This is a genomic window from Streptomyces sp. NPDC093260 (assembly GCF_040683715.1).
GTDB classification, from domain to species: domain Bacteria; phylum Actinomycetota; class Actinomycetes; order Streptomycetales; family Streptomycetaceae; genus Streptomyces; species Streptomyces sennicomposti.
The window spans coordinates 1-56,478 of sequence record NZ_JBFBEK010000031.1; the positions used below are offsets into that span (position 1 = coordinate 1).

Annotated in this window: 46 protein-coding genes and 11 pseudogenes; 26 read left to right on the forward strand and 31 right to left on the reverse strand. The window is 69.8% G+C overall.

Going from position 1 to position 56,478, the window contains the following annotated elements:
• Positions 1 to 519: 519 nt before the first annotated feature.
• Entirely contained in the window at positions 520 to 1,023 is a 504-nt protein-coding gene (locus AB0N63_RS29855; protein ID WP_365533704.1) for an RICIN domain-containing protein, read from the reverse strand.
• Positions 1,024 to 1,082: 59 nt separating this feature from the next.
• On the reverse strand, positions 1,083 to 1,625 hold the full coding sequence (locus AB0N63_RS29860) for an RICIN domain-containing protein (protein ID WP_365533707.1): 543 nt from the start codon (positions 1,623 to 1,625) through the stop codon (positions 1,083 to 1,085).
• A 223-nt stretch (positions 1,626 to 1,848) separates the two neighbouring features.
• Here AB0N63_RS29860 and AB0N63_RS29865 point away from each other — a divergent pair, with 223 nt between their 5' ends.
• Together AB0N63_RS29865 and AB0N63_RS29870 are read left to right on the forward strand one after the other, a co-directional pair.
• Positions 1,849 to 2,307 carry a helicase associated domain-containing protein gene (locus AB0N63_RS29865; RefSeq protein WP_365533708.1) on the forward strand — a complete coding sequence of 153 codons (459 nt, stop codon included), beginning with the start codon at positions 1,849 to 1,851 and terminating at the stop codon, positions 2,305 to 2,307.
• 391 nt (positions 2,308 to 2,698) lie between these two features.
• Positions 2,699 to 3,025, forward strand: a complete 327-nt coding sequence (locus AB0N63_RS29870; protein WP_365533711.1) for a hypothetical protein — start codon at positions 2,699 to 2,701, stop codon at positions 3,023 to 3,025.
• A 1,449-nt stretch (positions 3,026 to 4,474) separates the two neighbouring features.
• Here the strand turns inward: AB0N63_RS29870 and AB0N63_RS29875 are convergent.
• The 5 genes from AB0N63_RS29875 to AB0N63_RS29895 all read right to left on the reverse strand — a co-directional run bounded on the left by AB0N63_RS29875 (position 4,475) and on the right by AB0N63_RS29895 (position 7,750).
• Positions 4,475 to 4,636, reverse strand: coding sequence for a hypothetical protein (locus tag AB0N63_RS29875; protein WP_365533713.1), 162 nt, complete (start codon positions 4,634 to 4,636; stop codon positions 4,475 to 4,477).
• A 679-nt stretch (positions 4,637 to 5,315) separates the two neighbouring features.
• Positions 5,316 to 5,822, reverse strand: coding sequence for an N-acetyltransferase family protein (locus tag AB0N63_RS29880; RefSeq protein WP_365533715.1), 507 nt, complete (start codon positions 5,820 to 5,822; stop codon positions 5,316 to 5,318).
• A complete protein-coding gene (locus AB0N63_RS29885) occupies positions 5,819 to 6,235 on the reverse strand; it encodes an arsenate reductase ArsC (RefSeq protein WP_365533717.1) in 417 nt (138 codons plus the stop codon). The genes AB0N63_RS29880 and AB0N63_RS29885 overlap by 4 nt, the downstream gene beginning before the upstream one ends.
• On the reverse strand, positions 6,228 to 7,349 hold the full coding sequence (gene arsB / locus AB0N63_RS29890) for an ACR3 family arsenite efflux transporter (RefSeq protein WP_365533719.1): 1,122 nt from the start codon (positions 7,347 to 7,349) through the stop codon (positions 6,228 to 6,230). Before arsB ends, AB0N63_RS29885 begins: the two co-directional genes overlap by 8 nt.
• Complete coding sequence (locus AB0N63_RS29895; RefSeq protein WP_365533721.1) at positions 7,346 to 7,750, reverse strand: metalloregulator ArsR/SmtB family transcription factor; 405 nt, start codon at positions 7,748 to 7,750, stop codon at positions 7,346 to 7,348. The genes arsB and AB0N63_RS29895 overlap by 4 nt, the downstream gene beginning before the upstream one ends.
• 80 nt (positions 7,751 to 7,830) lie before the next feature.
• Between AB0N63_RS29895 and AB0N63_RS29900 the strand changes: the two genes are divergently transcribed.
• Positions 7,831 to 8,301 (forward strand): ArsI/CadI family heavy metal resistance metalloenzyme, encoded by a 471-nt coding sequence (locus AB0N63_RS29900; protein WP_365533723.1) that lies wholly within the window; start codon positions 7,831 to 7,833, stop codon positions 8,299 to 8,301.
• Positions 8,302 to 9,390: 1,089 nt separating this feature from the next.
• On the opposite strand, the gene AB0N63_RS29905 is transcribed toward AB0N63_RS29900, so the two are convergent.
• Together AB0N63_RS29905 and AB0N63_RS29910 are read right to left on the reverse strand one after the other, a co-directional pair.
• Positions 9,391 to 9,588, reverse strand: coding sequence for a hypothetical protein (locus tag AB0N63_RS29905; RefSeq protein ID WP_365533726.1), 198 nt, complete (start codon positions 9,586 to 9,588; stop codon positions 9,391 to 9,393).
• Complete coding sequence (locus tag AB0N63_RS29910; protein WP_365533728.1) at positions 9,576 to 9,821, reverse strand: hypothetical protein; 246 nt, start codon at positions 9,819 to 9,821, stop codon at positions 9,576 to 9,578. The genes AB0N63_RS29905 and AB0N63_RS29910 overlap by 13 nt, the downstream gene beginning before the upstream one ends.
• A 66-nt stretch (positions 9,822 to 9,887) precedes the next feature.
• Between AB0N63_RS29910 and AB0N63_RS29915 the strand changes: the two genes are divergently transcribed.
• The 3 genes and pseudogenes from AB0N63_RS29915 (at position 9,888) to AB0N63_RS29925 (ending at position 11,838) form a co-directional block, all read left to right on the forward strand.
• The gene (locus AB0N63_RS29915; protein ID WP_365533731.1) at positions 9,888 to 10,226 is read left to right on the forward strand and encodes a DUF6233 domain-containing protein; all 339 of its coding nucleotides are present in this window, start codon (positions 9,888 to 9,890) and stop codon (positions 10,224 to 10,226) included.
• Positions 10,227 to 10,270: 44 nt separating this feature from the next.
• Positions 10,271 to 11,100, forward strand: a pseudogene (locus tag AB0N63_RS29920) (IS5 family transposase).
• Positions 11,101 to 11,103: 3 nt separating this feature from the next.
• Positions 11,104 to 11,838 (forward strand): carbohydrate ABC transporter permease, encoded by a 735-nt coding sequence (locus AB0N63_RS29925; protein WP_365533734.1) that lies wholly within the window; start codon positions 11,104 to 11,106, stop codon positions 11,836 to 11,838.
• Positions 11,839 to 12,058: 220 nt separating this feature from the next.
• On the opposite strand, the pseudogene cas3 reads toward AB0N63_RS29925, so the two are convergent.
• Positions 12,059 to 13,496, reverse strand: a pseudogene (gene cas3, locus AB0N63_RS29930) (CRISPR-associated helicase Cas3'); the annotation flags it as partial.
• A 10-nt stretch (positions 13,497 to 13,506) separates the two neighbouring features.
• Here cas3 and AB0N63_RS29935 point away from each other — a divergent pair.
• The 4 genes and pseudogenes from AB0N63_RS29935 to AB0N63_RS29950 form a co-directional block, all read left to right on the forward strand.
• Positions 13,507 to 14,106: pseudogene (locus AB0N63_RS29935) on the forward strand (tyrosine-type recombinase/integrase); the annotation flags it as partial.
• On the forward strand, positions 14,103 to 14,426 hold the full coding sequence (locus tag AB0N63_RS29940; RefSeq protein WP_365533736.1) for a helix-turn-helix transcriptional regulator: 324 nt from the start codon (positions 14,103 to 14,105) through the stop codon (positions 14,424 to 14,426). The pseudogene AB0N63_RS29935 and the gene AB0N63_RS29940, both read left to right, overlap by 4 nt.
• A gap of 2,310 nt (positions 14,427 to 16,736) precedes the next feature.
• Positions 16,737 to 17,603: a hypothetical protein gene (locus tag AB0N63_RS29945; protein WP_365533739.1), complete on the forward strand. Its 867-nt coding sequence runs from the start codon at positions 16,737 to 16,739 to the stop codon at positions 17,601 to 17,603.
• Positions 17,600 to 21,883, forward strand: a complete 4,284-nt coding sequence (locus tag AB0N63_RS29950; protein ID WP_365533740.1) for a caspase family protein — start codon at positions 17,600 to 17,602, stop codon at positions 21,881 to 21,883. Before AB0N63_RS29945 ends, AB0N63_RS29950 begins: the two co-directional genes overlap by 4 nt.
• A gap of 790 nt (positions 21,884 to 22,673) precedes the next feature.
• Here the strand turns inward: AB0N63_RS29950 and AB0N63_RS29955 are convergent.
• The 3 genes from AB0N63_RS29955 to AB0N63_RS29965 form a co-directional block, all read right to left on the reverse strand.
• A complete protein-coding gene (locus AB0N63_RS29955; protein WP_365533742.1) occupies positions 22,674 to 23,885 on the reverse strand; it encodes an amidohydrolase family protein in 1,212 nt (403 codons plus the stop codon).
• 49 nt (positions 23,886 to 23,934) lie between these two features.
• A complete protein-coding gene (locus AB0N63_RS29960; RefSeq protein ID WP_365533744.1) occupies positions 23,935 to 24,714 on the reverse strand; it encodes an MFS transporter in 780 nt (259 codons plus the stop codon).
• 278 nt (positions 24,715 to 24,992) lie between these two features.
• Positions 24,993 to 25,622, reverse strand: a complete 630-nt coding sequence (locus AB0N63_RS29965; protein WP_365533746.1) for a hypothetical protein — start codon at positions 25,620 to 25,622, stop codon at positions 24,993 to 24,995.
• On the opposite strand from AB0N63_RS29965, the gene AB0N63_RS29970 reads away from it, so the two are divergent.
• Entirely contained in the window at positions 25,621 to 26,301 is a 681-nt protein-coding gene (locus tag AB0N63_RS29970; protein WP_365533747.1) for a TetR/AcrR family transcriptional regulator, read from the forward strand. The genes AB0N63_RS29965 and AB0N63_RS29970 overlap by 2 nt on opposite strands.
• Positions 26,302 to 26,785: 484 nt before the next feature.
• Positions 26,786 to 27,553 (forward strand): annotated as a pseudogene (locus AB0N63_RS29975) (IS5 family transposase); the annotation flags it as partial.
• Here the strand turns inward: AB0N63_RS29975 and AB0N63_RS29980 are convergent.
• Positions 27,534 to 27,982 (reverse strand): annotated as a pseudogene (locus tag AB0N63_RS29980) (hypothetical protein). The pseudogenes AB0N63_RS29975 and AB0N63_RS29980 overlap by 20 nt on opposite strands.
• 460 nt (positions 27,983 to 28,442) lie before the next feature.
• Positions 28,443 to 29,189 carry an SDR family oxidoreductase gene (locus AB0N63_RS29985; protein ID WP_365533878.1) on the reverse strand — a complete coding sequence of 249 codons (747 nt, stop codon included), beginning with the start codon at positions 29,187 to 29,189 and terminating at the stop codon, positions 28,443 to 28,445.
• Positions 29,190 to 29,288: 99 nt separating this feature from the next.
• On the opposite strand from AB0N63_RS29985, the gene AB0N63_RS29990 reads away from it, so the two are divergent.
• Entirely contained in the window at positions 29,289 to 30,191 is a 903-nt protein-coding gene (locus AB0N63_RS29990; RefSeq protein ID WP_365533748.1) for a LysR family transcriptional regulator, read from the forward strand.
• A 72-nt stretch (positions 30,192 to 30,263) separates the two neighbouring features.
• Here the strand turns inward: AB0N63_RS29990 and AB0N63_RS29995 are convergent, their stop codons facing one another.
• Together AB0N63_RS29995 and AB0N63_RS30000 are read right to left on the reverse strand one after the other, a co-directional pair.
• Entirely contained in the window at positions 30,264 to 30,470 is a 207-nt protein-coding gene (locus AB0N63_RS29995; RefSeq protein WP_365533751.1) for a hypothetical protein, read from the reverse strand.
• Positions 30,458 to 30,703 carry a hypothetical protein gene (locus AB0N63_RS30000; RefSeq protein WP_365533753.1) on the reverse strand — a complete coding sequence of 82 codons (246 nt, stop codon included), beginning with the start codon at positions 30,701 to 30,703 and terminating at the stop codon, positions 30,458 to 30,460. The genes AB0N63_RS29995 and AB0N63_RS30000 overlap by 13 nt, the downstream gene beginning before the upstream one ends.
• A 67-nt stretch (positions 30,704 to 30,770) precedes the next feature.
• On the opposite strand from AB0N63_RS30000, the gene AB0N63_RS30005 reads away from it, so the two are divergent.
• A complete protein-coding gene (locus tag AB0N63_RS30005; protein WP_365533756.1) occupies positions 30,771 to 31,109 on the forward strand; it encodes a DUF6233 domain-containing protein in 339 nt (112 codons plus the stop codon).
• Here the strand turns inward: AB0N63_RS30005 and AB0N63_RS30010 are convergent.
• Positions 31,106 to 32,014, reverse strand: coding sequence for a Ku protein (locus tag AB0N63_RS30010; protein WP_365533758.1), 909 nt, complete (start codon positions 32,012 to 32,014; stop codon positions 31,106 to 31,108). The two genes, AB0N63_RS30005 and AB0N63_RS30010, sit on opposite strands and share 4 nt — an antisense overlap.
• Before the next feature lie 235 nt (positions 32,015 to 32,249).
• On the opposite strand from AB0N63_RS30010, the pseudogene AB0N63_RS30015 reads away from it, so the two are divergent.
• Positions 32,250 to 32,715 (forward strand): annotated as a pseudogene (locus AB0N63_RS30015) (transposase family protein); the annotation flags it as partial.
• 54 nt (positions 32,716 to 32,769) lie between these two features.
• Here AB0N63_RS30015 and AB0N63_RS30020 read toward each other — a convergent pair.
• Entirely contained in the window at positions 32,770 to 33,504 is a 735-nt protein-coding gene (locus AB0N63_RS30020) for an SDR family oxidoreductase (RefSeq protein WP_365533761.1), read from the reverse strand.
• Between the two features lie 150 nt (positions 33,505 to 33,654).
• Between AB0N63_RS30020 and AB0N63_RS30025 the strand changes: the two genes are divergently transcribed.
• Entirely contained in the window at positions 33,655 to 34,245 is a 591-nt protein-coding gene (locus AB0N63_RS30025; RefSeq protein WP_365533763.1) for a TetR/AcrR family transcriptional regulator, read from the forward strand.
• 189 nt (positions 34,246 to 34,434) lie between these two features.
• On the opposite strand, the pseudogene AB0N63_RS30030 reads toward AB0N63_RS30025, so the two are convergent.
• Positions 34,435 to 35,337: pseudogene (locus AB0N63_RS30030) on the reverse strand (IS701 family transposase); the annotation flags it as partial.
• A 56-nt stretch (positions 35,338 to 35,393) separates the two neighbouring features.
• Between AB0N63_RS30030 and AB0N63_RS30035 the strand changes: the two are divergent.
• A pseudogene (locus AB0N63_RS30035) lies at positions 35,394 to 35,735 on the forward strand (ISAzo13 family transposase); the annotation flags it as partial.
• Positions 35,736 to 35,748: 13 nt separating this feature from the next.
• On the opposite strand, the gene AB0N63_RS30040 reads toward AB0N63_RS30035, so the two are convergent.
• Positions 35,749 to 36,501, reverse strand: coding sequence for an SDR family oxidoreductase (locus tag AB0N63_RS30040; protein ID WP_365533766.1), 753 nt, complete (start codon positions 36,499 to 36,501; stop codon positions 35,749 to 35,751).
• 186 nt (positions 36,502 to 36,687) lie between these two features.
• Here AB0N63_RS30040 and AB0N63_RS30045 point away from each other — a divergent pair, with 186 nt between their 5' ends.
• Positions 36,688 to 37,527, forward strand: a complete 840-nt coding sequence (locus AB0N63_RS30045) for a helix-turn-helix transcriptional regulator (RefSeq protein WP_365533769.1) — start codon at positions 36,688 to 36,690, stop codon at positions 37,525 to 37,527.
• A gap of 275 nt (positions 37,528 to 37,802) precedes the next feature.
• Positions 37,803 to 39,023, forward strand: coding sequence for a peptidase inhibitor family I36 protein (locus tag AB0N63_RS30050; protein WP_365533772.1), 1,221 nt, complete (start codon positions 37,803 to 37,805; stop codon positions 39,021 to 39,023).
• Positions 39,024 to 39,196: 173 nt separating this feature from the next.
• Here the strand turns inward: AB0N63_RS30050 and AB0N63_RS30055 are convergent, their stop codons facing one another.
• Positions 39,197 to 39,610, reverse strand: coding sequence for a MerR family transcriptional regulator (locus AB0N63_RS30055; RefSeq protein ID WP_365533775.1), 414 nt, complete (start codon positions 39,608 to 39,610; stop codon positions 39,197 to 39,199).
• A gap of 427 nt (positions 39,611 to 40,037) precedes the next feature.
• Here AB0N63_RS30055 and AB0N63_RS30060 point away from each other — a divergent pair, with 427 nt between their 5' ends.
• From AB0N63_RS30060 to AB0N63_RS30070, 3 genes and pseudogenes are all read left to right on the forward strand, one after another.
• Entirely contained in the window at positions 40,038 to 41,528 is a 1,491-nt protein-coding gene (locus tag AB0N63_RS30060) for a SulP family inorganic anion transporter (RefSeq protein WP_365533880.1), read from the forward strand.
• A 172-nt stretch (positions 41,529 to 41,700) separates the two neighbouring features.
• A pseudogene (locus tag AB0N63_RS30065) lies at positions 41,701 to 41,790 on the forward strand (S24 family peptidase); the annotation flags it as partial.
• Between the two features lie 507 nt (positions 41,791 to 42,297).
• Positions 42,298 to 43,116 (forward strand): HNH endonuclease family protein, encoded by an 819-nt coding sequence (locus AB0N63_RS30070; RefSeq protein WP_365533777.1) that lies wholly within the window; start codon positions 42,298 to 42,300, stop codon positions 43,114 to 43,116.
• A gap of 294 nt (positions 43,117 to 43,410) precedes the next feature.
• Here AB0N63_RS30070 and AB0N63_RS30075 read toward each other — a convergent pair whose 3' ends face one another.
• The 4 genes from AB0N63_RS30075 to AB0N63_RS30090 all read right to left on the reverse strand — a co-directional run bounded on the left by AB0N63_RS30075 (position 43,411) and on the right by AB0N63_RS30090 (position 49,968).
• On the reverse strand, positions 43,411 to 44,016 hold the full coding sequence (locus AB0N63_RS30075) for a hypothetical protein (RefSeq protein WP_365533779.1): 606 nt from the start codon (positions 44,014 to 44,016) through the stop codon (positions 43,411 to 43,413).
• 14 nt (positions 44,017 to 44,030) lie between these two features.
• A complete protein-coding gene (locus tag AB0N63_RS30080; protein WP_365533781.1) occupies positions 44,031 to 48,884 on the reverse strand; it encodes a ricin-type beta-trefoil lectin domain protein in 4,854 nt (1,617 codons plus the stop codon).
• A 395-nt stretch (positions 48,885 to 49,279) separates the two neighbouring features.
• Positions 49,280 to 49,456 (reverse strand): hypothetical protein, encoded by a 177-nt coding sequence (locus AB0N63_RS30085; RefSeq protein WP_365533783.1) that lies wholly within the window; start codon positions 49,454 to 49,456, stop codon positions 49,280 to 49,282.
• Between the two features lie 170 nt (positions 49,457 to 49,626).
• Entirely contained in the window at positions 49,627 to 49,968 is a 342-nt protein-coding gene (locus tag AB0N63_RS30090) for a hypothetical protein (protein ID WP_365533785.1), read from the reverse strand.
• A gap of 389 nt (positions 49,969 to 50,357) precedes the next feature.
• On the opposite strand from AB0N63_RS30090, the pseudogene AB0N63_RS30095 reads away from it, so the two are divergent.
• A pseudogene (locus tag AB0N63_RS30095) lies at positions 50,358 to 50,510 on the forward strand (peptidase E); the annotation flags it as partial.
• Positions 50,511 to 50,915: 405 nt separating this feature from the next.
• Here the strand turns inward: AB0N63_RS30095 and AB0N63_RS30100 are convergent.
• Positions 50,916 to 52,130, reverse strand: coding sequence for an FG-GAP-like repeat-containing protein (locus AB0N63_RS30100; RefSeq protein WP_365533788.1), 1,215 nt, complete (start codon positions 52,128 to 52,130; stop codon positions 50,916 to 50,918).
• Between the two features lie 49 nt (positions 52,131 to 52,179).
• On the opposite strand from AB0N63_RS30100, the pseudogene AB0N63_RS30105 reads away from it, so the two are divergent.
• Positions 52,180 to 52,404, forward strand: a pseudogene (locus AB0N63_RS30105) (RNase A-like domain-containing protein); the annotation flags it as partial.
• An 89-nt stretch (positions 52,405 to 52,493) separates the two neighbouring features.
• Here the strand turns inward: AB0N63_RS30105 and AB0N63_RS30110 are convergent.
• From AB0N63_RS30110 to AB0N63_RS30120, 3 genes are all read right to left on the reverse strand, one after another.
• Positions 52,494 to 52,793, reverse strand: a complete 300-nt coding sequence (locus AB0N63_RS30110) for a hypothetical protein (protein WP_365533886.1) — start codon at positions 52,791 to 52,793, stop codon at positions 52,494 to 52,496.
• A gap of 46 nt (positions 52,794 to 52,839) precedes the next feature.
• Positions 52,840 to 53,079, reverse strand: a complete 240-nt coding sequence (locus tag AB0N63_RS30115; RefSeq protein ID WP_365533790.1) for a hypothetical protein — start codon at positions 53,077 to 53,079, stop codon at positions 52,840 to 52,842.
• A gap of 189 nt (positions 53,080 to 53,268) precedes the next feature.
• Entirely contained in the window at positions 53,269 to 53,730 is a 462-nt protein-coding gene (locus AB0N63_RS30120) for a hypothetical protein (protein WP_365533792.1), read from the reverse strand.
• Between the two features lie 270 nt (positions 53,731 to 54,000).
• Here AB0N63_RS30120 and AB0N63_RS30125 point away from each other — a divergent pair, with 270 nt between their 5' ends.
• Positions 54,001 to 54,207 (forward strand): hypothetical protein, encoded by a 207-nt coding sequence (locus tag AB0N63_RS30125; RefSeq protein ID WP_365533794.1) that lies wholly within the window; start codon positions 54,001 to 54,003, stop codon positions 54,205 to 54,207.
• A 141-nt stretch (positions 54,208 to 54,348) separates the two neighbouring features.
• On the opposite strand, the gene AB0N63_RS30130 is transcribed toward AB0N63_RS30125, so the two are convergent.
• The gene (locus tag AB0N63_RS30130; protein ID WP_365533797.1) at positions 54,349 to 55,287 is read right to left on the reverse strand and encodes an SDR family oxidoreductase; all 939 of its coding nucleotides are present in this window, start codon (positions 55,285 to 55,287) and stop codon (positions 54,349 to 54,351) included.
• A 285-nt stretch (positions 55,288 to 55,572) separates the two neighbouring features.
• On the opposite strand from AB0N63_RS30130, the gene AB0N63_RS30135 reads away from it, so the two are divergent.
• Positions 55,573 to 56,415, forward strand: coding sequence for a helix-turn-helix transcriptional regulator (locus tag AB0N63_RS30135; protein ID WP_365533799.1), 843 nt, complete (start codon positions 55,573 to 55,575; stop codon positions 56,413 to 56,415).
• The last annotated feature ends 63 nt before the right edge of the window (positions 56,416 to 56,478 follow it).

Below are 56,478 nucleotides of genomic sequence, written 5' to 3' on the forward strand. Positions count from 1 at the left end.
CCGCGGAGCGGGTACCCCATCGCTGCGCGATGGGCAAGCGAACACCCGCGCTGCGCGCGGGTGTTGCGCTCCCGCTCCGCGGGAGCGCTGGCGGAACGCTGCGCGGGAGCGCTGGCGGAACGCTGCGCGTTCCGCTCACCAACCCGGCTACGCCGGGTTGGTGACGCTCCGTCCGCTGCGCTCCCGGAGCTGCGGAGCCTGCGGCTCCGCTGGGTGGCTCCGCTGCGCTCCAGCCACCAGGGGGTGCTGCGCGCCCCAAGGCCGGCCCTGCTGCGCGGGTCGGCCAACGGGCCTGCGGCCCGGGCAGCGAGGAGAGGGGGTGGCTGGGGAGGGTGAGCCTGCATCAGGTGAAGCAGCATGTACCGTTGGCAGAACCAGGCCACCCCCCTGCTTCAAACTACAAACCCAGATGAACTCTGGAACCAGACCACACCCCCGGGCCTTTGGGCCAAGCGGGACATGGAGGAGGAGACGGAGGCATCGCGCAACTCACCCGCCGCCACCAGGCAATCCTGGCCGCTAATAACTCCATTCCTGGTTGCTCCGGCCGTTGCATGACCACTGGATGACACGGCCGTTGTCGGCAGTTCTTGCGCCCTGAACGTCCACGCATTTCATAGAGTGGGCAGCCTTGAGTGGAGTGTCCCACGGCTTGGCGATGTTGATGTAGAACTTTTGGTTGGCCGAGCCGACGCAGGTGTACTGGTCGATGGTGGCACCTTTGGACTTGCTCCCACCATGGACTGTGAGGCATTTCTGGCTGTTCATGTTGCGGAGGCTGTAGGAGAGCCCGCCGGTCCATTCGAAGTTCCAGCGCTGATTCGCGGCGCCGACACACTTGTATTGGTTGACGACAGCGTTGTCCGCTTTGCTGGCCCGGTACACTGTGAGGCATTTACCGCTGTGCTTGTTCTTCACGTACTTGACGGTCGAGGCGGCTGTTTGGGCCTGGTGGGCGGCGGCGACGTTTACGGCAGGGCCATCGGTTGCGCTGGAGGCAGCAGCAGGCAAGATCATGAACATCGCGCCTGTGGTTGCTGCTAGGGCTGATACGAGTGTCGTTCTCGTGACCTGCCCCATGGTCAACCAGTCCTTTGCCACAGTTGATTGTTCCGGAAGTTGCACGACCACTGGATGATGGGCGCGTTGTCAGCCTTGGAGGCACCCTGTACATCGAGGCACTTCTGGCTTTCGAACGAACGGATCACCTTCCCGCTCCAGGGCCACATGAACAACTGGTCCTCGGCGCCATTGCAGGTCCACTGGATAAGTGGTGCCCCATTCTTATGACTGCCACCGGCCACAGAGAGGCATAAACCGCTCTGGTATCCAGTGATCCTCCATGTGAGGTCTGCGACGTTGTAGAGGGTCCACCACTGGTTCTTGGTGCCTACGCACTTGTACTGGTTGACTTTTGCGCCGCGTGCCGTGCTGGCCCGGTACACGGTCATGCACTTTCCGCTGTGTTTGGCCTTGATGTAGAAGACCATGTCAGACTGGCCCTTGACGTGTTCGAAGCTGAGCCCAGGCGGTAGCTTCTTTTCTGTACCGTGCACGACTGTGGTTGTTCCACGATGATGGCCGCCGCTGGGAGCAGCGAATCCGGTGCCGGCCAACATGGCCATGATGGCAGTCGTGCTGAGAAGTACTGCGGTCTGTTTCCCCCGCACTTCTGGACCTCCATCTACGATTAGGTGTCCGTGTCGAAGAACACTAGGACCGTCGCTTGGCGCGGACATCCTGTGGGAGGTTGGTCTTACGGTCATACCCACGCGGTAGGTCGGACGCGACCTCAACCCTGCGCGGTAGGGAACCTCAGCCCTGCTCGCCGAGCTGGACGCGCTCGGCATGGTCTGGTCCAAGGCCGGCGGGAAGATCCCCGCGGCGGGCGAGGTGATCGCGCGGGGCGAGGAACTCGGCGCATGGGCCGCCGCGCAGCGCCGCCAGTGGGACACGCTCCTGCCCGCACAGCGGTGGCTGCTGGAGAAACCTCTCGAGCTGGAGCGAGCGGCCTGGAACGAGCGGTCCGCCCGCCGGTCCCAGAGCGCCGCATGGGAACGGAACATCACTGTTGCCCGCCAGTTCCACGCCCGCGAGGGCCATCTGCGGGTGCCCTGGAAACGCGTCGACCAGAACGACGGCGAGCCGGTGAAACTGGGCTCGTTCATCGCCCGCCGCCGCGCCGGGAAACCCCAGCCTGGAGCGTCGGGCCGATCTGGACGCGCTCAGCATGCGCTGGTAGGCAGGCGCATTCCGGCTGAGGCCGAGCGTCACATTCGGCCGCCATTACGACATAACCATGCGTAGGGACAAGTGGCCGGGACCGCGAGGTCCGGGCCTTGCCCATGCCGTCGTCCGCCGGGTCGCAGGCCTTGACGGGCTAACCAGTCGGTGTGCCATAGGCGACGGATTCAAGGCGCTGTGGTCAGCAGGTTGTTCACCGTCTTGAGCTTCACGCATCCGGGAAGGGCGTATTCAACAGCCGCAGAGTGTCAGGAAGTTGCAGATCGGGAGTATGGAACGGCTCCGACGGCCGTGACAGCTTGCCTCTCGCTCACTGCACTTGCGCCGCTAAGGCCAAGCCCTGCGAAGGTGCGCACCCCGAAAACTTCCCGCCCTGCTGCTGTCCTGCCCCGTACCGGGCGCAGCAAGGGGTCAAGCAACCGTTCCCCGCCGCCTCGCCATCTTGGAGTTCGTCATGGCCCTCAGCGTCCCCAACACGGCCACCGGCATCGCCGGAGTCCTGAGCGACCTCACAGGCGCACCCTGGTGGATCGGCGTCCTGCTCCTGCTGCCCGTCGTCCTACAGGGTGTAGGCGCCTTCATCGCCAGTGTGATCCCCGTGGTCTCCCAGTACCGGACCGAGGCGATGCGGCGACGGATCCTGCAGAGGACGGACGACCAGGCCGCACTGGCCCACCTCGAACGCGTGCAGCTAGCTTCGACGGCGGGGCCGTCACCCGCAACCGACAACCCCGCCGCAGAGAGGCAGCGAGCAGACGACACGACCGAGTCCCCGCCCTGACAACCACCCCCAGGGCCGCCGACGGCGATCCGGCCGCCCAGCAGGAGCAGCGGGATGTACGACGCGGCCCGCCGCCCGACGGTGCCTGTGGGAACCCTGGTGGCGTTCGTATCGGGGGCCGGCCATGGTCGTGGGCGGCATCCTGGCCAGTCTGCTGGGCAATGTCGTCTCCAGCTTCTGCCGTGTCTGCTGTTGGTGGGCCGGCAGGCGCTGAGGCGAGGGCCTGTCGGCTCCGGCCTACGACAGCTGCTCCGAGGCGGCCGGTTGAGGGATCCGACGGCCTGTCACGTCGTCGGCCGGCGCGTTGGTCCGGTCGGAGCCGGGCGGGACCTTCCCCTCCGCTTCAGCCGCCGAAGTGGGCTCTGCCTCGTCGCGTCGGACATGTGAGGCGTCGTCAGCCTCCAGGGGTCGTGCGGCAACCAGGTTTGGCAGGGGGCGCGTTCACGGAAGGCGTGTGCTTCCGGTGTGACGTTGCGCACCCGCGGTGCAGGAACTCGGCACTGCGTACCAAACGGGCGCGGGCATCGGCCCTGTTCGGCGGCTTCGGATTCCGTTGCGCCCATGCGAGCGGCGCTCTGCCCAGGCGCGTAGTGGCACGCAGTGCCGTTCTGGTGGCACTGTCGCGAAGTTGACGTGACGCGGGGCGCTGCTGCGCTCGGGTATCGTTCCCGCATCTGTCGCTCCAGGGGCTCACGAGCAGTCGTGTGCTCCCCCGGGGAGTCCACGAAGTCTGTGGGCCTTCCACGGGACCTGCGAAATCCGCAGGCCCACGGAGATTGGGGTGATGGACCCGATGGCTGTCGATGAACTGCCTGAGGGGCACTGCCGATGCTGCAGCAGGCGGGAGGGGTCCTATCGGATCGCTCGCTGGCTGGGGCCGGCCTACACGGTCTACCGGATCGTGCGGGACCACTGGCCCTGGTAACGCGGAAAGCCCCGACCTAAGGGTCGGGGCCGCGCTGCAGACGGTGTGCTGAGGAGGGCCTCACCTGGGCTTGGCCGGCGTCGGGTGGGGCCTTCCGTATATCCGAATGCGGTTACCCTCACGTAAGGCAAGACAGTTGCATTTTATGTGTCAACCGTCACACATCGCTGCGAGGACTCCCCCATCGTGCCTCAACTTGCGGTGATCGTGCGACTGGTAGCCGTATGTTGGCTGAGCGATTGATGCAATTGATGCAGATAACACCCCAGCTCGGAAGCCGTTTTCCACTACCAGAGTGACACAGATCACATCCTGAGGGGTGAGGATCAGCACACTCAGGCGAGCCTGTATGGGGCGGTTTGCCAGTAGTTCACCAGCCGCAACCCCACCGGACCCACCGCGTCCGCTCGCAAGCGGAGGTACTTTACCGGCCCACTCCGACAACAGGTCGCCGACCAGTCGGCAGCTCATCTGCTACAGCTCCGGCCCGCCCATCGTGACCATGATCTCAGGGGCAAGCCCCGTCAGTACCGGTAGCCGGTAGCGGCGTAGGCGCCGACCACCCACCCGCGACGCCCACGGCCGAGGTCGGACATCACCTCGCGGTAGGCCCACCACACGTCATCGGCCGTGACACCCCAGCACTCCGCGTAGGAGCCGGTGCCCTTCGGCAGCACGGCCAGCACACGGGCCGCGTGCCACGGCCGGCACGCAGCCGGACGGCCTGCGTGGTGTGCAGCTGCGCACCGGCCGCCTTCGTGTTGCACGCCTTGGGGTGGGGGGGCCAGGGGTCGGCCGACGCGGCCAGCGCGGTGCACACCACGGTCACGAGGGCGGCGGCCGCCGCTGCCGCCGCGCGGATCAGTCGCTTCATGCCCGGCCAACCCCCGCCTGCGCCAGCACGGTCACGGGGAAGGCATCACCCAGACGATGCGCTGGCCCTCTTCCCCCGGCTTGCCGTCACGCACAGGCGTCAGGGCGTGACGGCTGCTGAACGCGAACGACGCCGCCAGGCTCGCGTACGGCAGCGCGGCGAGCAGTGCGTCGGAACGCTTGCGGATCCAAGGGGGTGTCGTTGCTGGACCAGGTGCTGCCGCACTTTGGGCAGCGATACCGGGGCCAGGGATGCGGGCGGCTCTCCAGCAGCGCCTTCAGCGCCTCGCCCCGGCGTCGATCGCCGCCCACCGGAGGCGCGCCTGCCGCCAGGCCCCCTCTGGCACGCGGCCATGCAGTAGCGCCGGCTCGTCCAGCACCCGTCCGGCAGGCGCGCCCCGCACTGCCGGCATCGAGCCGCTTTCCTGCTGACCACGCCTCCAGTCGTGGCAGCTTCCTCTTTGAGGTAACCGTCCGTGGTGGCCGTCGCGCTCAGTTCACGCTTGTGCTGCGGCGCTCGACCAGGACGACGTCGCGCCATGCCCCGTGGTGGCGGCCGATGCGTTCGCGGGTGCCGATGACGCGGAACCCGGCGCGCTGGTGCAGGGCGAGGCTGGCGGTGTTCTCCGGGAAGATGCCGGACTGCACCGTCCAGATGCCGGCGGCGTCGGTGGAGGCCAGCAGCGCTTCCAGCAGCGCGAGGCCGATCCCGCGGCCGCGGGCGTCGGGGTGGACGTAGACGGAGTGTTCGACGACGCCGGCGTACGCGCACCGGTCGGAGACCGGCACCACGGCGGCCCAGCCCAGGACCCGGCCGCCGTGGAGGGCGACCAGGCGGTGGTCGGGCAGCTTGGCCTTGTCGAACGCTTCCCAGGTGGGGGCGGTGGTCTCGAAGGTGGCGTTGCCTTCGTCGATGCCGAGCTGGTAGATCGCCAGGACCTGCTCGGCGTGCTCGGGCCGCAGCGGTGTGATGCGCGCGCCGGTGTCGGTGGCTGTCATGCTGCGGGCTCGATGGCGAGTTCGGCGAGCAGGCCGCGGATGCGGCGCTCGATTTCGTCGCGGATGGGCCGGACGGCCGCGACGCCCTGTCCGGCCGGATCGTCGAGTTGCCAGTCCAGGTAGCGCTTGCCGGGGAAGTAGGGGCAGGCATCTCCGCAGCCCATGGTGATGACGACGTCGGATGCCTGCACTGCCTCGGTGGTGAGGATTTTCGGGGCCTCGGCCGAGATGTCGATGCCCGACTCCCGCATCGCCTCGACCACGGCCGGGTTCACCGTGTTCGCGGGGGCGGAGCCGGCCGAGCGGACCTGGACCTGGTCTGCTCCGAGGTGGGTGAGGAAGGCGGCGGCCATCTGGGAGCGGCCTGCGTTGTGGACGCATACGAACAGCACGGACGGCTTGGTCTCAGACATGAGCGGAGCTTTCCGGGAAGACGGCGGGTCGGGCCGCCGGGGCGGATTGCGGGAAGAAGCGGCGGGCGGCCAGGGCGACGTGGACGAGGCCGATGAGGACGGGGACCTCGATGAGCGGGCCGACGACTCCGGCCAGGGCCTGGCCGGATGTGGCGCCGAAGGTGGCGATGGCGACCGCGATGGCCAGTTCGAAGTTGTTGCCCGCGGCGGTGAAGGCCAGCGTGGCCGCTTTCGGGTAGTCGAGTCCGATGGCGCGGCCGGCGGCCATGGACCCGGCCCACATGAGGGCGAAGTACATGAGCAGCGGCAGCGCGATCCGGGCGACGTCGAACGGCTGGGAGGTGATGGCGTCGCCCTGGAGGGCGAACAGCACCACGATGGTGAACAGCAGTCCGTACAGGGCGAACGGGCCGATGCGGGGGATCAGCTTCGTCTCGTACCAGGTGCGGCCCTTGGTCTTCTCGCCCAGGCGGCGGGTGAGGAACCCGGCCAGCAGCGGGACGCCGAGGAAGATCAGCACGCTGCGGGCGATCTCCCATACCGACACGTCGAGCGCGGTCTGCTCCAGGCCGAGCCAGCCGGGGAGCACGGAGAGGTAGAACCAGCCCAGCAGGCTGAACGCGGCGACCTGGAACACGGAGTTCAGGGCGACCAGGACGGCGGCGGCCTCGCGGTCGCCGCAGGCGAGGTCGTTCCAGATGATGACCATCGCGATGCAGCGGGCCAGGCCAACGATGACCAGGCCCGTGCGGTAGGCGGGCAGGTCCGGCAGGAAGATCCAGGCCAGGGCGAACATGAGCGCCGGGCCGATCAGCCAGTTCAGCAGAAGCGAGGGGATCAGCAGGCGCCGGTCGCGGGTGACGGTGTCGAGGCGGTCGTAGCGGACCTTGGCGAGCACCGGGTACATCATCACGAGCAGGCCGAGCGCGATCGGCAGCGAGACGCCGGTGACGGTGACCTCCGCGAGCGCGTCTCCCAGACCGGGCACGAGACGGCCCAGGCCGAGGCCGGCCGCCATCGCGATCAAAATCCACACGGCGAGGAAGCGGTCCAGGAAGGACAGCCGCCCGGCGACTGGCCCCGCGGGGGCCGTGGCTGCGGCTTGCGCGCTCATGACGCTGCCCCGGCCGCCGGCGCGGTCTCGGCCGGGACCTGTCCGGCGGGCCGGGTGAGGATCGCCGCGAGACGGTCGGTCATCTGCGGCAGCAGCCGGTAGTACACCCACGTCCCGCGCCGCTCGGAGTCGATGAGCCCGGCCTGCTTCAGCAGTTTGAGGTGGTGGGAGATCGTCGGCTGGGACACCTCGAAGGCGGGGGTGAGGTCGCAGACGCACACCTCGCCGCCCGCACGGGAGGCGATCATCGACAGCAGGCGCAGCCGGACCGGGTCGCCCAGGGCCTTGAACACCTTCGCCAGCGTCTCGGCCTGACCCTCGTCCAGCGGGGCGGTCAGCAGGGCGGGGCAGCAGCCCTCGACGCCGTCCTGCCCGAGCACCACAAGCTCTTGTTTCGACATGCTTCTATGTTGACGTTTTTCGATTCAAGGCGCAAGGTTGCATCGACAGGCATCGATGCAACCGATCCGGGGAGACCGCCATGTCCCGTGCCCAGCTCGCGCTCAACGTCGCCGACCTCGAGGCGTCGGTGGCCTTCTACTCGAAGCTCTTCGGCGTCGAACCCGCCAAGCGCCGCCCCGGCTACGCCAACTTCGCGATCACGTCCCCGCCGCTCAAACTCGTCCTCATCGAGGGCGAGCCGGGCCAGGAAACCCGCCTGGACCACCTCGGCATCGAGGTGGAGAGCACCGACGAGGTCATCGCCGCCACCGACCGCCTCAAGGAGGCGGGACTCGCCACGTTCAAGGAGAACGACACCTCCTGCTGCTACGCCCTCCAGGACAAGGTCTGGGTGACCGGCCCCGGCAAGGAGCCGTGGGAGGTCTACGTCGTCAAGGCCGACACCGACCAGCTGGGCAAGAGCCCCGTCACCGGCGCAGACGCCTGCTGTGCCGGGCAGGAGGAACCCGTCCCCGCGCCGGCATCCGCGGGCTGCGCCTGCGGCAACTGAGCGCAGCGCTCACCCTTCTTCCGGCCCTCTCCTGCACGGCCTCAGAGCCGTGCAGGAGGCGCAGGCCCGGCCTCGCCCGGGCCGGCCGTGCCCTCCCTGGAAGCCGAGGCCGGCGAAGTCGCCCTGAACTCAAGGCGACTCCCGGGCCACCGCACCGGCGTCCCGCCGGCCGCGCCGCGCAGGACCGGGCCGTCAGTGCCGGCAGCCGGCAGCGGCGTAGACGCCGGCCACCCCACCCGCGACGCCCACGCTCCCGGCCGGACATGACCTCGCCGTAGGCCCACCACGCGTCATCGGCCGTGACACCCCAGCACTCCGCATAGAAGTGTCACCACAACTTCCAGAACCCGACGGCCGACTGATCCGACGCCAACTGTCCACCTGAGCTGCGGGAATGCGGAGACGAGAAGACGTCGAGATTTTTGAACAGGGTCGTCTTACGGGCCGCCTTCGCACCCAACCTCCTGCCGCCAGACCCGGCGAAGAAGTCGATGACCTCGGCCGTGCGGGCCGCGACCGGGCGCTGTCCGGGGCCGCCGAACTTGGCATGGGAGTTCAGCAGGCATCCCCGTCAACGACGGATGGGCGAGGCAGGCCACGCGTCTCGGACGAGGATGGCGCGGCGGCCTCCGCCCGCTGCTTCTTCAGGTGCTCGGTGGGCGCGACCACGCTCGCCTGCTGGACGACGTGGTGGTGCAGCAACGAGGGTGCGGTGAGCGACGAACCTGATCGCGATCTCGTCGCCGGTCTTGTTCCGTGCGGCTATGGAGTTCTGGCACCGCAGCTGAGAGAGCCGCTCGCGTACCCGTGAGCGGAGTGCGAGAGCGGCTTTGATTCAGCGTGCTCAGCTGGTGCGCGGCGGGACCCTCAGAGGATGGGTTCCCGCCCTGGTCCCGGCGACGGCCGTGGAGCTCATCGAGGACGTCGGCGAGAACGGACATGGACTTGGGCTCCGCCCGCGCGATCTGATCCGTGAGGGTGAGCGCCTGCAACGTCGGGGCCATCTGATGCAGCAGCGCGTCCGGCAGTGCCGCGGCGCACTCCAGTACGGCGGCACGCAGCGGACCGCGCCGGGCGCGCCGTGTGCCCCTACGGCCAGCTGCCCAGCTCCCGGCCGCTCTCCTCGTCCACGAGCACGATCCGGGGATCCGGCAGGGCTCCGTACTCGCCCACCCACTTGGCGAACTTCCTGACCGCGGCCGCCCGGTCGTTCCAACAGCCGTACACGACCGTCCGACCTGCGGAGTACGCGGTCAGATGGAAGCGGCCGGGAGTCAGCTCGTCCATGCGGCGATCATGCAGTCACGGCAGGCATCCACCCACCGCAAACCGAGACCCGGCACGTCCAGGCGGCGCGTCGCGACGGCCGGCGCACCGCACGCCGAGCAGCACCGGCGCTCCGGTGAGAGCGGGTGGATGCGGGCCTGATATCCGGAGTGACGCGACGGGCCGTCCGGCGCCGCCTCCAGGTCGTGGGGGTCGATGCCGAGGACGGTGAGGACGCGCAAGCCATCCGGCATGACCGACTCCTGATCACCCGCCCGCTCACGATGCTCGCCAGCAGCCTACCCCCTATCATCGAACACGTGACCGATTTGCCGCCCGACCTGCCCCGCCTGCGCACCCTGGAGACCTGGCTGCGCTACAGCCTCGCCCGGGTCCAGCAGGAGATCGCGGCGCGCGAGCGGCGCGAGCAGAAACGGCAGCGCGGCATCGCCGCCCGCCCACCGCGCCCGGACTGGGTCCTCGAACGCGGCCTCAACCGGACCTCGCCGCCGGTCTCCGTCCACACCGGGGACTGCCGGATGTCCGGCAAGCGGGTCCAGGCCATCGACCAGATGACGGCGCTCCGGGCGCTCGCCGAGGGCGTGGCCGCCTGCACGCACTGCCGGCCGGACAGCGCGCTGGGCTTCGCCGACGGCTAGGCAGTGTCTTCAATTGATCTTGAGTGGTGGATCATGGTCGGGTGATACGTCGCCATGAACTGTCCGATGAGGAGTGGGAGTTCCTCCGTCCGTTGCTGCCCGAGTCCTTGCGTGGGCGGAAGCGGTCGGACGATCGGACCGTGCTCAACGGGATCGTGTGGAAGTTCCGGACGGGCACGGCCTGGCGGGACGTGCCTGAGCGTTACGGGCCTTGGCACACCCTGCACACCCGCTTTCGCCGGTGGGCCCTGGACGGCACCTTCGAGCGGATGCTCCAGGCCGCCCAGGCCCGGGCGGACGCGGCGGGAGAGGTCGACTGGCTGGTGTCGGTCGACTCCACCGTCGTGCGTGCCCACCAGCATGCCGCCGGGGCCCGAAAAGGGGGCGTCGCAGCCCCGCACTCGGACGCTCCCGGGGCGGCCTGACCAGCAAAGTTCACCTGGCCTGCGATGCTTTCGGGCGTCCGCTCGCCTTCGTGCTCACGGGCGGCAACACCAACGACTGCACCCAGTTCACCACCGTGATGGAGGCGATCCGGGTGCCTCGCATGGGCCCGGGCCGTCCCCGGACGCGGCCCGCACACGTGCTGGGCGACAAGGGCTACAGCTCCCGCGCGATACGGACCTGGCTGCGACGCCGCGGCATCAGTCACACCATCCCCGAGCGGGCCGACCAGATCCGCAACCGGCTCCGGCGCGGCAGCCGGGGTGGGCGCCCGCCGGCCTTCGACAAGCAGCTCTACAAGCAGCGCAACGTCGTGGAACGGTGCTTCAACCGCCTCAAGCAGTGGCGCGGCATCGCTACCCGCTACGACAAGACCGCCGAGTCCTACCAGGCAGCCGTCACCCTCGCATCGCTCCTGATGTGGGCGTGACATTTGAAGACAACTCCTAGCGAAGTCGCCGACGGCCAGGGGGCGCTGGCCCTTCCGCACGACTGGCTCAACCTCTCCAACTACGCGACCGCCTTCTCCGACGGCCACATGCTGATGGCCCTCGGGAACACGGCCTTCATCCTGCTGTTCTCGATCACGGGCACGGTCGTCATCGGCTCCATGACGGCGTACGCCATCGACCGCTTCGCGTTCCGCTTCAAGAAGCTCGTCATGGCCCTGTTCCTGATCGCCACCCTGGTGCCTGGTGTGACCACGCAGGTGGCGACCTTCCAGGTGGTCAACAGCTTCGGTCTCTTCGACACCCGCTGGGCGCCGATTCTGCTCTACATGGGCACCGACATCGTGTCGATCTACATCTTCCTGCAGTTCATCCGGGGCATACCGGTCTCGGTCGACGAGGCGGCACGGCTGGACGGGGCCAACGCCTTCACCATCTACCGCAGAATCATCTTCCCGATGCTGAAGCCGGCCATCGCCACCGTCGTCATCATCAAGGGAATCACCACCTACAACGACTTCTACATCCCCTTCCTCTACATGCCCTCGGAGAACCTGGGCACCATCTCCACCGCGCTGTACCGCTTCAAGGGACCGTTCGGGGCGCACTGGGAGACCATCTCGGCCGGAGCCATCCTGGTGATCGTGCCCACCCTGATCGTCTTCCTGTTCCTCCAGCGCTGGATCTACAACGGTTTCGCGCAGGGAGCGAGCAAGTAACGCACGAGGGTGACCAGCGCGGTGTTCCATGTGCCCCCACGCCGCTCGGCAGCGCGGGGGCACGCGCTTTGCATCTGTCCGCCACCGGCATGCGGCGACCCGCCCTTGCGGCGGTCACAGGCCAGGGCTTGGCAGGCGGAAACCCTGCCCCGGGCGTCCGCTCTCCGCGTCGGGCGTCAGGCGTCGGCAGCAGTCCAAGGCAACGGGATCGCCCCGCTCTCGGCGCGGGCACCGGGGCGCTCCAGTCGGCTCCGGTGACCAGGCAGCGCGGGCGGCGCAGCCGTTCGGGCCGGCCGCTCTGCTGCCGGCCGCCGCGCAGGTGGCGGTGGAGGCGGCCCATGCGCTGCAGGAGAAGGTCGAGCGGGGCGAGGTCGGTGACGAGGAGGTCGAAGTCGACGTCCAGGGACTGCTCGGCGACCTGGCTGGCGACGACGTGCGCCGTCTGCGGCCGGTCGGTGCTGCCCGCGGGCGGCCCGAAGCGGTGCAGCAGGCCGGCGTCCTTGGCGGCCCGGTCCACGTCGACGAAGCAGGAATGGGCGACGGTGACGCTCTCCTGGCCGAACCTCTCGCGCAGCACGGCCGCCGCGTCCAGGACGCGGCGCACCGTGTTGCGCACGACGAGGGCGCAGCCGCCGCCGGCGAGTTCCATCTCCAGGCGGTCGGCGAGGACCTTCAGGTCGTCCTCCGGCGGTTCTGCTTCGACGTCCGTGGCGCGGGCCCGAGCCGGCCGGACGCCACACGGACGGCGGCCCTCCGGGCGCGACCGCGGTCAGCAGGGGATAGTCGCCCGTCTCGGCGACGGCGTCGAAAGCGGCCGCATCCACGCCGGCGCCGGCGTAGGCCTGGGCCGGTTCCCGGCGGCGGGCGGCGGGCAGCGTCGCCGACAACACCACCACCGGCACCCGGTAGCCGCCCAGCCAGGACAGCACCCGGTCGAGATAGACGCTCATGTAGGCGTCATAGGCGTGGGCCTCGTCGATGACGACGACCTTCCCCGCGATCACGAGGTGACGCAAGGCCAGATGCCGGCTCTTCAGGCCGGCGAACAGCAGCTGGTCGATCGTGCCCGCCACGAACGACGACAGCATGGCCTTCTTCCGCCCCCGCAACCACTGGTGCGCCACGAGTTCGGCCGCCGCGGCATACCCTTCACCGGCCGGCCGCCCAGACCTCGGTGCGTCACCGTCCACGTCGACCGCGGCGATCGGCCGGCCCGCAGCCATGAGATCGACGAAGTCGTCGTTCAGAGCAGCCTTGGAGTGGGCCAGCAGCACCGAGTGACGGGCCCGGGGCGGGGCCGGCAGACGCTCCAGCCAGTGCAGCAGACGGGGGAACATCGCGTTGCCGGTGGCCATCGTCGGCAGCGCGAAGAACACGCCGCCCGCCCCGGACCGCGCGGCGAAGATCTCCGCGACGGCGAGCGCGGCTTCCGTCTTCCCCTCCCCCATCGGCGCCTCGATCACCATCAGTCCCGGCGCGTCCATCGCCCGCGCCAGCTCCACCGCCGCCTTCTGCACCGGCCGCACCCGGGCACCCGGCGGCAGGTCGAACCGGGACGCGAACAACTCCTCCACGTCCCCGGCCGGTTCCGCCGCCCGCCACGGCCCGGGCAGATCCAGACCCCGCCAGGCGGCCGCGACGCGCTCGGCTCCTGTGCGGGGCCGCGAGCGCGGACGTAAGGGAGCGCTGGCGGCGCTGCGCTGCGCGGTCATGCTCAAGGCCGTCTACGCCTACGGGCTGCGCCGCCAGGAAGCGTGCGGACTGGACATGGTCGACCTGCGGCGAAATCCGAAGGTCCCGTCATACGGGCGGTTCGGCGGAATCTTCGTACGGTTCGGCAAGGCCTCCAAGGGCGGGCCGCCCAAGCGCCGCACCGTGCTGACGGTTCCGGAAATGGACTGGATCGTCGGCATCCTCACTGACTATTTCGGCGAGGCCCGCATCGGGTTCTCCCCGGGAAAGCACCCGGCCTTGTGGGTCACCGAGCGTCGGGGCCGCGTCTCCCTACGGGGCCTGAACGGCGCCTTCACCGCGGCCCGTGAGCTTGCCGAACTGCCCGATGAACTCGACTTGCACAGCCTGCGGCACAGCTACGTGACTCACCTGATCGAGTTTGGCTACCCGGAGCGGTTCGGGCAGGAGCAGGTCGGTCACACCTACGCCAGCACCACCGCGATCTACACCGGGGTCTCGGACGACTACCGCAACCGGCTGCTGGAGCGGGCCTTGAAGGAACGCCACGGCGTTCTGTGGGAGGAGCCGGCGTGATCCGCAAAATGGGCGTGGTGTGGCACCTGCGACTGCGTATGGCCGAGAAGGGCATGTTCCAGACCTCCGCGCTGGTGCCGCTACTCGCGGAGCGGGGTGTCCACCTGTCCCGAGAGCAGGTGTTCCGGCTGGTGACGCAGCCGCCTCAGCGACTGTCGGTAGACACCCTCGCGGCACTGTGCGACATCCTCAACTGTCAGCCGAACGACCTGTTGGAGGTCAAGGTCGTCAACGCGGAGATCCGCAAGACTTCGGGCGAGGCGGCGCCAGCTCAGCCACGAGCGCGTCACACCACGGTCCGACGCCCTGACCTGACGTGACCCGGCAGGGCAAAACCCATGGCGGCTTGGCCCGGATCAGGGAACGTCTGCGCGTGCTTTTACCGGGCCTGGACGGCCGGGTCCTGGAGGAGGTCTTGCAGGAGGCGGTCATTCGCGGCGCTGCAGTCGGCATCCTCGACCGGCACTTAGCTGAGCACCCCGACACGCTGACCCGCCCGGGAACGGCGGCGCCGTTCGCGCTGGTCCGGCTCGCGCACGCGCTGCTCGACCACGGCACTCCCGGTGTCACAGCGCCGGTCTGCGCGGACTGCGGCAAACCTTCGCGGAAACTGGGCCGCCAGTATGACGGGCGAAGCCTGTGCCCGAACTGCTTCAGCCGGGCTCACTACGCGACCTGCGTACGATGCGCGCGCCCAGCCCGCCGCACCACCGCGCTTGAGGACGGCCCGGTGTGCCCCAACTGCAAGCGCGCCGCGGCGATGCCCCACTGCACGACTTGCGGCCGGGAGGTACGCGGCGCCGCCCGCCTTCCCGACGGTCTGCCGCTGTGTCACCACTGCAGGCCCAGACCTGCCCGCGCCTGCATTTCGTGTGGAACAGAGGCGCCCGTTCAGTCGATCACGGCCGCAGGCCCAGTCTGCCGGCAGTGCTATCGCTCCCCGACGCGGCAGTGTGGGCGGTGCGGTGAGGTGCGGTCCATCATGCAGCGTGCCTGCGGGGACGAGCCCGACCTGTGTGCCCAGTGCTGTCGCGTGCCCGACCGCACGTGCTTTCAATGCGGCCGTACTCGCCGCGTGGCGGCGATCGTCCGCGGCAAGCCGCTGTGCCCGGGCTGCCACGAACGCCGACCGCGGTCGTGCGCGATCTGCCACCTGTCCCGCAAGGTGCAGGCTGAATGGCCCCTCGGCCCGGTCTGCAACACCTGCTACACCCGGGTCCGCCGCGCACCCGCCACGTGCAGCGAATGCGGCCAGAAGCGCCCACTGATCGGCCGCCGCCTGGACGGAGCTGCCTGCTGCGGTCCGTGCTGCGGGGACGGCCCGGCCTACGAATGCCAAGGTTGCGGCAACAGCGGACTGCTCTACCGCCGCGGATTTTGCGCCCGCTGCGCCCTCGACCAGCGCTTAACCAGCCTGCTGGCCCCCGACGCACCCTGCGTCCCGGAGCAGCTTGCCCCTGTGCGAGCGGCGCTTCTGGTCGCAGGCCGACCCGTGACCGTGCACCACTGGCTCGACCTCGACGGCGTCGCTGACCTATTCGCCGCCCTGGCAACAGGACGGACAACGATCACACACCGGGACCTGGATGCCCTGCCCGACAAGCTGATCACCGCATACGCCCGCGATCTCCTGTCGACCGCCGGTCTTCTGCCGACCCGCCATGAAGAGGTAGAACGTCTGCCTCGCTGGCCGACCAGGCCCTCGCGCAGGCCCCAGCAGGGCACCGGCAGATCGTCAGCCCTTTCGCGCACTGGTATGTCATCCGCCGCCACCGCGACCGAAGCCGCCGCGGCCAAGGGCTGGGCGCTTCGTCCCTGGCCCGGACCCGCTCCCTCATCCAGCGTCCGCTGGAACTGCTGGCCTGGCTGGACGACCAAGGCATCGCCCTGGCCGACCTCAACCAGCCGGCCCTCGACCGCTGGCTGTCCCAGGGCAAGCGCCACCGCGGGGACATCCGCCAGTTCCTGCAGTGGACACACCGCCACAAAGTGACCCGCGACCTGAACGTTCCCGAGCGCCGGGTAGAGCAGCCCAGCGTCTTCATCGAGGACGATGAGCGTCTGCAGCAGCTTCGACGCTGCGTGCACGACGAGACCATCCCGCTTCCCGCGCGAGTGGTCGGCAGCCTCGTCCTCCTCCTCGGCCTGCAGATCAGCAAGATCCTCCGGTTCACCACCGAGGATGTCTCGGTGGACGGAAGCACCATGCGCCTGCATCTGAACGGCCACTACGTGGAGTTGCCGCCCCGTATCTCAACCCTCGTCCGGCAGCGCCTGGAGCAGGCCGAAGCCGCTTGGGAGAACAACTGCAGCGGTTCCCCGGGGGACGGCCGGGCGACGGAACCCGACGTCCACGGATTTCCGTGCCTCGCGGGCGGCGCGCTTCCGCGGCCCCGCGTCCGGACTCCTCGTGCGACACCCACATGCCCCGCACCTGCCCGCCGTCGGAGTGCGACACGGTCGGCCTGTGCCCAGTTCCCCCACCACATGCCGACGCCGGGCGCGCCGCCAGGCCGAAGGCTGCCGCGTCCATGCCCCAAAGCCCGGACTCCCGGGCCCTGGGCGCGGCTGCGAACCCTTAGGGTGGATGCGCGTCGAGGTGCGTCGAGCACAGGGCTTGGGGGCGTGGGATGGCACGGGTCGTCGGGGTGCACGGAGTCGGCAAGCAGCTACTGGGAGAGGAGTCGCTGCGCTCGCAGTGGAGGCCCGCGTTGGCCGACGGACTTCGGCGAGCCGAGGCCGTCACCGGGACGGAGCCCGGGGCGCTGGAAGAGGACGGCTTCGCCATGGCGTTCTACGGGGATCTCTTCCGGCCGCCGGGACACATGCTGGCGGTGGGGGATCCGGCGTACACCGCCGCCGACGTCGAGGACGGATTCGAGGCGGAGCTGCTGCTGGCCTGGTGGCGAAGCGCAGCGGAGGGCGATGCGGGGGTGGCACCGCCGGGCGGGGACACCCTGGTTCGCTCCCCTCGGGCCGCGCAGACCGCGCTGCGTGCGCTGTCCCGATCCCGGTTCTTCTCCCGGATCGCGTTGCGTGCCCTGGTGTTCGACCTGAAGCAGGTCCACCGCTACCTCGCCGACCCTGAGTTACGTGTCCGGGTGCGCCGGCGGGTCCAGACGGCCATCACTGCCGACACCCGGGTGGTCATCGCGCATTCGCTCGGTTCGGTGGTCGCCTACGAGGCGTTGTGCGCACTGCCCGGACATGGCGTGCGAGCACTGGTGACGCTGGGCTCACCGCTGGGCACGCGGATGATCTTCGACAGGTTGGAGCCCGCCCCCTCACCGAGTGGCCTTTGGCCCGGGCCGGAGAGTCTGTGCTGGACGAACGTGGCCGACGAGGGGGATGCCGTGGCAGCGGTGAAGGATCTGCGGCCGTACTTCGGCGAGGACGTGCGGAGCGCGGTCGTGCACAACGGCTCCCACGCCCATGACGCCACGGCGTACCTGACCGACCGCCTGACCGGTGCGGCTGTGGCCAGGGGCTTGGCATGAACTCGTCCGAGCCGCGCCGCTATCTGATCGCCACTGCGGTCAGCCACTACCCCAAGGCCCGAGGGCTCGGCTGGGACCGGCCCCGGCTGGCCGATGCCCGTCAGCGGATCATCAACCTGTTCACCCGGCAGTTGGGCTACCAGCACGTCTCGGACCTCGGTCTGAACCCCACCGCCGCGCAGCTCACCGACGGACTGCGCGCCTTCTGCCGGGCCGCGGACCGCCGGCCTGACGATGTCCTGGCGGTGTACATCGCCGCGCACGGCGAGGTTCTGGAGGACGGCGAGCACGTGCTGCTGACAGCCGACACCGACCCAGAGGACATCGATGACGCCTTACCCACCCTGACACTGGCCCGCAAGATGCTCCGCGGCACCCGGGTGCGCCGACTGCTGCTGATGCTGGACACCTGCTTCTCCGGACAGGGCGGCAACGAACTGCTGGGCGCGGTCGCCGGCTTGAAGGGCCGATGGGGCGAGGAGACGGAGACAGGACTGGCCCTGCTCACGTCGGCACAGCCCAACGAGCTCGCCGAGACCGGTGCGTTCCCCTACCTGCTCGGTGAGGCCGTCACCAGTCTGGCCACCGCCGGCCACGGACCGCGGGAACTGGCCCTGGACGCCCTGGTCGCCGAGATGAGAGCCCATCCCAAGCGGCCCGGTCATCAGACCACCAGCGCCGAGATCATCGGGCTGACCGGCACGATGCCGCCGTTCTTCCCCAACCCCCGGTGCGACTCACGCCTGACCCACATCGACCTGGCCCTGCAGCAGACCTCCGCATGGCAGACCCAGACCGACCGCCGCGAGGTCGAATACCGCACGCGGCTGCTGCGCCGAGCCATGGGGCACAGCGATCCGTCCCGGGCCGGCTGGTGGTTCTCCGGCCGTCACCGCGCACTGGACGACATCACCCGCTGGCTCACCGACCTGCCGCCCGACCGGTCCGCCCTGGCGGTCACCGCCGGTCCAGGGTCGGGCAAGACCGCCGTCCTGGGACTGATCGCCACCCTGACCCATGCGGAACACCGACGCACCGTACCGCTCGACGCCCTCGGGCTCGGCGACCGCACCTTACCCGGCGTCGGATCGCTCGACGCCGCCGTCTACGCGCAGAACCTCACCGATCAGCAGGTCCTGCAGGGCATCGCCGCAGCCGCGCGGATCACCGCCACGAGCGTCGCCGACCTGCTCAACGGTCTGCCGGACCGGACCCGGGCCGGTCGACGGCCGCTGACGATACTCATCGACGCCCTCGACGAGGCGGAGACACCCGACACCCTGTGCAGTCACGTTCTGCGGCCGCTGATCGACCACGGCGGCTCCCGCGTCCGGCTGCTGCTCGGCACTCGTCCGCACCTGTTGTCCGGCCTCGGTCTGCGCCGCGAGGACCACATCGATCTGGATGCCGACACCTACGCCGACCCCGAAGCCGTCCTGGCCTACACCGTCCGCAATCTCCTCGAGGCGGCTGCCGAATCCCCGTACCTCCACTGCTCCCGCGGGCGGCTACGAGCGATCGCCCGGCAGGTGGCCCGCGCCGCCGGGTGCTCCTTCCTCGTAGCCCGGATCGCTGCCGGCACCCTCGCCGCCAGCCCCCACCTGCCCGACCCCGCCGACCCGGCCTGGCGCCGCTCCCTGCCCCGTCTGCCCGGCCAAGCCATCCACGACGACCTCACCCAGCGCCTCCGCGACCAGGCGCAGCGCGCCATCGACCTGCTCCGCCCACTCGCCTTCGCCCAGGGCCAGGGCCTGCCCTGGGAAGACCTCTGGGCTCCCATCGCCACCGCCGTCTCCGGCCGCCCCTACACCAACGACGACCTGCACTGGCTCCGCGGCGCCGCGGGCGCCTACGTCGTCGAGGCCACCGAGGACGGCCGCTCGGTCTACCGCCTGTACCACGAGGCGATGGCCGAGTACCTGCGCCAGGACCAGGACCCGACCCGGGTCCACTCGGCCATCACCACCGTGCTGCGCCGCCAGGTCCCCTACCGCGCCGACACCACCCCGGACTGGGCCCATGCCCACCCGTACTCGCTCCGCCACCTGGCCACCCACGCCGCCCGCGGTGGCCGCCTCGACGAGACCGTCACCGACACCGAGTACCTCGTTCACGCCGCCCCTGACGAACTCGCCCGCCACCTCCACCTGACGACCACGGACGACGCCTGCCTGCACGCGGCCATCTACCGTTCCTCTCTCGGCCGCCACCGCCCCCTCCGCCCGGCCGACCGCAGACAGATCCTCGCCATCGACGCCACCCGCTACAACTCCGGCACCATCCGCCGCGCCCTCAACGCCGCCCTGCCCCCTTCGTCCTGGACGCCGTTCTTCGCGACGGGCTCCGACGTCTCGCCGGCACTGCGGAACACGATGACCGGTGGCTCCGCGTCCACGGTGGCGTGTGCCGAGCTGGAGGGACGGCCCATCGCCGTCACGGCTGAGGACGAGGGAACGGTCCGCATCTGGGACCTGGCCACCAGCCGCCCCGTCGGCACCCCCCTCACCGGACACAGCAGATCGGTGCTGGCGGTGGCATGCACTGAGCTGGAAGGCCGGCCCATCGCCGTGACGTGCGGGGGCGACGGTGAGCTCCGCGTCTGGGATCTCGCCACCCGTCTGCCCATCGGCGTCTGGCACGTCGGCTTGGCGATGGCGGCGGTGTGTGCTGAACTCGACGGGAGGGCCGTCGCCGTCGTCGGCGGAATAATGGGCTCTGTCCGCATGTGGGACCTCGCCACCGGCCAGCCGGTCGGCACTCCCGTCGTCAGCCGCGAAAGCGGCGTTCAGGCCATGGCGTGCGCCGAGCTGGAAGGCCGACTCGTCGCCGTCACCGGAGGATACGACGGCACCGTTCGCAGGTGGGACCTGACTGAGGGGCGGCCGATCGGCGCGCCGCTCAAGGGCCACGAAAAACCGGTTCAGGCGGTGGCGTGCACGGAACTGGGCGGCCGGACCGTCACCGTCACCGGAGGACGGGACGGGACGGCCCGTGTGTGGGATCTGACCACCGGCCAGTCCATCGGCGCCCCTCTCATCGGTCATGACGGCCCGGTCTACGCGGTGGACTGCACCCGAGTGGACGGCAAGACCGTCATCCTCACCGGAGGACGCGACTGCACGGCCCGCATGTGGGACCTGAGTACCGGCCGATCCGTCGGCGTCCCCTTCGGCGGCCACGGCGGCTCGGTCCACGCGGTGGACTGCATCCGGGTGGGCGATCAGGCCATCGCGGTCACCTGCGCGGCCGACGGAGCCCTCCGAACGTGGGAACTGTCCGCCCATCGGCCCATCGGCGCGCCCCTCAGTGGACATGACGGCCGGGTGATAGCAGTGGCGTGCACCGAACTGAACAGCCGGACCGTCGCCGTCACCGGTGGAGAGGACGGCCCGGTGCGCACCTGGGACCTGACCTCAGGGCGGCTCATCGACGTCCTCGCGGGCCACGAGGGCCAGGTGAACGCCGCGGTGTGCGCCGAACTGGACGGGCGGCCCGTCGCCGTCACCGGCGGAGGAGACGGGGCCGTCCGCATGTGGGACCTGGCGATCGGCTGCCCCATCGGCGCGCCCCTCACCGGGCACGACGGACCCGTGCACCGCGTGGACCGCATTGAGGTGGACGGCAGGGTCACCGCCGTCACAGGCGGACGTGACGGCACGGTGCGCGTGTGGGACCTGACCACCCGCCGGCCTGTCGGCACCCCCCTCAAAGGGCACAAGGGCCCGGTGCAGGCGTTGGCCTGTACGGAGCTGGAGGGCAGGCCCATCGCCGTCACCGGTGGCGATGATCACACCGTCCGTATGTGGGACCTGACGACTCGGCGGCGTGTCGGCGCCCCCCTGAGAGGGCACGACGGTCCGGTGTACGCGGTGGCATGCGCCCACGTGGACGGCAGGCCCGTCGCCGTCACCGGCGGAGCTGACGGCACCGTCGGCCTGTGGGACCTGACCACTCGCCGACAACTCGGTGACGTCCTCCTGAAAGGGCACGACAGTTGGGTGGTGGCCGTGGCGTGCGCCGAGCTGGACGGCCGGCCCGTTGCGGTCACCGGAGGAAGCGACAGCACGATCTGCGTCTGGGATCTCAAGAGGCGGGTTCCCACGCGACTGCACCTGCCCTCGGCACCGGGGGCCCTGGACATCACGCGGACCGGAACTCTCGTATGCGGTGTCTACCGCGACATCTGCGCACTCACCCGCAAGACGGATGTGCAGCGCGTGGCGTCCAGGAGTCGTTGGCGCAACGAGCCGGAGGACAGCGATTACACGAACGAGGTGTAGGGCCGGCGACTGCCCGGTCAGAACCGGGCAGGCCCGACCTGTCGACGGTCGGCACGCCGGAGTCTCGGCGAATGCGACGACGCCGTGTTCGTACTCCACCTCCAGCCTGGTTCCACGCGTGTGAGCGGCCCGAACGGCAACCACCGTCCGCACAGGCGGAGTCGGGGGAGACCGGGCCGGACTCCGTCGGCCCGCGTCTGACGTCCGGTACTTGCCGTCCGGTCCCGCCGCGGACACCCGTGTGCCGCGTCCTCGCGCGCCGGCCAGGTGGGAGACCTCGAAGCACGACGACCGTTGGACCGGCCCCTGCCCTCACAGACAACCCGAACGGTGATCCCAGGAGTGCGACCGGGCTGCGGCGAACAGCCGGCCAGGCCACGGCCGGAGGCCGGCGCCGTGACCCGAGACCGACTCCGCCCGGATCGTCAGCGCCGGTACGAGCCGGGTCAACAACCCGCTCGTGCGCCAAAGACGCTAGCCGACACCGAGGACCGACCGACCGGGCTCGCGGGGCTTGGGGCGTGGCTGCTACAGGTCGAACTCGAGGTGCTCGATGTCCGTGAACCGGACCTCCTCCAGTCTGCCGGCGCGGCAGCCGCCGTCCTGGAACGGCGACCGCCCCCGCGAGCGCCGGGAGCAGGGGCATGTCTGGTCGGAGGTGCTACGACGCGCGCGCCCGGCGCCGCAGGAAGCTTGTCCGGTAATCGCTGCAGCCCCTCGGGCTGCTGAGGGGTTCGGGGGGTCTCACTCGGCGGCGGCACCCCTTCTGGTGCCGCCGCCGTCGCTCGCTTCAGTTCTGACGGGTGCCGCGGCGCCAGATGGACCTGATGTCGAGGGTGTGGTCGATGGTGGTCTGGGGGTCGCCGTTGACGAGGAGGAGGTCGGCGCGCAGTCCGGGGGCGATGCGGCCTCGGTCGGTGAGGTTGTAGCGGCGGGCGGGTATGGCGGTGGCAGCGGTGAGTGCCGCGGTGGGGGTTAGCCCGGCCCGGACGAGCAGGGCGAGTTCGTGGTGAATGCTGACGCCGTGGGCGACACCTCCGTGGGTGGGAACGGGGACGGAGGAGTCAGTGCCAGCGAGGATGTCGACGTTGGACTGGTGGAGGGCGCAGACGCTGTCGAGGACGTGCTGGAAGTCGCCTTGCGGGTAGGTGTTGAACGAGCCGCGGAGCGTCTGGGCCCATTCGTCAGTGAGGCGGGGGGCGACGCGGGGGTCGTCAGCGAGGTGGGCGCCGTTGTGGCCCATCAGGGATGCGGTGATGACGAGGCAGGGGGCGACGAACACGTCGGCGTCGGCGAGCGCGAGGACGATGGCTTCGTCCGCTCGCTGGTCGACGAAGAGGTGGGCGAGGCCGTCGACGCCGACGTCGAGGGCCTGGCGGGTGGCGTCCAGGGTGATGGCGTGGGCGATGACCTTGAGGCCGAGCGCGTGTGCCTCCTCGACGCCGGCCTTGATGGTGGCGGGGTCGATCATGGGCAGCCCGGGGTGGCCCATGACGGCGCCGTCTTCGATCATGACCTTGATGTAGTCGGCTCCGGCCTGGGCGAATGCCTGGACGTGGGCGCGGGCCTGGTCGGGGGTGGCGACCGAGGGCATCTCCCAGCCTTTGTGCTCGCCGGCCGTCGGGTCGTGCTCGCCGAGCCCTTCCATCAGCTCGCTGGGGTGGCCGCCCCTGGCCATCAGGGCGATCAGGGCCGAGCGCACGTCGGCGATGGTGTCGTCCTCGTTGACCTCGGTGCGCTGTTCGGGCGTCCAGTAGCCCTGCATCTCCAGCTCGGTGGTGACGCCGAAGCGCAGCGCGAGGGCGAGGCTGTCCTTGTTGGTGTGTACGTGAGCGTCGATGAGGCCGGGCAGCAGTGTCGCGCCGGAGCCGTCGACCACTGCCGCGTCGTCGGGGACGGGGCCGCCGACGGAGGCGATGGTGGTGCCGTTGACCACCACGTCGGTGACGCCGAGGTCCTGCTGCCCGTCGAAGACGCGGGCGCCGGTGATGACGAAGCTCATAAGTGTCCTTTTGTGAAGAGGTTCAAGTCGGGAGGGAGGCAGGCAGTGGTCAGGAGGCCGCGGTGGTCGGCTCCGCGGGCTCGGCGGGGGCGCTGCCGGGCTTGCCGCGCAACGGGGCCTCCTTGATGAGCACCGACGCCGCGAGGGCGGCGAGTGCGATCAGCGTGCCGGTGAGGAAAATCAGATGTGTGGCGTGTGCGACGTCGCTGATGTACGTCTGGCGGGCGGCGGCGGACAGGTGCTCGATGGCGCCGGACGGGCTGGCCTCGCCGGGCTGCTGGGGGGCGCCGGCCACGGCTCCGGTGAACAGGGAGGCGAAGACGGCGATGCCGAGCGAGCCGCCGAGGTTGCGGAAGAGGTTGGTGGCGGCTGAGGCGGAGCCGATGTCACGCAGCTCGACGGCGTTCTGGGCGATGGTGTTGGACATCTGCAGCGTGAATCCGGTGCCCGCGCCCACGATCGCCATGTAGGCCGAGGTCGCTAGGCGCGAGGTGTCGGTGCCCATCGTGGACAGCAGGCCCATCCCCGCGACCAGGAAGACGGATCCCAGGATCGGGAAGATCCTGTAGCGGCCGGTGGCGGTCATGACCTTGCCCGCGATGTTCGAGGTGATCAGCGTGCCGATCATCATCGGCAGCAGGAGCAGGCCGGAGCTGGAGGCCGAGGCGCCCTGCGCAACCTGCTGGTACAGCGGCAGGTACAGGGTGGACCCGAACAGGGCGACACCGGTAACGGTGAGCAGGACCGCGGCCAGCGGGAAGTTGCGACGGCGTCTGCCGTCGCGGCCTGGGGGCCGAGCCCGGAGGAGGGGGACGTCATGGCGAATCACCCCTTTCAGGGCAGTAACGGGTCTGTCGGAACGACCCTCCGACCGTAGCGAACATGTTCGTGACGAACAAGTTCGTACCACGATCGCCGGTCGCCTCACTCCACAGGCGGCCCTGGCGGCCCCACGTGACGAATGTCGGCAAACGATGCATTTCGGTCCCCGGTGGCTGGGCGCGCCACGGTGCGGCGCACACGGACGAACCCGGAAGGGGACGGGATGACGGAGAAGCAGCGGCACGCGCACGCGGGCGGCGAAGCCGTCACCGAGCTTGGAGGCGTTCACCGCGGCGGGGCTCGGAGCGCGAGGACATGGAAGCGGTCACCCTGCGCCGCCTGGCCAAAGAGCTGCAGACTGGGCCCGCGTCCCTGTATGCCTACGCGCGCACCCTGCAGGAACTGCATGCTCGCGTCCTGGACCGGGTGCTGGCCGACATCGACCTCCACTCCCGCCTCGACGACGATCCCCGCGCCCGGCTGGAGGCAATCTGCACCTCCTACCTGCACGTGCTGCTGCGCCACAACGGACTCGCCCGGCTCGCGGCCGGCGTGCTGCCCTATGGCAAGAACGCCATCGCCCTGACCGACACGGTCCCGGGCTGTCTGCCCGCCACCGGCCTGCCCCCTACGTGCCGCCTCGCGCTGATGCTCCACGTCACCGCCATCACCGCCGAATCGGACCGGCGGCGCAGCCGGCGCGACCCCGTCGGCCGCGCCCGAAGGGCCCATGAAGGCGGCGCCGACGAGCGCTTCCGCCACGCCAGTGCGCTGCACAAGGTGCTCGCCCGCGCCCCGGCGCAGCGCGTCTGGTGGGCGCTGGACGTCGCGCTGACCGGCATCGGCGCCGCCCGGGAGCCCGAGGCGCAGCGGACACGTTCGCTTCGAACACGTTCGGACGTAGAGTCGGAGCATGCCGACCCCTCACAACCGCCGCGAGCGCCCCGCCAAGCCCGCCCTCACTCTCACGGGCATCATCGACACCGCCGTGTCGATCATGGAGCAGGAGGGCCTGCAGCGCGTCACCATGCGCCGCCTGGCACAGGCCCTGGACACCGGGCCGGCCTCGCTGTACGTCTACGTCGCCAACACCGCCGAGCTCCACGCGGCGATCCTGGAACGCCTCTTGGGCCACGTCGACCTGACGGCCGCCCACTCGGACGAGGGCAACTGGCGCACCAGGCTGGACGCGGTCCTCGCCAGCTACGAGCAGGTGCTCTTCGCCCATCCCGCCCTCGCAATGTCCGCGCTCACCGCACGCCCCAACGGCGACAACTACCTCACGCTGCTCGATACCCTCCTCGCCCTGCTCGCCGAAGGCGGCGTCCCCGACCTTCAGGCCGCCTGGGGCGTCGACATCCTGCTGCAGAGCGCCACCGCCTCCGCCGCCGAACACTCCGTACGCCGCGAGGACGCGGCCGCCGACGCAGAATGGGCCCAACTGCGCCGCACGCTCACCGACGCCCCGCCCGCCCGCTTCCCGCACGTCCACGCCCAGAGCGGCAACCTCCTGTCCGGCACCCCCATCGAGCGCCGGCGCTGGAGCGTGGACATGCTCCTCAACGGCATTCTCGCCACGCACCCCGCCCCGTGACGCACGCGTCTACCCCGAAGCGAAAACACCCCCCCTTCCGGTCTGGAACAGCGCCTGAGCCCGCCACATACCGCCATGGCGGGCATTTCGCTGCCCTGACGCCGCCTGACCGGCCCGGGCAGCCGCCTCCCTAGATCTATCCGAGGCGACTTGCGCGGCTTACCCCGCGCTGTCGTTTCAGCAGCTCGCCGACGCCTCGTCATCACAGCAGACTGACTGCCTGCTCTCTATCCGCTCGCGCGGTCGGACAGGTTCGAACGGGAGCCTGGTTCGGGTGAGTTGTCCGGGGTGAGTGCATGAAGGAAGGGCCTCTTGGTAGCTCGCGGATGTCGAGTCCAGCGAGAAGCAAGAGGCCCTGTTGTCGAAGTGTCGCGTGGTCACGGTTGCCGGGTCCAGTCCGGTCACTCCTGGGTGTGACTGTCTCGCCCACAGGTTCGGCAACGCGGCCGACCGGCCGCAGCGCCGGCCCCGATACGGCTCGGACATGAGCGATTCCGAGTGGGCCGTGGTCAGGGACCTGCTGCCGGTTCCGGGCTGGCTTTCCGGCCGCGGCGGGCGTCCGGAGGGCTACTGCCACCGACAGATGATCGACGCGGTGCGCTACCTCGTCGACAACGGCATCAAGTGGCGGGCAATGCCCGCCGACTTCCCGCCCTGGCCGCGCGTCTATGCCTTCTTCGCCCGCTGGCGGGATGCGGGACTGGTAACCGAGCTGCACGACCGGCTGCGGGAAGCCGTCCGCGCCGTTGAAGGCCGCAGCGCCGAGCCGAGCGCGGGGGTCGTGGACTCGCAGTCGGTGAAGGCGGACGCCACCGTCACCCTCGGTTCACGGGGCTTCGACGCGGGCAAGAAGATCAACGGTCGCAAGCGGCACCTACTCACCGACACGCTCGGACTTCTCCTGGCCGTGCTGGTCACACCGGCATCCGTGACCGACCGGGACGGCGCCCGGTCCCTTCTGCCAGCGGCGGCCGGCCGCTTCCAGCGGCTGGCGCGGGTCTGGGCCGACGGCGGCTACACCGGCCACCTCACCGACTGGACCAGCCAGCATCTCGGGCTCGTCCTCGACATCGTCCGCCGCAGTGAGGACGTCCGCGGGTTCCGTCCACTGCCCCGCCGCCGGGTCGTCGAACGGTCCTTCGCCTGGCTTCTGCGCAGTCGGCGCCTGGTCCGGGACTACGAACGACGCACCGACACGAGCGAAGCCGTCATCCGCTGGTCGATGATCGCCCTCATGAACCGCCGCCTGGCCGCACAGCCTCATCAGTGCGCTGTTCTGCCGGCAGGTGAACCTCCCGGGCTTTGCCTCCACCAGCCAGCCCCGTTCCACCAGCCTCTTCAACCGTGCTCTCGCACCCTCGACGCGTGAGGCCGAGGCACTGTCCCAGCCGAGCACCACGGCCGCCCGCCGGGCACCCAGCCCGTCACCCCCGGCCTCGGCCGCGGCTGCCATCACCGCCTGGTAGTCCACCGACAGGTCTTCGACCCCGGCCGCGTTCTGGCGATGCGGCACCGCACGGCGCGGGCCCACCGGCTTCCTCGGCGACGGGCCACCGACCGTGTCGGCCGGCTGTTCCTCCTCGGCATCCACCAAGTCCGCCCGCAACCGCTCCAGTTCGGCTTCGAGCTCCTCCACCCGCACGGCAGCAGCCTTTCGCCGCGTTTCCAGGACCGCCCGCATCGACGGCATCCGCCACCCCCACGCCGACTCAATCAGCAACGAGTCGAGACTCCCGCCACATCCGCAATCTCATGCCTGACCAGCGGAATCCGCACACAGCATTCGGAAAGCGAACGACCTCTCAGAGCGCCGTCGTCCTTCACTTGTTGGGCTCTGAGGGTGCAGCGGAGCAGTGGCACCGTGCGGTGGAAGCCTTCCGAGCTGAGTCAGCGGGTGAAGGCCAGAAAGCGGTCTGGGCCGCAGGCAGCTTGCTTGTGGTGCTATGCGGCCTACCGGACTGGCGAAGGGCGCACGAACAGGCGGAAGTGTTCCTCTCGGCCTGCACCAGCCGATATCTGATCCAGGAGGTACTCAGCGACCTTGCAGACCCGCGAGGCGCCCTTCCCGTGGATGCCAGCCAGCTCGATCCCATCGTGAGCCGCCTGGAAGCAGCGTCGCCAGATGTCTTAACGGAGTCCTACTAGAGTTGCGAAGCCCCTCCGTCGACAGGGAATTCCGTTCCGGTCGAGAAGGTCGCACCGAACGCCAAGTACGCCACCGCGGCAGCCACCTCCTCGGACGCCCCCAGCCGCTGCATCGGGATGGTGCTCCGGTAGGTGTCCTTCGTCGCCTCGACGACATCGGCGGGCAGCGAGGAGCGGTCCAGGATGCCCGAGTCGATCGGGCCGGGGCTCACGGCATTGACGCGCACCTTGCGCGGCAGCAGCTCGCGGGCCAGGGTGCGCGTCATCGACCGCAGGGCTGCCTTGCTCGCCGAGTAGACACTGAGCGCGTCGAGGCCCAGGACGTTCACCACCGACGTGGTGAGAACCACGCCGCTACCCTCGCGCAACAGCGGCGCCAACGCCTGCACCGTGAAGTACGGTCCCTTGGCGTTGATGCCGAACAGCTCGTCGTACATCTCCTCCGTCGTCGAGTCGAACGGCGCGGACCCAGTGACGCCGGCGTTGACGAACAGCGCGTCCACTGCGCCGAACCGCTCCTGGACCGTGTCGGCCAGCGCCTTGATGTCCTTCAGGGACGCAGCGTCGCTACGGACAGCGGTCGCCTTGTTCCCCAACCGTTCCAACGCGGTGTCCAGGGAAGAGCGGGTACGGCCCGTGATCAGTACGTGCGCCCCACCGTCCGCGAACAACTGGGCCGTAGCCAGGCCGATACCGCTGCTTCCGCCCGTGATCACGATCTTCTTGCCGTCATAAGTGGTCATGCCCTCAAGCCAAATACGCATCCGCACACCATGTCCAAGACCTGTTCCGTATGCCGTGATGCCCCAGTCGTATGACAGCGCGCGGCGTACCCTGAGCGAATGGACGTCGATCTGCGACTCGTGCGCTATTTCACTGTCGTGGCGGAGTACGGCAACTTCGGTCGGGCCGCCACCAAGCTGCACCTGGCGCAGCCGTCGCTGAGCCGCCAGATCCAGCGACTGGAAGCTCAGCTCGGTGTCCGGCTCTTCGATCGCTCGCCGCAGGGCAGCAGCCTCACCGCCGCCGGTCAGGCCTTCCTTCCCCGAGCCCGGATACTGCTCCACGAGGCCGAGCAAGCCGCTTACACGGCCAGAGCCGCCGTCCAGCCCCGTACCATCACTGTCGGCTGCGCCGAAGGACTGGTCATCACCGCCTGCGTGCAGGAACTGCGCCGCCGGCACCCCGACAGCCAGGTCCGCACCCGGCACCTCGACTGGCGGGACACGCACGCCCTCGCCGAGCGTCGGGTCGACGCCCTCATCGCATACAAACCCCTGCCCTTGCCCACGGACGGCCTCCAGGTGACCAAGCTCCATGAGGAGCCGCGGGTGCTCGTTACCTCGGCGAGCCATCATCTGGCGAACGAGAAACCCGTCAGCCTGCGGGCTCTGTCGGACGAGGAACTGGTGACCTGCGCCAGCACTCCGGTCGTCTGGAGCACGCCCAAGCCGGTCGGCGACCGACCGGCACCACCCCCGCCCGCAATCGACGACAGCTACGAGGACAAGCTGGAACTCGTCGCCACCGGCCACTGTGTCGCGATCTTCCCTGCCAGCGATCGACGCGCCGCTGCGCGTGAGGACATCGCCCTGGTGCCCGTCATCGACATCGATCCCTGCGAAGTCGTGCTCGTCACGCGCGCTGACGACCCCAACCCGCTGCTCGGATCACTCGGAGACGTCGCACGTACAGTGCTCGGCGCAGCCTCCCGCCGGGAGAACAACGAACTGCCGGTCAACTGACCCCCTTGCCTCTGCGAGGTGCTCATAGGGCTGTCGCCCCGCTGCCCTCGTCGGCCTGCACCACGTGGACGATCAACGGCCCCCGGGTTCCCGCCAGCTCTCCTCGTCCACGAGGACGATCCGCGGATCCGGCAGGCCTCCGTACTCACCCACCCAGCCGGCGAACTTTTGGTCCGCGACCGCCCGGTCGTTCCACCAGCCGTGCACGACCGGCCGGCCCTCGGTGTACGCGATCAGATGGAAGCGGCCGGGACCGGGGTCGGGGGTCACCGCGTCCATGCGGCGATCATGCAGTCACGGCAGGAGTCCAGCCACCGCAAAGCGAGACCCGGCACGTCCAAGCGGCGGGTCGCGACGGCCGGGTCGTCGCAGGCCGAGCAGCACTGGCGTTCTGGTGACAGTGGGTGGATGCGGGCTTGATAGCCGGAGTGGCGTGATGGGCCGTCCGGCGCCGCCTCCAGGGCGTGCGGGTCGATGCCGAGGACGGTGAGGACGCGCAGGTCATCCGGCATGACCGACTCCTGATCACTCGCCCCCCTCACGATGCTCGCCAGCAGCCTACCCCCTACCATCGAACACGTGACCGATTTGCCGCCCGACCTGCCCCGCCTCCGCACCCTGGAGACCTGGCTCCGCCACAGCCTCGCCCGCGTCCAGCAGGAGATCGCGGCCAAGGAGCGGCGCGAGCAGGAACGGCAGCGCGGCATCGCCGCCCGCCCACCGCGCCCGGACTGGGTCCTCGAACGCGGCCTCAACCGGACGTCACCACCGGTTACCGTCCACACCGGGGACTGCCGGATGTCCGGCAAGCGGGTCGAGGCGATCGACCAGGCCGCCGCGCTCCGGGCGCTGGCCGAGGGCGTGGCCGCCTGCACGCACTGCCGGCCGGACAGCGCGCTGGGCTTCGTCGACGGCTAGGCCGGCCGCGACCGGCGGGTCGTCGTCGTCTTCTTCGCCGTCTTCTTGGCCGGCTGCTTCTTCGCCGTCTGCTTCTTCGGTTTCGGCATCTCGTGGACGTCGGCGTGGGTGTCGCTCTCGCCGCGGTCCTGGCGCGCGCGGGCCACGGACTCGTTGAGGGCGGCCATCAGGTCGAGCACCTTGGCCGGCTCCGCTGCCGGCTCCGGTGCTTCGGCCGGCTCGCGGTGCTCGCGCTTGGCCTCGATCACCCGCGCCAAGGCCTCGGTGTACGTGTCCCGGAACTCCTCGCCCTCCAGGTCCTCGCGGGCCATGGTGTCCACGAGCGCGAGCGCGCCGTCGATCTCGCGCTCCGAGACCTCCACCTCCGGCGGCGCCAGCTCGGCGGGATCGCGGACCTCGTCGGGCCAGCGCATCAGCTGGAGGACCAGGACGTCGTCCTTGACCCGTAGGATTCCCAGGCGCTCACGCCCGTGCCACGCCCACTTCGCCACCGCCACCCGCGCCGACCGGCCCAGCGCCTTCACCAGCAGCTTGTACGGCTTCGCCGCGACCTGACCGTCCGGGGCAAGGTAGTAGCCCTCGCCCAAGCGGACGGGGTCGATGGAGTCGAGCGGCACGAAGGCGTCGATCTCCACCGCCTTCGCGGTCGGCAGGGGCAGGTTCGACAGTTCGGCGTCGCTGATCGGCACGATCTGGTCCTTGGACCACTCATAGCCCTTGCCGATCTCCCCCTGGCCGACCTCACGGTCCTCCAGCTCGCACACCTTGCGGTTGCGGACCCGGCCCATGTCCGCCAGGTGGTACTGGTGGAAGTGGATACTGTGGTCCTCCGTCGCGCTCTGGACATGGATCGGCACCGTGACCAGACCGAACGAGATAGCGCCGGACCAGATCGTTCGAGGCATCAGGACACCCTCCACCGCCACCAGGCCCCGAGCACTCCCAGGCTACGAGACCCGCCCCACCACGGCATCCGGCCGTGGGCCGTCTGCCAGGTCGGCGCCCCCGGCCAGCGGATGGGGCGGCGGCCCGCCGACGCGGATCTGGCGTGCGCAACCGGGACCGGGCACAGGCGTCGCCGGCGTCGCCCGGCGGGCGTCAGGTCACTGTCCTCCAGGACGGCGCAGGCCGTCGGTCAACCGCGGCGGTCGCCGTGCGTTCGTCTCGGGCAAGAAGAAGCAGAACACGATGAAGGCCACCGTGATCGCCGACTGGCGAGGCCGCACGTTATGGACCGATACCCTGCGGCCCGGACGTGTGCACGACGCCACGGCCGCCCGCAACGAAGGCATCGCCGTCTGCTTCCAGCACTTTCCCGATGTCGAGGTCCTCTTGGACGACGGCTACCTGGGCCTGAGCCGCGACCACCGCGGGCAAGCGATCACGCCGCCCAGAAAACCCCCGGCCCGGAGCATTGCCCGGCAGAGTCGAACAGTGGGAACGCGACCGTCACGGGCACTCCTCCGACCGCATCACCGTCGAACACGCCCTCGCCGACCACAAACGCTGGAAGCAACTGATGCGCTGGACCCATCGCCGCGACCGCCTGCCCGGCACCTACCGCGCCATCGCCGGCCTCGTCTCCGACCGCACCAACAACACCTGAGAACAGGCCACGACCAGGCCAAACACACCTCACCCGATATCACGCACCAACTCGTTAGCCCTGCGCCGTGGGGCGAACGACGATGTCCCCCACATCGACACCGTCGGGCTGTTCGATGGCGAAGGCGATGGCACGGGCAATGGCCTCCGGGTCCAGCCCGATCTCGCCCATGCTGTCGATGATCTGGTTCTTCACCTCCGGACCCATGGGATCGGCGAAGTCCGTCCGCGTGACTCCCGGGGAGACGACCGTGACGCGCAAACTGCCACCGGCCTCCTGCCGCAGCCCCTCGGAGATGGTACGCACGGCGTTCTTGGTCCCCGCGTACACCGCCTGGAGCGGCACGATGCGGAGCCCGGCAGTGGACACGGTGTTAACGAAATGTCCGAAGCCCTGCGTCCGGAAGACGGGCAGAGCCGCGGCGATCCCGTAGAGGACCCCCTTGAGATTGACGTCAATCATCTCTTCCCAGTCCTCGACCCGCAGGTCATCCATTGGGGACAGCAGACCGACCCCTGCGTTGCTGACCAAGACGTCGACCTTGCCATAGCGGTCGCGAGCCAGCTTCACCAGAGCGGTGAGATCCTCGCGGCGCTTCACATCCGTCGGCGCGTAAGCAACCTCGCCGCCCGCTTCCTGAATGCGAGCAGCCAGTGACTTCAGACGTGCCTGCCGGCGTGCCCCGAGCACCACCTTCGCCCCCCGCTCGGCCAGCAGCACGGCCGTCGCCTCGCCGATCCCGCTGCTGGCACCCGTGATCACTACGACTTTGCCTTCGATTCCCGACACAGCATCCTCCCGATGCTTCGAAAGTTGATTGGGGTCACCTGAAGGGGGCGCAACGCACGGCCTAGAGTTAAGTGGAGGCACCTCCCCTTACGGCCAAGGTAACTGGACGCGCCTCCACTTAGCAACCGACGATGAAGGAGCGAACCCTCGATGGCACGGGATACGGGACGTCCGCTGAGGGCCGACGCGCAGCGCAACCGGGAAAAGATCTTGGCCGCGGCGGTGCGTGTGTTCACGGCGGAGGGCCTTGACGTGCACTACGAGCGTGTTGCCAAGGAGGCTGGCGTAGGAATCGGCACGCTGTACCGCAACTTCCCGACCCGCGAATCCCTGATCGAGGCGGCCTACCGCAACGAAGTGGCACGACTTTGCGATGTGGCCCCCCATCTCCTCGCGACGATGCCGCCGCACGAGGCCCTACGTGCATGGATGGGCCACTTCATCGACTACGCCGCCGCCAAACTCGGCATGGCTGACGCCCTGCGGGCCGCCGTCGCTTCGGGCGCCGATCCGTACGGTCAGAGCCGCGAGATGATCCAGTCGACGCTCTCCACCCTGATGGAAGCCGGTGTAAGCGCAGGCACCCTGCGCTCCGACATCAGCCCCGACGACATGTTCGCCGCCCTGGCCGGTATCGCCCTCACCTCGGCGAAGCCCGACTCCCGCGACCAGGCTGAACGCCTCCTGGACCTCACTCTGGACGGGCTGAGAGCCGGGCCGCACAAACTTCATGACGACTGACGCTGGTCCCGGTTGGAGTGGTGCAGCCCAGATCCCGACGACCCCTGTCGCAACCGCCAGGCCCGCCCACAGACACCAGTAGGGCTTGATCAGGTTCGTACTGGTTTGGGATGTCGCGGTGGCAGGTGGGGCAGGCGCCGGCCCAGGTGGCGAGGAGTGTCTGGAGCTCGCGGATGACTTGGTAGCGGCTCAGGCCCGCGCCGAGTCTTTTGGGTGACGGGCCAGTCGTTGCAGGGTGCAAAAGGCGTGGGCGGCGGAGACGAGGGTGACGTGGTGGTGCCAGCCGGTCCAGGTGCGGCCCTCGAAGTGGGCCAGGCCCAGGACTTGTTTCATCTCGCGGTAGTCGTGTCCGATGCGCCAGCGGAGTTTGGCCAGCCGCACCAGGGTGGCCAACGGCATGCCGGAGGGCAGGTTCGACAGCCAGAACTGCACCGGTTCCGGCTCGGTGGCCGGCCACTGGGCCAGCAGCCACCGCTCGGGCAGCTCCGGACCGTCGACGGTCCTGCGGACGCCGCGTCCGGCCGGGCGGATGCGGAGAGCGACGAACCGCGAGTACATGCGCTTGACGCCACTTCGGCCCTTGCCCGGCCGGGATCCCTCCCGCCAGGACACAGGCCTGGCCGCCGCCCGGCCGGCCGCGATGACCAGGTCCTTCACGGTCTGCGCAGGCCCGGGGTACTGCATCTTCGGCGGCCGGCCGGTGCCCGCGTAGACAGGCTGGACGAGCCGGGCCTCGGCCGGATGCGCTGTGTGACGGCCGGAGATCCCAACCGCGTAAGGCAGGTCCCGCTCCTCCGTCCCGAGGCGGAAGGCGGCGGCATCGCCGTAGCCGACGTCCGCGACCACCAGCGGGATATCGACGCTCCACGAGAGCGTCTCGTCGATCATGTCCAGAGCCGGCTGCCACTTCTCCACATGTCCCACCTGGTCGGGGAAGCCGCAGCGGGTGCGGCGGGCGACCTTGACCGCATCGGCCTCCGGGGAGGCCGGGTCCCAGGAGGCCGGCGCGAACAGCCGCCAGCCGATCGAGGCCGAGGCACGGTCGGTGGCCAGGTGCACCGAGACGCCGACCTGGCAGTTGGTGACCTTGCCCGGGGCTTGTATTTCAATTAGTGCTTGTTCGGGCGGAGTTGGTGGGAGGGTGGACCATGACCGTGCGTCCGCCCATCTCCGCCTTACGGGCCAAGTTCGACCGGATCCTGCCGCATCTCGACGAGCGCCGCCGTCGGCTCCACCTGGCCAGCAAGGCGGCGGCCATCGGCCACGGCGGGATCACTCTGGTTGCTGCCGCCTCCGGGACCAGTTCCGCCACCGTCGCGCGTGGCGTCACCGAGCTGGCCGGGGACCCGGTGCCGATGCGGAGGGTCCGGGCTGCGGGAGCTGGCCGCAAGCCGCTGACCGTCACCGACCCTGACCTGCTGGCGGCTCTGGAGGCGCTGATCGAGCCGCACACCCGGGGTGATCCAGTCTCGCCGTTGCGATGGACCACGGTCCGTGAGGGTGTCAGACCTGGCCGTAACCGCCGTCGACCTGGTAGTCGGCGCCGTTGACGTGGGAGGCCGCGTCCGAGGCGACGAAGGCGATGACGGCGGCGACCTCTTCCGCGGTACCGGCCCGGGTCATCGGGGTCCCGGTGCCCATCGTGGCGATGAGCGCCTCGCGTTCCTCAGCGGTGGCGGCCAGCTGCGCGATGCCGGGCGTATCCGTCGGGCCCGGGCTCACCACGTTCACCCGGATCCCGCGTGGGGTCAGCTCAAGCGCCCAGGTACGGGCGAGAGCGCGGACCCCGGCTTTGGAAGCCGCGTACAGACTCCGCCCGCGCGACGCCTTGTGAGCGGCCATCGAGCCGGTGAGGACGATGACACCACCGTCCGCCAGCAGCGGCAGCGCCTTCTGGACGGTCACGATCGTGCCGGTGATGTTGACGTCGAGGACCGTCCTGATGACGTCCTCGGTGATGGTTCCCAGCGGTGCGGTCGCAATCGCCGCCGCGTTGACGACCAGCACGTCCAGCCGGCCGCTGCGCCGCTCCACCTGCGCGAAGAGCCGGTCGAGGTCGTCGGCCGAGCGCGAGTCGGCCCGCACCCCGATCACATCACCCGGTATGTTCGCGGCCGCCGCCGTCACGGCGTCCTGGTCCCGTCCCGTGATGTAGACAGTGCCGCCCCCTTCGGCGATCTTCCGCGCGGTGACGTGTCCGATACCGGCACTTCCACCCGTCACGACCGCGACCTTGTTGTTGAATGCGTTGCTCATGGAACTCGTCGTCCGTTCATCTGGGTAGCCGTCCTTGGGGAACGTCGTGCAAGACGTCCCGGAAAAGTCCTGAGGCACTCAGGCGGTACGAGCCTGCGCCTTGTGCTGACACCGGTGCCAGAAGCCTGCTGATACTGGTACTGGCAGCACTAGGCCGACGTCTTGCGGCTCTGGCAGAGTGGACCTGTGCCGACAACCATGAACCGGACCGAACTACGGGATTTCCTGCGCTCACGACGCGCGCGGGTCTCACCCGAGGACGTCGGCATACCCGCGACAGTCCGTCGGCGCACCCCCGGACTGCGCCGCGAGGAGGTCGCCCAGCTGGCCGGCGTCGGCATCACCTGGTACACGTGGCTGGAGCAGGGGCGGCCGATCAACGTCAGCTCCCAGGTGCTCGACGCGGTGGCCCGCACGCTGTTTCTGAGCACCGCCGAGCGTGACCATCTCTACCGTCTGGCCGAGGTCCCGCAGCCTCCGGCCGTCAGTGATCCGCCGGCCGAGCTCCCCGGCCACCTCGACAGCGTCCTGGGAGCCCAGGACCCGTTGCCCGCCATGCTGGTCGATGCCCGCAACGACGTGCTGCGCTGGAACCGCGCATACGCGGCCCTGCACCCCGCTCTGGTCAGTGCTCCGCCCGGCAAGCGCAACACCCTCTGGCAGCTCTTCGCGGCACCGGAGGGGCAACCCCGCATCGTCAACCGCGAGGAGCAGGCGCCCGAGGCCGTGGCAGGGGTCCGCTATCGCTACAGCCAGAACGCGGGCGACCCGCGATGGCAGGACTTCGTCGCCCGTCTGTGCACCGCCAGCCCGCTGTTCTCTCGGCTCTGGGCCACGCACGACGTCGCTCCACCCCACCTGTGCGACAAGCGCTACGACATCACGGGGATCGGCGAAGTGAGCCTGCGTGCCACCAGCATGGAACTGACCGACCACCCCGGTGTCCGCCTCGTCGTCCAGACTCCCACCGACCGACGCAGCCGCGAGAACATCGACCGTCTGCTTCGTCGGGCGACGCACCCGTGACGAATGGACCGAGGTCCGGGTATGGGCCAAGCTCCACCGCCTTGGTCCCAGACGAACTCGGCGCCCGCAGCGGACTGGACCAGTCGCGGTGCGCGATCGACTTCGTCAGCGTCCTGATGGCGGGTGGTCGGCGCGGATAGGCCGGGGTGCGCGCGGGTGCGCCGGAGCCCGTGCGGGGCCGGCGGGTGACGGGCCGTGCGCTGTGCGGCTCCACGGGAATGAACGCGTGCACGGTCACGACCGGTTGGAGGGGGCGAGCCCGTATCTGTCAGGACGTGATCCGACATGTGATGCGTGGCGGGGCCGTTGCGGCTCTGGCCTGCCTGCCCCTGTCCGCGCCCGCCACCGCCGACGCCACGTCCGGTGCGGCCCGAGGGGCGATCGACTGTCCCAGCGGGTACGTGTGTATCTACCCGGAGATCAACTTCGGCGGGCAGCCCTGGGTGCGGCGGGCCGTGGACGGCGGGGTGAAGGACCTGCCCTTTGCGATCCGCGACCGCGGCAGCTCGATTCGCAACAACTCCGACCGCACCGCCCGCGTCTACGAGAAACGCGACTACGCCGGCCGGTGGGTGTGCGTCACCCGCAGCGGCGGCTCCATCCACGGCCTGCGCGGCTACAACCTCTCCGGGCCGGCCGCGTCAGCTCGCCCTGGACATCGGCGGGCTCGCGCTGCCCGAGGCGAGGCCGCTACGGATGCCCCAAGCCAAGCCCGGGCGGCGAGCGGCCATCCCCTCGTGGTTACGGGCTCGGCTCCCCAAGCAGGTCCACGACGACCCCCGGATCTGCCCGACCCAGGTTCCCGGGCAACTGGGACTCTTCCCCACCCGGCCCGCCAGTCCGCCCGCACCCACGCTGCCCGCATCAGCGACCGCGACATCCCCGGCTTCGACACCGCCCTCAAACGCGAACGCCTCGTCTTCCGAGATCCGGCCCGCAGCGTCTCCCTCACCAGCAGCCGATCTGTACCAACCGCGCTGCCCTCCGACCGCATCGCCGGCCTCCTGGACCGCCTCGACGACCCGCGCGACCGCCTCATGGTCGCCCTCGTCGCCGTCTACGCCCTCCTCCCCGGACAGCTCGCCCACCTCCGGCGAACCGACCTCGACCGCAGCAAGGGCCAACTGCGCCTGCGCCGGGCGGGACGCATGGACCACGTCTTCCACCTCGACGCCTTCACCCTGCGCCTGGCCACAGCATGGGAGCTCCAGCGCCACCCGCGCTGGCCCGACAGCTCCAACCCCCACTTCTTCGTCACCCGCAACACCGCCGTCGACGACTCCGGCCCGCCCATCAGCGCTGGCGTGGTCCAGTTGCTCTTCCAGCGAATCGGCGTGCCAGCCCGCCGACTGCGCGTGGACCGCATCGTCGACGAAGCACGCCACAGCGCCGACCCCGTACGGTTGATGGAGCTCTTCGGCCTGTCCAACCTCTCCGCCACCCGCTATGTCCTTTCGGCACACCCGGAAAGGAAGACCGGCCCTATCGCCCCGTAAGACGTCGCTACGGCGTACACGGTCCCACCAGTCCCGACCGAGGGCGGGCGGAGTACGACTGAAGGCGATCCATCGGCATCGAGGCGAGGTCCAGGCGGCCTATGGGCTCCGGGGTGAACACCGAGCAGGAGCTGGTCCAGCGTGGCGCTGCCGCGAGCGCCTGGCCTGGGGTTCTAGGTGCGGGCGGAGGGTGCGGCCTGCTCCAAGCGGGCGCCCAGGGTGGCGGCGAAGTCCTCGGCGCGGGCCAGCTGCACGCGCAGCTTCTCCACCTGTTCGGTGGCGGCTTGCTGGTAGGTCCGTACGCGGTCCAGGAGGGCTTCGCGTTCGTCGGCGTCGAGGCCGGTGCCGGCGTCGAGGCGGTCGGTGGCTTCCAGCAGGTCGCGCATCTGGTCCAGGGTGAAGCCGAGGGGCTTCATGCGGCGGATGACCATGAGGCGGGCGACGTCGTTCTCGGTGTAGAGGCGGAAGCCGCCTTGGGAGCGGGCGGAGGGGATGACGAGGCCGGTCTCCTCGTAGTGCCGGATGGTGCGCAGGGACAGCTCCGTGCGCGCGGCGACCTCGCCGATCTGCATGTGCTTGCCGTCCACGCCCGTGATCCTCTGGCCCTTCTCGTCGTCAGCGGTCTCGGCCCTGGTGGGCGCCGCCGATCTCTACTCTAACGTTAGGGTAGAGTTGCTGTTGGTGAGGGTGGCGTGCCGCTGCCCCGCCGTTGCCGCGTCGGGGCCGATGGTGCCCCGGCGAAGATCCGATTCTCGCAGGAGAGAAGCGTGCGCGAGCCCATGACGCCTGGCGCCGCCGCCTGCCCGCCGTGAGGCTTCGCCCCCGGACGTGAGGTGAGCCCGCGCTCTTGCGTGGGCCAGACCCGTCCGTCCTCGACTTCCGGCTCCGTATTCACGGGGTCGTCCGCGGGGTGCCGGCCCGGCCCCTCCGCGTCCTCCCGCACGCCTCGGCCTGCCACAGGGGTGTGCCCGAGCACGACAGGTTCCGTCTCCCTTGTCTTCTGCTGCCACTGCTGTGTCCCCGGCCGCGCGACTGCGCGGCTTGAAGCCCGACTGGATCTCCGACCCGAAGGTCTGGCGCACCGAGGTCCTCGCGGGCCTGGTCGTCGCGCTCGCGCTGATTCCCGAGGCGATCTCGTTCTCGATCATCGCGGGCGTCGACCCGGCGATCGGCCTGTTCGCCTCGTTCACGATGGCCGTGGTCATCTCGATCGTCGGTGGCCGTCGGGCGATGATCTCCGCAGCCACCGGCGCCGTCGCCCTGGTCATGGCCCCGCTCAACCGGGACCACGGCTTCGGCTACCTGGTCGCCGCGGTCATCCTGGCCGGCGTTTTCCAGGTCGTCCTGGGCGCTCTCGGGGTGGCAAAGCTGATGCGGTTCATCCCCCGCTCGGTCATGGTCGGCTTCGTCAACTCCCTCGCCATCCTGATCTTCATGGCGCAGGTCCCCGAGATGACCGACGTGCCGTGGCCGGTGTACCCGCTGATCGCTGCCGGCCTGGCCCTGATGGTCTTCTTCCCGAAGATCACCACCGTGATCCCGGCGCCGCTCGTCTCGATCGTCATCCTCACCGTCATCACCATCGGCGCGGCCATCGCCGTGCCGACCGTTGGCGACAAGGGCGCCCTGCCGTCGTCCCTCCCCGTTCCGGGCCTGCCCGACGTGCCGTTCACCCTCGACACCCTGACGACGATCGCCCCGTACGCGTTCGCGATGGCGCTGGTCGGTCTGATGGAGTCGCTGATGACCGCGAAGCTCGTCGACGACATCACCGACACCCACTCCAACAAGACCCGCGAGTCGGTTGGCCAGGGCATCGCGAACATCGTCACCGGCTTCTTCGGCGGCATGGGCGGCTGCGCCATGATCGGCCAGACGATGATCAACGTGAAGGTCTCCGGCGCCCGGACCCGGCTCTCGACCTTCCTGGCGGGCGCGTTCCTGATGGTGCTGTGCATCGTCTTCGGCCCCGTCGTCTCCGACATCCCCATGGCCGCCCTGGTCGCCGTCATGATCATGGTGTCGTTCGCGACCTTCGACTGGCACTCCATCGCCCCCAAGACCCTCAAGCGGATGCCGGCCGGCGAGATCGCCGTCATGGTGATCACCGTCGCCTGCGTGGTCGCCACCCACAACCTCGCCATCGGCGTCGTCGTGGGTTCGATCACCGCCATGGTCGTCTTCGCCAAGCGCGTCGCCCACCTCGCCGAGGTCACCGCCGTGGTTGACCCCGACGGCAAGACGGTGGTCTACCGGGTCACGGGCGAGCTGTTCTTCGCCTCCTCCAACGACCTCGTCGGCCAGTTCGACTACGCCACCGACCCCGACAAGGTCGTCATCGACCTGTCCGCCGCCCACATCTGGGACGCCTCCTCGGTGGCTGCGCTGGACGCGATCGAGACGAAGTACGGCCAACGAGGCAAGACCGTCGAGATCACCGGTCTGAACGATCCGAGTGCCGATCTCCATGGCAAGCTCACCGGCGAACTCGCTGGCAGCCACTGACACGGCACGCGAACGGCGAGAGGACCCTAGCCAGGCCAGGGTCCTCTCGCCGTTCTGCAGTGCGGCTTCGCGAGCGAACCCACGCCAGGCTCAAGGTTGTAGACGTCGAACCGCCGCCGGTTCGCCGCAGGGACCCTTCAAGATTCGGGGAACTCATCGGTTTCAAGCGCGGGGCGACAGCATGTCCGGCGTCGCGATCTGCGACGGCGACGTCGTCACCATCCGCCGCCAGGACTCGGCCGACCACGGCGACATCGTCGCAGGAACCCTGGCGTTACGCCCTACGCCCCCCTCGTGCGCTGCGCCGTAACGACGGTGCAGCGCACGCAACTGTGACACCTGCTCCTCGAAGTCGACCACGTCGGTGGCGCCGGCCCATGGCACCGGCAGCGCGACCGTGGAGCCGTCGCGCAGTGTGGCCGCGACACGCAGGTTCGACTGCCGGACCCGGGGGTCGGCAGCAGCCACCCGCAGGTCCTCCAAACGGACGATCTCGTCCCATCTCAACTGCCGCCACCGCAGCACCGCGCGGAACCGCAGCCCATCCGGACCCGCCTCCACCCGCCGCCTGAGCATCCCGAATGCGAACCCAACGGCCCCCACACCGACGATTCCGGTGAAAACGCCCCACTTCGGCGCGTCCGGGACACCGAGGCCTGCTGCGACCCCCGCCGCGACCGCGACCAGCGCGGCCAGCGCGGTCCACCAGCGTGCGGGCTTCCGGCCCCACCGCAACGACAACTCGTCATGATCGACCATTCGTGTGATCATGCCAGACGGCAGAGTGGCCGACGGAGCCCTTCGGACTCAGCGACTCACAGCGTTCTCGCCTGCGCTCCGCCATGCGGCGGCCAGCGGAGATCGGGACGGCGACCAGCGCTTCCACGGCATCGAACAGCAGACAACACCTATCGGCGCGGGTGTTGCAGCCGTCGTGGTCGGCGTCACCGGGGACTCCTGGTACTCCGTCACCGGGGGCTCCTGGTACTCCCCCTACGACGACCGCTACATCGAAGGGCCCAGCGGCCTGGTCATCGACCACCTCGTCCCCCTCGCCGAAGCCTGGGACTCCGGCGCCAGCACCTGGACCCCCGTCGAGCGCGAGGCCTACGCCAACGACCTCGGAGACGAACGCGACCTCATCGCCGTCTCCGCCGCCTCCAACCGGTCCAAGGCCGACCAGGACCCCAGCACGTGGCTTCCCCCGGCCGCCGGCTACCACTGCACCTACGCCACCGACTGGATCGCCGAAACCCGCTGGAACCTGACCATTGGTACCCCCGAACAGACCGCCCTGGCCGAGGTCCTCGAACAGTGCCCGGACGCCCCGATCACCGTCACTCTCGCGCGTAGCCGGCCCGGCCGCAATCGACCGCCCGCTGGTCTACGAAAGGGTCCGCAGGCCACGGGGGCTGTGGCCCTGCCCGCTCTCGCATCACCGCACGGTGCCAGCAGCGACTTGGCGCCCTCACACCCACAACGGCTTGAAGTCGATGTCCACCACCGGCGTCGGCCAGGATCTTGGCGACGACGGCGCCCCAGGACCCGGCGGAGGACACCGCCGCACGGGCGGAAAGGTGCTGGGTAACCGCGGGGCTTTTACGTCCAGTGGCTGCCGGGTCCGGTCATCGTATCGGCCGCACCGGGCCCGGCCGCAGCGTTCACGGTGCGCCGCAGGGTCAGCAGGACCGCGCGGCGGCCCGGCAGCGCGGGCCCACCACCCGGTGGGCCTCGCGCAGCATGTCCTGCGAGACGGAGGGTCTCCTGGCCTCGGCCCGACGGCGCTCGCCCACGGGCCGTCCGCTGATCTGAAGCCCTGGAGCATGCCGCCGGGGGCGGCCGGAATCTGTCTCCGTCCGCCCCCGGTCGGGGTCTTGTGCCGTCAGGGTTGTTCGACCAGGTACTTGACGCTGTCGACGACGAACTCGCCGTACTGCATGGCCGAACCGATGGCCTCCATCCTCGCGTACTGCGCTGCGGACAGCGAGACATCGAGATGCGTGTAGGCCATGGCTCTGAGCAGCACCCGGAACGACAGATCCGGGCTGCAGCGGCGCGCGCACTCGGTGAGTGCGGAGCGTACCTCGGCCGGGAGGAGCCGTAGTGCCTCGATCTCGGTGACGACCGCGTCGAGGCAGGCGGCGCCTTCCTCGGCGTCCGCACCCGTGAGCGCGTGCACCTCGGCGTTGGCGGAGAGCCGGGCGTCGCACAGGTCGGCGACCGTGCGCGTCCACTCGGCTCCGCCCCCCACAAGGTGGAAGGCCGGCATGTACTGGGATCCGGCCTCCCACAGGACCTCCAGCGTCGAGGAGGGGAGGGCGGCGAGGAGCCGCGTGTCACGGAGTACGGCCAGAGCCTGCTCGTCTTGCGACTGGGCGAGGTACTTGGTGACGACGTCGGCAGCCGTGTCCCCGTCGTAGATCCAGTCCTGATGGAAGAGGCCCATGACGTTCGTCACCCCGAAGTCGAACGGCGTGAAGCGTGGCATCGAAAGTCACCTCTTTACTTCGGGTAGCACGTCTGGACGTAGAAACCGGCCTTGTGGCCCTTGGCGCGCACGAGCTTGATGTAGAACCCGTTGCCCGCCGCCGTCGCGGCCCTCCCGTCCGGATAGTAGACCGTGCCGAGCGAGTTCTTCGCCCCGAAGCGGCCGGTGAAGTCCAGTTGCGGTTCCCTGGTCTTCTGGAGCCAGTTCTTGATTCGGTTCGCGTTGTTGGCCAGCGCGTAGTCCACGACCTGCTGGGCGGTCTGCTGGTCGACGAACAAGCTGTTGGGCGTGGGCTTGCCGAGTTTCAGCGTCTTCGCCTTGGCCAGCTCTTCGGCACGCTGCGGGCTGACGATCCCGGCCGTGTGCTCGTCGAGCGTGTGGGCCTGCCCGGAGAACTTCTGCCCGTCGGCCACGAGGTCGTTGCAGTTGTGGGCCAGGACCGGACTGTCACCCGCCACGGCGTAGAAGGTGTGCAGACCGGAGACGGTCAGGTCGTACACCGTCCGCGGCGTCGTCTCATGCCGTTCAGCCACTGCTGCCACGGTGCGTGTGCCACTCGGGGTACGCAGAACGTCTCCCGGGCGCATGGCGGAGGCCAGGGTCCAGCCGCGGCCGGGCACGAAGAACCGGTGTCCGGGGGTGCTGGTGAGGCGGCCGCCGTCGGTCAACGTCACTTCCACCAGGTCGTGGGCGCCATGCCGGAAGGTACGGGTGACGGGCTCGCCCCGGGTGCGTCCGGTCGCCGGGTCGGTGGCCAGCAGCAGGTCGCCGGCGTGTACGTCACGCAGCGCCTTGCGGCCGCCGTCGGCCAGGACCACCTGGGTGGCGCCGGGGAAACTGTTGACCTTGCAGGCGGTCACCAGCTCCTCGTAGACCGACACCTCGCGCTCGATCGCGGCGACGGCCGCCGCGTCGATGCCGTCGATGGCCTTGAGCGCCCGGAAGGCGTCCCGGACGCCGACGCCGGTGACGAAGGCGGCGTCCACGGCGCGCAGCGCGTCCGCGATGGGCCGGATGGCCTTGCCCGCGAACATCGAGGCCACGTCCACGGCCGCCCATCCACAGCCGCCCCAGCTTCCGCTCTGCCCGCCGGGGGTGAGCTTCTGGGCGCACTTGATCCAGCTGCCGAAGAGGATGTCGATGGGGTCGATGTTGCTCTGGTACTCCTCCATCGTGATGGTGTGCGTGACCGTCTGGGACAGTTCCCTGGTCCTGATCTGGCCGATGTAGTCCGTGGCCTCGGCCGGGCAGGAGTACTTCTGCGGGTCCAGGTCCTGCGCGCCGCACAGGTACAGGTCGAGGACGGCCACGTACCGGATCTTCGAGGTGATCGTGCAGTCGCCCCGGTAGAACAGCTTGTCGATCCAGCCGTCGCAGCCGTCCGTCTTGCTGACGACCTGCGGGTCGCCGACCTTCTCGATGTGGTCGACGACGTAGAACACGTTGCCGATCGAGCCGCCCTCGCCGTCGGGGACGGTGCCGGCGCCGATCTGCTGGGCCTGCGCCGCCTTCTCGGCGCGGTCGGCCGCGGCCTGGGCCTCCTCGGCGTACGTGGCCGCGTCCTTGGCGGCCTGTTCGGCCTCGGTCGCGGCGGTGTCGGCGCGGTCGGCCGCCGCGCGGGCGTCCTTGGCGTCCTGCTCGGCCTGGGCGGCCGCGGAGCGGGCCGCCGCGGCGTCCAGTTCGGCGGCGTCGGCGGAGTCGCGGGCGTCCTTGGCGTAGCCCTCGGCCCGGCCGGCGGCCGTGTCGGCCGCCGCCGCGTCCGCGGCGGCCTGGTTGTCGTAGCCGATGGTGCGCGTCAGTGACGCCGCGGCCGCGGACGCGGCCTTGGCGGCGGCGGCCGCGTAGCCCAGGGCCTCCTTGGAGTAGGTACGGGCGTCGGCGGCGTACTGGGCGGCGCCCGCCGCGTGGGTGTAGGCCTCCTTGGCGTCGCCCTTGGCCTGGTCGGCGGTGCTCTTGGCGGCCTGGGCCTCGGCGGCGGCGTTCTTGGCGTGGGCGTCGGCGACCGCCTGCTGCTGCTCGGCGGTCGTCTTGGAGCCCTGTCCGGTCAGCACCACCAGAGCGGCGGCGGAGTCGGTGTCGACGTAGGGCGAGCCGAGCTGGACGGCGTCGTTGGCGGGGTCGGCGACCTGTTCGGCGGCCTTGCCCGCGTCGACGGCGGCCTGGGCGGTGACATGGGCGAAGCCGGCCGCCTTGGCGGCGGCTGCGACCGCGGTGACGGCCTCCTTGTTCGCCGCGTCGGCCTGGGCCTTGGCGTCCTTGGCGTGCGCCTGGGCCTCGTCGGCGAGCTTGACCGAGGCCTTGGCCTCCGCCGAGGCGTTCTTTGACGCCTGGATGGCGTCGGCGACGGCGCTGGTCGCGGTCTTCACGGCCGCGTCGGCCTTCAGCTTGTCCGCCTGCGCGGCGTCCGCGTCCGAGCGGGCCCGCTTCGCCGCGGCCTCCGCACGGGTCGCCGCCGCGTCGGCGTCGGCCGCCGCCTTGGTCGCCGCGTCCGCCTCCGAACGCGCCCTGGTGGCGGCGGCCTCGGCGTCGTCGGCCGCCTTGTCGGCGTCGTTCGCCGCGGCGCGCGCGGCGTCGGCCGCGTCACCGGAGTCCAGGGAGTCGGCGTAGGCCTGCTTGGCCGCGGCCTTCGCCCGCGCCGCCTGGGCCTTCTGCTCGGCGTCCAGGGCGTCGTCGCGCATGGCCGCTGCATGGTCCTTGGCCTTGACCGCGTCGTCACGTCTGTTCTCGGCGGTCTTCTCGGCCGCCTCGGCCTTGTCCTTGGCGTCCTTCGCCTTCGCTGCCTCCGACTCGGCGTTCTTGCGGTGGCCGGCTGCCTCGGCCCGTTTGGCGGCGGCGTTGTCCTTCTCCGCCTTGGCCGTCTTCTCCTCGGCCTCCGCGGCGAGCCGCTTGGCGTGCGCGTCGGCGGCGGCCGCCTTCGCGTCCGCCTCCGCCTGCACCGCGACGGCGAGCTCGGCCTCGGCGGTCTCCTTGTCCTTCTTGGCGTTGTCCCGGTGCACCTTGGCCGCGTCCGCGGCGGCCTTGGCCTGCAACTCGGCCGCCTCGGCGGCCTTCTTGCGGAACTCCGCCTTGGACTGCGCCGCCTGCGCCAGCGCCCGCTGCGCGATGGTCGCGCTGTCACCGGCCGAGGCACGGGTCGCGGCCTCCGCCGTCTCACCGGCCTTCTCCAGCGCCTGCAGCGCGGCGGCCGCGCCCCTGGTCACCTGGTCCTTCTGCAGACCGACCAGCAGACCACGCCCCCGCGGAGCGCCGCTCGCGTCCGCGATGCCGTACGCGGCCTGCAGCGCCGTGTCCGACGCCGTCACGGCCTTCTGTGCCGTTTCCTGCTGCGCCTTGAGGACGGCGAGCTGCTTCTTCGCCTCCGTCTGCGCGGCTGTGACAGCCGCCTTGGCCTTGTCCACATCGGCCTTCGCCGGCGCGCTGCCGGTGTGCGTCTTGGGCACGACCCGGAACTTCTGCGCGCTGGAGCCGTTGCACGCCGACGACACGGCGTCCTTGCTGTTGTCGAAGGTCGGCAGGTGCAGACACTTGCCGGAGGCCGCGTTCACCAGCGGACCGGCGCTGCGCACATCGAACTTCCACTGCTGGGCCCTGGTGCTGCCACAGTCACCGATCTGGGCCTTCGCGCCATCGGCGCTGCTGCCGTTCAACACTTCCAGGCACTTGCCCGAGTTGGGGTTACGCAGGGTGCGGCCACCGTCGTAGGTCGCCCACAGCTGCCACTTCTGGGCCGCGCCGCTGTTGCAGGTGTAGACCTGAACCGGAGTGCCGTTGGTCTTCCCGGCGCCCTGGACGTCGAGGCACTTGCCGGCCGCGCCCGGCACCTGGATCTCCAGCTGGCCGTCGCCGATCCAGTTGAACCCGCCCTCGGTGTAGTAGTCCAACCAGCGGGTGGAATAGTCCGCGATCCACGACTGCCCCAGCAGCTTGCCCAGCGCGAACGCGCCGTCCTGCAGCGCCTTGTCGGCACTGCCGGCGGCAGCGAGGATCTGGTTGCGCTGGGTGGCCTGGGCGGCGATCTCCTGCTGCCACTCGGTAGACGCCTGGGCGACCTCCTTGCCCAGCACCCGGTTGGGGTCGACCGGATCATGCCAGGCACACGAGGCGAACCGGGTCTTGAGGTCCTCCACCGCGATGCGGAACTCCGGGCTGTCCGGCGCCGGTGCGGTCCGGGGAAAACCACCGGAGGCGAGGAAGACGCGAGCGTCGTCAGCGAACACCCTCGGTACGAAGATCTCGTTCGGGACGATGTCCCCGGAGTTCTTCTTCCAGAGCTTCCAGGCCTCCTGCTCCTGGCTCGTCCCGCCGCCGGTGTACAGCGGGTCACCGATCGCGAGGGCGGCCTTCTTGGTCTTGTCGTCCGCCTGCGGTGACGGGTCGTAGAACGGCGAGAGCAGGTCGACCGACTTGAAGTACGACTGGTAGAGCCAGGGAAGCAGCCCCGTCTTGTCGAACGGGTTCTCCTTCTGGGCTGCTCCGGGGTAGCTGTCCAGGCCGCTGACGGCGTTGTTCCACGACTGACGGGTGTCCTCGGTCTTCTTCACCCAGACGTCGGAGTCGTCGTTGTCCTTCTGCCATGCCTGGGCGAACGCGCCGGTGCCGTAAGTCCGGTCCGCCTTCTGGTGCAGCTGGTCCGGCGGCAGCGACAGGGCGGCACTGGCCAGGCCGTACATGTTCGGCCCGCCCTTGCGCAGGCCGTCGGCCATCAGGCACTGGTCGGACCGCAGTTGCTCGGCGGCCTTGACGTCGAACCCGTCGTAGGAGTCCACGGCCGGGCCGGCTGCCGGACCCTGGCCGACGGCCGAGGCCGGCTGCACGGCCACGGTGGCGAGAAGCGCCAGGGCGGCGAGCGGGACGACTGAAGTCGCCAAGCCGACCGGCCGTCTCCTGCGTCCACGCTGCTGATGTACAGGTCTACGCGACACGCGTATCCCTCTCTTTAGGGGGTGGCTACTGCCGGCGCACTCCAAAGAGGGACACGTGAGGCCGCACATGGGGCCTCACATGGTGGTGGCGCTCCCCCCGGTGGCACGCCGAGCACTCCCGGACGAGTGGACTGGTCAGGTCCGTCCAGGAGCGGACGTCACCATAGACATGCGGGTGATTCTCAGGGCAAGAACGTTTTGGCCGGGGGGAAGTTACGGTCGGTAGCACCCACGCCGATGAGGGGACCGGGTAAATCCTGTGTGCGGCCTGTGAAAGCCGCCGCATCAGCCCCTCGTCGCACTCACGCCCTCACCACCCTCCGTAGGCTGTGAGATCAACATCACAGATACGTCGAGGGTATGTTCCCGCACGCCTGGGGTCCGTCCTGGTCGGCGTCGGTGTCCGTCTCCCGGTCTTCGTCGGATTCGGGCCAGCGCCCGAAGGGGCCGATCGGCTGCTCAGGAGTGGCGCCGAGCACGCCCGGTCCCTTCGTGCGATGCGGCGACATCGGGATCATGCGTCCTCCCCCTCGCGTCGGGCCTGCGCCAGTAGCGCCGCCACGACGCCGTCTGGGACTCTGTCGATGCCGCTCAGCGCAGGTTGGCGTTCACCGCGCTGAGAACCCGTAAGTGGTCAAGCCGTGGCGGCCTGTGATGTACCAACATTGACGTGCGGACGCTGCCAGGATCAAAGCCCCGGGCCGGTGTAACCGGGATCAGGGTGCTGGCGGGGCGTGTACCACTCGGTGAGCCCCCACACCCCGAGAGCGAGTGTCGCCAGGGTTGTGAGCCCTGCGATCCAGGGTCGACCCGTCGACCGCGTGGCCAGCGTCCAGGTGAAAAGCGGAAGCGCCGTGCCACCGAGCAGAATGAGCGGCAGATCGAGGAAGAGCACGCTCAGATCGCGGGCGTGTCCCTCGAACCCGCCATCAATGCTGAAGGCAGCCCGTGGTGCCCACACCAGCAGTCCGGCTATTGCACCGAGAGCAGCAAGGAGGCACGCGGTGGCGCCCTCGGTCTTCTGGTCCATGTGGCCTACCGCCTGAGTCGTTTTGCAGGCGCTGGTCGCCGTGCACTCCTGGTGCAGCAATCTAGGGGATTGCGGGTCCGCCGGATCGCACCCGCCGCATCAATCGCCTACGCGGCCAGCTCACCAGCTTCTTCCCGGCGCTGGAGCGTGTGCTGGACGGGCTGGATTCGGCCGAGCTCGCGGCTCAGCTCGGACTCCCCCGGTGTGTGCTTCCCAGGGCCACCGCCTGCTCACGTTACCCGGCCTGGGCCAGCCCGGTCTGCTCCGAGCCGGTCGCTGGCCGACATCCCGACCGAGTCCGCCGGGTGCCACCAGCAGGCAGGGGAGCCGGTGGTGAGACGGCCGGTTCCGCAGCGGCGGAAAAGCCGGGTACGCCGTTGTTTTACGGCTCTGGCTGGGCGATCGAGGACGGGGTGGGAGCCCTCTTCACGGACGGACGCCTCACGCAAGCCGTCACCCGGACTCCGAACGCCCGCCTGTACTGGGTCCAGGCCGAGGAAGATCACAGGACCAGCGAGCGAGCGCTGCCATGCCGGCTGTAGGCAGGTCCTGCGCCACACCCCGCAGCGCTTCCTCACCGTCGTCGCCCTGGACCGACTCGAAGCCCTCGTCCGCAACCGGCTCAAGCGCCTTCAGTGTCGTTGGCGAGCCAGCAGATCGGCGCTGCCCGACTGGATGCGCTGCCGCTGAACCGGCGTGGGGCGCCTTGTGATGGGTGTCCGACGGTCCCGTTCCCGTGCCGTGGCCGGGTCGAACCCGCCCAGGTCACCGAATCCGCCGACGCGACAAGCGGGGCGCCAGCCTGCCCACCACCAGCTCCGGAAAGCGGGGCCCACCGACTCCGTCGGCGGACCCTCACGAATGCCCGAGGCTGGACAGGCTGGCTGCCCTTGCCGACGGGACGCCTCGGTGTAGCTGGGGATGGTGCGCTTGTCTTTGGACGACGGTCAGCAGAAGCCGTTGAGACCCTCCCACTCGTCGTCGGTAGGCTCGCCCCCTGCCAGGAGGCCGTTGGCCTGGCCGCGGTAGGTGAACAGCCAGCCGGCGTAGCCTTCGATCGTGTTCTTCGTGTTGGTCACGGCGGCGAGATCGGGGCGCCCGTCGCCTGAGACGTCGCCGACGGCGATGAGGTTCGCCATGCCGTTCCAGCCGCCCTTGCCGACCAGAACGCGTCCGCTGAGGGCAGCGGTACGACCGGGATAGAGCCAGAGTTTGCCCGTGGACCCCTCGCGGGCGTAGAGGTCGGGGTGGCCGTCGCCGTTCACGTCGCCCGCCCCAGCCAGTGCATTCATGGCGTTCCAGCCACCGGTGCCGATGAGTTTGCGTGAGCCCAGCGTGCCGGTGGAGGTGCCCGGGTACAGGTACAGCTTCCCAGTGGCCTTCTCGACCGCGATCAGATCCCCGCGGCCGTCGCCGGTGGAATCGCCGAGGGCGGTGATGTTGCTCATGCCGTTCCAGCCGCCGGTACCGATCAGCTTGCGGCTTCCCAAAGAGCCGGTGCCGGTGCCGGGGTAGAGCCACAGCTTGCCGGTGGACGCCTCGCGTGCGATGAGGTCCTCGCGGCCGTCACGACTGAAGTCGCCGTGGCGGGTGAGGGCGTTCATCCCATTCCAACCGCCAGTGCCGATCAGCCGGCCGGTCGCGTCGCCCGGTGCGAACCACAGCCGTCCCGCTTTGTCGCGGGCGATCACGTCGGCCCGGCGGTCACCGTTCATGTCGCCGAAGCCCAAGGCCTTGGGCGAGGTCTTGGCAACCCACCTCGGATAGGCGTTCTGGCCGCACTCACGCTCGGTGCGGATGAACTTGATCGAGCTGATCGTCCCGCTCAGGTTCTCGTAGTACACGTCTTCAGGGCCAGCGGGCTGCTCGGCCCAGTAGCCGCCTGACGTGCCGTAGTTCTTCGTGTCGTAGAGACAGACGATCGAGTTCGAACGGTTCATGAGCGCGTGGATCGAGTTGTCCCAGCCGCCCAGGTCTGCGACGCTCGTCTTCGTCTTCCACATCGGTCCGGTAGCGGTCTTGTTCGACCAGCCGCAAAAATAGCCCACTGGGCAGTCGTATGCGTCGGCGGCCGCCGGCGCGGCACTTACAGTCGTCAGGCCGGCGCCCGCGAGCACAAGCCCTGCGACTGCCGCCACACCCCGGGCGAAGCGGTTCCCCATCGGATGTATTCCCCTCCCCTTTGATCTTCGTCCGCACCATACCGCCCCCATGGCGAACCGGTATCAGTCACACGAGACGACAGCCACACCCCCGGCTGGGAGGGCCGTGGAACTGGCCAAGGCGAAGACGCTGAAACTCGGCAAGCCCACGCACAGCAGCCTGTTCATCGACCAGCAGACCGCCCAGCAGGTCGTGGACTACGCGCTGGCCAACAACGCGAACCGGATCAAGAACTGGCTCCAGAGGTCCACCAGGTCGGATCTGCAGTTCGAGGGCACCTTCGGAGCGAGAGAACTTGCTCGGCAGGCCTACTCCGTCGGGATTCGCCCCGAACCCAGCGCAACAGGTGCTGGTCGCCGGGGTCAAAGGGGGTGTCGGCCAAGCGGTGCGCTGCGCGGACGGCGGTCGCCTCCAGCAGCCAAGCCTCTTCCGGGCGGGTGCTGGTTGCGGCCGCTGCCAGCCTCAACAGCGGCGCCGTGGCGCGGCAGGGGCAGCAGGCCGGTGAGGAAGTCGTCCTCGAAGGGCTCGGCACGGGCGATGGACGTGGTCACCGCGTCGCTGAGCACGCGGTCCTGGTGGTTGCGGTAGGCGCGCGGGTGCTGTCGTGGTTGCCGCGGGGGGACGGCGCGGGCCCGCTCCAGCAGGGCGCTCGGTGCCCTCACCCGCGGGGGCAGGTCGTCCGCAGGTCTCCCCGCCAGCGCGGTGAGCTCATGGGCTGACCGGTTCGCGGGAGGGCCAGAAGGGGTCGGTCACGTTGGGACGGGGCACGTCCTTGCCGTAGTAGCTGTGTCCGCGTGCCTGCGTCCCCGGTGCCTTGACCTGGGACGTGCGGACACAGGCGGTCTGCACGTCGAGGAAGAACTGTCCTTGCCCGCCGACGACGAGGCCCGTACGCAGCAGACCGTCCTCGGTCTCGGCGTACACCTCGGGGAAGTCCTTGTCGGACACGACCTTGCTGATTTTCAGGCCTGTCTTCTTCCAGTACCGCTCGATGACCCCGACGGAACCTTCACGCCCGGGAGCGCGGCTCCGTCCTCGGGAACGAACCGGTCGCAGCGCTTACAGTAGCCAACAGCGTCCCTCTCAGGGTGCGGGCCGGGCGTGGGCTCGCCGGCCGATCCTGACCGCGATCGACGATCAGGCGAGGCCTCCGTAGGTCACGGTCCTTCCTGGAGCCAGTTCTCGGGCGACGCGTTCGGTCAGGGCCCGTCCGCGCCGGTCCAGTTCTTCCCGCCGTGCGTCGTCGGCTTCGTCGTCTCGGTCCTTCAGCCAGAGCTCCATGCCGGCGTCGAAGTCAGCCGCCCATGCGTACAGATCAGCCACCAGTTCGCCCGACAGGCCGAGAGCGGCGGCGGGATCGTCCGCGGCGAAGTCCCCGAAGCCTTCCGCGCGGAGCGGGGGCCACTTGTACTCACCCACAACCGTGATGCTGAGGGGATGATGCGGAGGGGTGCCGTGGGCGTCGAGAGCCCAGTGGAGACGGTCGCAACCCCAGCACACGAACTTCGCCGCACCGTGGCCCTCGTCCCAGTAGCGCACGACCCAGAGCGGGCCGAGGTGTCTCGCCAGCGATCGGGCCGCTTCGAGGCCCTGCTTCACGTACCGACGGGAATCCGGCCCGGAGGTGAACCCCACAGGTGGCCGGGCCTGGGACCACGAGGCCAGTCGGTCCGCCAACCATTCGGGAAGCCCCAACTCGAAGTTGCCCTAGGGGACGTTGCGCGTGAACCGGGCGTGATCCTCGTGGCCCGGATCCTCTGCCGTGTACAGCGGAGAGGTCCCACCCCGTGCACGGACAAGCAAGTCGCGCGGTCCACTGTCGAGGTTCATGCGGGTCGCTCCTACGATGTATCCGTCGCCCCCACAATGATGGCTCGCCAAGTTCGAAGGCTACGAGGCGGACGTGCCCGTCACCCTGACGAGCAGGCCGTCGAGGCCGGGGCGATCCTCGGCACCACCGCCATCTGCGCCAGCCACTACGAACTGTTCGACGACCCGCCCACCTACGTCGAGCAGCGCGACATCGCCGGGCGGTTCGTCCGCGCCGCCGCGAGGCGCGGCCTTACTGCCGGGTGACGGCGAAGGCGGTCCCCCTGGTGACCCGTCGGGGCGGGAAGGCCGCCTGACCCAAGCCGCCGTCGGCCTTCGGGTCGTCATACCGCGGTGGTGGCCGGGGGGAGGTTTCGGTGGGGGGCTCGGTGAGGGTCGCCGCCGCGCTCAGGCGCAGCGGACTCCGGTCAGTTCCTCGGAGCGGGCCCAGATGCGGTGGGCCTCGTCCTGGTTGCGCAGGCGGCTGTAGAGTTTCTGCCGCACGGGCGGGCCTCCGAGGTGGCCAGGCCCACCGGGACCGTAGAGCGCTCCGCCCTCGGCCTCGGGCGAGGTGGCGGCGTACAGGGCGGGGAGCTGTGCGGTGCGGACCGTGCCGAGGAGGATGCCGCGGGCGGAGAGGGCGCGGATGACGCGTACGCCCACGGTGTCCTTGGCGCGGCCCAGCTCGGGGCGGGCGGCGAGGAGGCTGGTGGGGGCGACGCCCGGGTGGGACAGGTTGCTGGTGATGCCCCAGCCGCCGGCCGCGCTGCGACGGTCGAGTTCCAGGCCGAACAGTCCGGCCGCGATCTTCGACTGGCTGTAGGCGCGGCCGCCGCTGTACGAGCGTTCCCAGCCGAGGTCCGCCCAGTTGATCGCGTTCTGGTTGGCCGCGATGCTGATCTGCGTCGTCACACGGGCTCGGCCGGCCCGGAGCAGCGGCAGCAGACGGGCGACGAGAGCGAAGTGGCCGAGGTGGTTGGTGCCGAACTGCAGCTCGAATCCGTCCGCGGTCGTCTGCCGCTCGGGCGGTGTCATGACGCCGGCGTTGTTGACGAGCAGATGGATCGGGCGGTCCTCGGCCAGCAGGGTCTCGCCCAGTGCCGTGACGGACGTGAGCGAGGAGAGGTCCAGCGTGCGCAGCGCCACGTCCGCGTCGGGGACTGCGGTACGGATCGCGGCCAGTGCCGCCTCGCCCTTGCGAGAATTGCGGACCGGCAGAAGCACTTCGGCGCCGGCGGCCGCGAGGCGAGTGGCGAGGGCGAGTCCGATGCCGTCGCTCGCGCCGGTGACGACGGCGCGCCTGCCGGACAGATCGGGGACGGTGATGTCGATGTCGGTACGTGGCATGAGTGGGCTCCCTCGTGATGTGCGGTGAGACCACCGTGACCCGATCCGCCGGCTGGGTGCAGGGCCTGCCGAGCCACTGATCGCGGGGCCGTGGATAGGTCGGACTTCCTCGGGCACGGCGGGCTTTCCTCGCGTATCGCCGCGCCAAGGATGGCGCCAGGCCGCCGACCGGGTGCGTCGCGGCGGGAGCGCCGACCCGAGAGGGGGATCGACGATCCGTGGCTGCGCCGCCGTGACCGCCTGTGGGAGGCGGTAGAAAGGAAAGCGTCACGGAGGAGGGGAAACATGGCGATCGACCGGGCCGGACTGGCCGCGTTCCTGCGGCATCGGCGGGAGTCGCTGCAGCCCGAGGACGTCGGCCTCCCCCGCGGGCAGCGCCGCAGGACGAGCGGTCTGCGGCGCGAGGAGGTCGCGGCGCTCTGCCACATGTCGACCGACTACTACGCACGGCTGGAGCGCGAGCGCGGCCCCCAGCCCTCCCCGCAGATGGCCGCCTCGATCGCGCAGGGGCTGCATCTGTCCCTGGAGGAGCGCGACCATCTGTTCCGTCTCGTCGGGATCGGTCCGCCCGTGCGCGGCTCGGCCGGTGACCACGTCGGCCCCGGCTTGCTCCGCATCCTCGACCGCCTCGCCGACACCCCCGCCGAGATCGTCGGCGAACTCGGCCAGACCCTGCGCCAGAGCCCGCTCGGTGTGGCCCTGACCGGCGACACCACGCGCTTCACCGGCCCCGAGCGCAGCATCGGCTACCGCTGGTTCACCCGGCCGGAGACCCGTGCCCTGTACGCGCCGGAGGACCACGACCACCTCTCCCGCATGTTCACGTCCGGGCTCCGGGAGATCGCCACACTGAGGGGTCCGGGTTCGCGGGCGGCTCACTACGCCGACCTCCTCCTGGAGCGCAGCGAGGAGTTCCGCACGCTGTGGGACACCCACGAGGTGGGTGTCGGCCCCCAGCCGGTCAAGCGGTTCCTCCATCCCGAGGTGGGGCTCCTGGAACTGAACTGCCATTCCCTCCTGGACACCGACCAGTCGCACCGGCTGCTCGTCTACACCGCCGCTCCCGGCTCCGAGAGTTACGAGAAACTGCGTCTGCTGTCCGTCATCGGTACCCAGACGGTCGGCTGAGCCCGGGCACGGGGGCGGCTGCTCGGTAGGCACAATCTCCACAACGCGATCCAGAAGTGGCCG

Coding starts and splice junctions, on each gene's coding strand:
- AB0N63_RS29970 (WP_365533747.1), top strand. CDS start 25,621: ATGCCGACCCCTCACAACCGCCGCGAGCGCCCCGCCAAGCCCGCCCTC.
- AB0N63_RS30000 (WP_365533753.1), bottom strand. CDS start 30,703: ATGCCGGATGACCTGCGCGTCCTCACCGTCCTCGGCATCGACCCGCAC.
- AB0N63_RS29865 (WP_365533708.1), top strand. CDS start 1,849: ATGGTCTGGTCCAAGGCCGGCGGGAAGATCCCCGCGGCGGGCGAGGTG.
- AB0N63_RS30090 (WP_365533785.1), bottom strand. CDS start 49,968: ATGGACCAGAAGACCGAGGGCGCCACCGCGTGCCTCCTTGCTGCTCTC.
- AB0N63_RS29995 (WP_365533751.1), bottom strand. CDS start 30,470: ATGGACGCGGTGACCCCCGACCCCGGTCCCGGCCGCTTCCATCTGATC.
- AB0N63_RS30130 (WP_365533797.1), bottom strand. CDS start 55,287: ATGCCACGTACCGACATCGACATCACCGTCCCCGATCTGTCCGGCAGG.
- AB0N63_RS29855 (WP_365533704.1), bottom strand. CDS start 1,023: ATGTTCATGATCTTGCCTGCTGCTGCCTCCAGCGCAACCGATGGCCCT.
- AB0N63_RS29965 (WP_365533746.1), bottom strand. CDS start 25,622: ATGCTCCGACTCTACGTCCGAACGTGTTCGAAGCGAACGTGTCCGCTG.
- AB0N63_RS29955 (WP_365533742.1), bottom strand. CDS start 23,885: ATGAGCTTCGTCATCACCGGCGCCCGCGTCTTCGACGGGCAGCAGGAC.
- AB0N63_RS29900 (WP_365533723.1), top strand. CDS start 7,831: ATGTCCCGTGCCCAGCTCGCGCTCAACGTCGCCGACCTCGAGGCGTCG.
- AB0N63_RS30070 (WP_365533777.1), top strand. CDS start 42,298: ATGCCAGACGGCAGAGTGGCCGACGGAGCCCTTCGGACTCAGCGACTC.
- AB0N63_RS30100 (WP_365533788.1), bottom strand. CDS start 52,130: ATGGGGAACCGCTTCGCCCGGGGTGTGGCGGCAGTCGCAGGGCTTGTG.
- AB0N63_RS29860 (WP_365533707.1), bottom strand. CDS start 1,625: ATGGCCATGTTGGCCGGCACCGGATTCGCTGCTCCCAGCGGCGGCCAT.
- AB0N63_RS29895 (WP_365533721.1), bottom strand. CDS start 7,750: ATGTCGAAACAAGAGCTTGTGGTGCTCGGGCAGGACGGCGTCGAGGGC.
- AB0N63_RS30075 (WP_365533779.1), bottom strand. CDS start 44,016: ATGCCACGCTTCACGCCGTTCGACTTCGGGGTGACGAACGTCATGGGC.
- AB0N63_RS29950 (WP_365533740.1), top strand. CDS start 17,600: ATGAACTCGTCCGAGCCGCGCCGCTATCTGATCGCCACTGCGGTCAGC.
- AB0N63_RS30085 (WP_365533783.1), bottom strand. CDS start 49,456: ATGATCCCGATGTCGCCGCATCGCACGAAGGGACCGGGCGTGCTCGGC.
- AB0N63_RS29945 (WP_365533739.1), top strand. CDS start 16,737: ATGGCACGGGTCGTCGGGGTGCACGGAGTCGGCAAGCAGCTACTGGGA.
- AB0N63_RS30125 (WP_365533794.1), top strand. CDS start 54,001: ATGGCTCGCCAAGTTCGAAGGCTACGAGGCGGACGTGCCCGTCACCCT.
- AB0N63_RS29985 (WP_365533878.1), bottom strand. CDS start 29,189: ATGACCACTTATGACGGCAAGAAGATCGTGATCACGGGCGGAAGCAGC.
- AB0N63_RS29905 (WP_365533726.1), bottom strand. CDS start 9,588: ATGGACGAGCTGACTCCCGGCCGCTTCCATCTGACCGCGTACTCCGCA.
- AB0N63_RS29990 (WP_365533748.1), top strand. CDS start 29,289: ATGGACGTCGATCTGCGACTCGTGCGCTATTTCACTGTCGTGGCGGAG.
- AB0N63_RS30025 (WP_365533763.1), top strand. CDS start 33,655: ATGGCACGGGATACGGGACGTCCGCTGAGGGCCGACGCGCAGCGCAAC.
- AB0N63_RS29880 (WP_365533715.1), bottom strand. CDS start 5,822: ATGACAGCCACCGACACCGGCGCGCGCATCACACCGCTGCGGCCCGAG.
- AB0N63_RS30040 (WP_365533766.1), bottom strand. CDS start 36,501: ATGAGCAACGCATTCAACAACAAGGTCGCGGTCGTGACGGGTGGAAGT.
- AB0N63_RS29870 (WP_365533711.1), top strand. CDS start 2,699: ATGGCCCTCAGCGTCCCCAACACGGCCACCGGCATCGCCGGAGTCCTG.
- arsB (WP_365533719.1), bottom strand. CDS start 7,349: ATGAGCGCGCAAGCCGCAGCCACGGCCCCCGCGGGGCCAGTCGCCGGG.
- AB0N63_RS30135 (WP_365533799.1), top strand. CDS start 55,573: ATGGCGATCGACCGGGCCGGACTGGCCGCGTTCCTGCGGCATCGGCGG.
- AB0N63_RS29885 (WP_365533717.1), bottom strand. CDS start 6,235: ATGTCTGAGACCAAGCCGTCCGTGCTGTTCGTATGCGTCCACAACGCA.
- AB0N63_RS29910 (WP_365533728.1), bottom strand. CDS start 9,821: ATGCCGGATGGCTTGCGCGTCCTCACCGTCCTCGGCATCGACCCCCAC.
- AB0N63_RS30010 (WP_365533758.1), bottom strand. CDS start 32,014: ATGCCTCGAACGATCTGGTCCGGCGCTATCTCGTTCGGTCTGGTCACG.